We start from the raw sequence: 54,232 nt of genomic DNA on the forward strand, positions 1-54,232 counted from the left end.
GTCCAGACCATCTATGCCCGCGAGGTGATCCGGGAGGGGGATGTCTTCACCAACAAGGTGATCGGTGTCGCGCTTGAGGACCACGCTGACGCTTACGCGGCAGAGTGCAAGATGTAAGCGCGCGCGCCCCGACCTTCGGGCCGGGGCGATGCGGCCGAGAATGAAAGGCGCACCATGTCCGGCATCCTGATCGCAGAGCAGATCCTCAACGGGCTTCAGTCCGGGGTGATGCTGTTTCTCATGGCCGCGGGGCTCACGCTCATCTTCGGCGTGATGGGGCTCATCAACCTCGCCCATGGCTCGCTCTACATGGTGGGGGCCTTTGCCGCCGCCTGGGTGGCGGGGGCGACCGGCTCTTTCGGGCTGGCGCTCATCGCGGCACTGGCGGGCGCGGCGCTGGCGGGGGTGTTGATCGAAATGCTGGTGATCCGGCGGCTCTATGCGGCGGCCCATCTCGATCAGGTGCTGGCGACCTTCGCGCTGATCCTCATCTTCTCGGAAGGAACCCGGCTCGTCTTCGGCTCCTTCCCGCTGTTTCTCGACGTGCCCGGCGCGCTCTCGGGGCCGGTGACGCTGCCGGGGGGGATCCAGTATCCGCTTTACCGGCTGACGCTGATTGGCGTCGGGCTTCTGGTCGCGCTCTTCCTGTGGTGGCTGACGGCGCGCACGCGCATCGGCATCCAGATCCGCGCGGGCGCGAACGACCGCGAGATGATCGCCGCGCTTGGCGTGGACATTTCCAAACTCTATACGCTGGTCTTCGCGCTTGGAGCGGCGCTGGCAGGGCTGGCGGGGGCGCTTGTGGGCGCGATCCAGTCGGTTCAGGTGGGCATGGGAGAGCCGGTACTGATCCTAGCCTTCGTGGTCATCGTGATCGGCGGCATCGGCTCGATCAAGGGGGCCTTTGTCGGCGCGCTTCTGGTGGGGCTCACGGATACGCTGGGGGGCATCTTCCTGCCCCAGGTGTTCAAGCTTTTCATGGCCCCCGACGTGGCCACACAGACCGGCTCGGCGCTGGCCTCGATGGCCATCTACATCGTCATGAGCATGGTGCTGATCTGGCGGCCCTCGGGCCTTTTCGGAGCGCGCGCATGATTCCCGAACGTCTTGTCAACCTTGCCATTCTCGCGGGTCTGGCCGGCGTCGCGCTCTGGGCGCTGGCGGTGGACACGCCCTTTACCATCACGCTGGCCACCCGTGCCGCGATCCTTGCGCTGGCGGCCGTGGGCCTCAACATCGCGCTTGGCATCGGCGGGCTGGTCAGCCTCGGCCATGCGGTCTTCTTCGGCCTTGGCGGCTATGCCATGGGCATCCTTGCCTATCACGCGCAGACCTATACCACGCTCGATCTGGGGCCGCTCTCCGTTACGGGCAGCAAATCCATGCCGCTGATCTGGCTGGTGGCGGTGGTGGCCTCGGCGCTGGCCGCGCTGCTGATCGGGCTGCTGAGCCTGCGCACCTCGGGGGTCTATTTCATCATGATCACCCTCGCCTTCGGGCAGATGTTCTATTACTTCGCCATATCCTGGGGCACCTATGGCGGCGAGGATGGCCTCTCGATCTATGTGCGCAACGGCTTTCCGGGGCTGAACACGCTCGACCCGATCCAGTTTTTCGGCCTGTGCTTCGCGCTGCTCTGTCTCGCGCTGCTGGTCTACGCCCGGCTGCGCGCCGCGCCCTTCGGCCTTGCGCTCAATGCCGCGCGGCAGGTGCCCGCGCGGGTCGAGACTGTGGGTCTCTCGCCCTTGCGGCTCAAGCTGGTGGCTTTCGTCATCTCCGGCGCGATCACCGGGCTCGCGGGTGCGCTTTTCGCCGATCTCAACCGTTTCGTCAGCCCGACCATGTTCAGTTGGCAACTCTCGGGCGAATTGATCGTGCTCATCGTGATCGGCGGCGTGGGACGACTGATGGGGCCGGTCATCGGCGCCTGCCTCTTCGTGCTGCTGGAACACTGGCTGGGCGCGCTGACCGCGTTCTGGCATATCTGGCTGGGGGTGATCCTTCTGGGCATCGTGCTTTTTGCGCGCGGCGGCATTGTTGGTCTGCTCACAGGAAAGGCGGGGCCGCATGTCTGAACTGATCCTTGCCACGCATAATCTCAGCAAGAGCTTCGGCGCGCTAAAGGCCACCGACGATGTCTCGATCAACCTGCGCGCGGGCGAGATCCACGCGCTGATCGGCCCCAACGGTGCGGGCAAATCCACGCTGATCGCGCAGATCTCTGGCGGGCTGCGGCCCGATGCGGGGCGCGTCATGCTGATGGGCCGCGATGTGACGCAGTACGGCACGGCAACCCGCGCCCGCGCGGGACTTGGCCGAACCTTCCAGATCTCGGCGCTGGCGATGGAGGACAGCGTGCTTGAAAACGTCCTGCTGGGCGCGCTCGGGGCTGAGGGGCGGCCGTGGCGCTTCTGGTCGCGCGCCACGGCGGATGCAGAGATGCGCGCGCGCGCCATGACCGCCCTCGAACGGGTGGGCCTTGCCGATGACCACGACAAGCGCACCGCCGAGCTGAGCCACGGCCAGCGCCGCCAGTTGGAAGTGGCGGTCGCGCTGACGCTCAGCCCGCGCGCCTTTCTCATGGACGAGCCGATGGCGGGCCTTGGCGCGGGCGGCTCCAAGCGTCTCACCGGGTTCCTCGACGGGCTGCGCGAGGAGGCCCCGATCCTGCTGGTGGAACATGACATGGACGCGGTATTCGCGCTTGCCGACCGGATCAGCGTGCTGGCGTCGGGCCGGGTCATCGCCACCGGCACCGTTGCGGAAATCCGGGCCGACCGCGCGGTGCGCACAGCCTATCTGGGAGAGGATGCATGAGCCTGCTCAAGCTGGAAGGACTGACTGCGAGCTATGGCAGCTCTCAGGCGCTCTTCGGTGTCGATCTGGAGATTGCAGAGGGTGAGGTCGTGGCGCTCATGGGTCGCAACGGCATGGGCAAGACCACCACCGTCAAGGCGATCTGCCGCATGATCCAATCGGGCGGGCATCTCAGCCTTGAGGGCCGGGATCTGCACCCGTTGCCCAGCCACCGCGTCGCACGGCTGGGTGTCGGGCTGGTCCCCGAGGGGCGGCGCTGTTTTGCGGGGCTGACGGTGCACGAAAACCTGATCGCCGCTGCGCGCCCCGGCGACTGGACGCAGGCGCGCGTGACCGCGCTTTTCCCGCGCCTCGGCGAGCGGTTGTCACAGCGCGCCGCCTCGCTCTCGGGGGGCGAGCAGCAGATGCTGGCCATCGGGCGTGCGCTGATGACCAATCCGCGCCTTCTCATTCTCGATGAGGCGACCGAGGGGCTGGCCCCCATCGTGCGACAGGAAATCTGGGCTGCCATCGCCGCGCTGAAGCGTGACACGCAGATTTCCATCCTGCTCATCGACAAATCCGTGCGCGAGATTGCGGGTGTGTCGGACCGCGCCGTGATCGTCGAGCGCGGGCGCACCGTTTGGGCGGGGGCCATGGCCGACCTTACCCCTGACCTCAGCGAACGCTATGTGGGGGTGTGATGGGCTATCACGTCACGCAAAAGATGCTGTTCCGGCATTGCGACCCGGCGGGGATCGTGTTTTTCCCGCGCTATTTCGAGATGGTGAACGACTGTCTTGAAGCGTTCTTCGCCGACGCGCTTGACTGGCCGTGGGAGCGGCTGCACGGCAATGGCGCGGTGCCCACGGTGCAGATCAACACGCGGTTTTCCGCCCCCTCGCGGCAGGGCGAGGTGCTCACCCTGCATCTGCGGCTCCGCGCGGTTGGGCGCACCTCGCTGAGCTACACCCTCACCGCTGACTGCCACGGCGAAATCCGGTTCGAGACCCGCGCCACCCTCGTCAATGTCGGGCCGGATGGCCGCCCCGTGCCCTGGCCCGATGCGATCCGAGACAAACTGACCCAGAGAACGGAGCCAAACCCGTGACCCACAAGATCATTCAGCCAGAAGGCTGGCTACCCGCCAAGGGCTATGCCAACGGTGTCCTGACGCGCGATGGCGTGCTGCATATCGGCGGCCAGATCGGCTGGACCGGCGAACAGCGTTTCGAGAGCCAGGATTTCATAGGCCAGATGCGTCAGGCCTTGCGCAACATCCGCGCCATTGTCGAGGCGGCGGGCGGCAAGGCCGAGGACGTGACGCGCCTTACATGGTTCGTGACCGACAAGCGCGAATATCTGGCGCGTCAGGCCGAGGTGGGCGCGGCCTATCGTGAGGTGTTCGGACGGCATTTCCCGGCCATGTCCATGGTCGTGGTCGCGGGCCTGATCGAGGATGAGGCGCTGGTCGAGATCGAAGCCATCGCGCATCTGCGATGACCCGCGTCTTTATCTGCGACTATATCCGCAGCCCCATCGGGCGCTACGGCGGCGCGCTTGCGGCGATGCGCGCCGACGATCTGGCCACGCATCCCGTTCAGGCGCTGATGGCGCGCCATCCCCGGCTCGACTGGGGCGCGCTCGATCAGGTGGTGATGGGCGCGGCCAATCAGGCGGGCGAGGACAACCGCAACCTCGCGCGCATGGTGGTGCTGCTCTCGGGCCTGCCCTGCTCCGTGCCCGCCCACACGATCAACCGGCTCTGCGCCTCGGGCATGGATGCGGTCATCGCGGGCGCGCGCCAGATCCAGTGCGGCGAGGGCGATCTGGTCATCGCGGGCGGCTCCGAGAGCATGAGCCGCGCGCCCTTCGTCATCCCCAAGGCCGCCTCGGCCTATGACCGACAGGCCGAGATCCATGACACCACGATCGGCTGGCGCTTCGTCAACCCGGGGATTGCGGCCCGATTCGGCACCGACTCCATGCCCGAGACGGCCGAGAACGTGGCCGAGGCGCATGGCGTCAGCCGCGAAGATCAGGACCAGTTCACCCTCTCCAGCCAGACCCGCGCCGCCCGCGCCATCGAAAGCGGCCGCATGGCCGAGGAAATCGCCCCCGTAACCCTGTCGCAGCGCCGGGGCGCGCCACTGGTGGTCGAACGTGACGAACATCCGCGCGCCACAACGCTCCAGAAACTCGCGGCCCTGCCCACGCCGTTCCGCGCGGGCGGCAGCGTGACGGCGGGCAATGCCTCGGGCGTCAATGACGGCGCGGCGGCGCTGCTTCTGGCCTCGGAACGCGCGGTGGCGCGGCACGGCCTTACGCCGCTCGCGGAATATGTCGGCTCTGCCTCGGCGGGTGTGGCTCCGCGCGTCATGGGCATCGGCCCGGTTCCGGCGGTACAGCGGCTTTGCGAACGTCAGGGGCTGACAGTGCCGGAGATCGACCTGATCGAACTGAACGAGGCTTTCGCCGCGCAGGCCATCGCCACCTGCCGCGCCCTTGGCCTCGATCCCTTCGCCGATCACATCAACCCGCGCGGCGGGGCCATCGCGCTTGGCCATCCCTTGGGCATGTCGGGCGCGCGCCTTGTCGGCACGGCGGCGCGGGCCATCTCGAAAGGCGAGGCCGCCACGGCCATCGCAACGCTCTGCGTCGGCGTCGGGCAGGGAGTCGCGGTGCTCTTGAGGCGGGCGTAACGGCTCGCGGACGCCCTTTGGCCTCAAATGCCCCTCACAACTGGCCCTAACTCCACCTCGGCGGCGCGGCTCTGAGTACCTATCTCGGCCATGTCGATATCGCCAACACCTATTGGTACCTCGAGGCTACGCCGGTTCTTCTGAAGATGATTGCGTCGACCACCGAGGAGATCTGTAAGCGTGTTCTGATACCAAGGGCCCGAGCCTGTGACTCTTTGGGGGTTCCGTGCAGCACGTTCGAGACCACATCGATGCGCGGCACGAGGTTGAACTGTTGAAAAATCATCGCACATTGCGCCTTCCAGGCGCGTTTCTGGGCGCCCTTGAGCGCGGTCACGTCACGCCCCTCAAAGAGGATCTGCCCCGACGTGGCGTCGGTCAGCCGGTTGATCATGCGCAGAAGCGTCGATTTGCCCGCGCCCGACCGGCCAATAATCCCGATCATCGCGGCCCTTTCCACCGCGACGGCACCTTGTTCACCGCGATGTTCTGGCCAAACGCCCTGGTCAACGCCTCGATTTTCAGCACGCGCATGCCTCCAATGTTTACGCGCTGGATAGGCGCACAAGGCAAAGGCGTTGCGACAGGGAGATAAAGGTTTCGTAAAAACCGGATGCCGTGCCTGAGACAAGCCGCCCTCTTGTGAGCCTGCCCCGCACGACGTATTCGGGCCGCATGAGCCAAACGCAACGCCCCCGCCTGACTCGTGACGACTGGCTTGCTGCCGGGCTTGCTGCCTTGGCCGAGGCAGGCCCCGCGGCGCTAGGAGCAGAACCGCTCGCGCGGCGAATAGGCACGACCAAAGGCTCCTTCTACTGGCATTTCGCGGATGTTCCATCGTTCTCTGCGGCCCTGCTCTCTCGCTGGCAAGACGCTGCTTTTGCCGCGCTCGACCCCGCGGCGCAAGCTTCCGAGGCATCCCTGCCCGCCGCCGCCCGCCTGCGCGCCGCCGCCCAGGCCCTTGCCAGCCCCCCGGCCGAGGATGCCGCAATTCGCGCCTGGGCCGCTACCGACAGACAGGCGGTCACAGCCATCTGTGCCGTCGATGCCGCGCGGCAGTCACATCTTGGCGACCGCCTTTCCGAGTGCGGGATCGCCAATCCAGAAATGGCCCGCATGCTCTACGCCGCCGCCATAGGAATGCAGGCCTTTGGCGCGCGCGAGGACGCCACAGACACCATCGGCTCGCTCGTCGATCTCATCCTTGCGCTGAGGTAAGCTGGTGCGCACGCTCCTCCTTCTTTCGGCCATGGCGGCGCTTGGCTATTGCAAGGACGAAACGGTGGCCGGCCACGGAGGCGCGGATCTCGCCTGGCATCTCACGAGCATCGACGGCACGCCTTTCATCGCACGCGCGACCATGCGGTTTCCCGAAGAAGGGGCCATCGCGGGCGAAGCCCCCTGCAATCGCTTCACGGCGCGCCAGACCGTGCCCTACCCGTGGTTTCACGCAGAAGAGATCGCCACCACCACCCGGCTTGCCTGCCCTGATCTCGAGGCCGAGACAGAGTTTCTGCACGCACTGGCAGAGATGACCCTTGTCGAGGTAACCGGCCCTGTGCTGATCCTCTCAACCGAAGACGGGCGCGAAATGATCTTTCACACCGTAGACTGAACGCCGCACCCGATCGCACGGCCATGGCCTCAGGAGCGTGTCGCCACGCGCCGATTGAACCGCTCGACAAACCGCGCCCTCGCATCGGGCAAGGCCCGGTTCCCGAGATGCGGCGCCAGATGATGGCGCAGGAAATGCCCGGTCACATCAAAGCCTTGCGCGATTTCGGTCTCTGGCGCAGGCCCCTGCCCCAAAAGGCAGGGCGGCAGCGGCAAGAGCCGGTCCGCCCAATCCCCCGCCCCCACCTGCGACACGGCACGCCCGGTTTTGGGAGATACATAACTGAGATCATTGGCCTTTTCCCCCATCACCGCGCAGGTGCGCAGGTCGAGGCCAAAACCCATCTCCTCCAGCAGCGTCAGTTCCCACTGAAGATAGGCCAATGGCCAGATCTCGGGCTGATCGAGAAGGTCAAGCAATATCAGACTCTTGCGATAAAGAACCGGGTGCGCCTCGCGCTCGGGTAGCGCAAAGAGCAACAGCCCGCAGACCGCATTCAGCCCGGCAAGCGCCAGCCGCTCGCCCATGGCCCAGGCCCGCGACCTGATCGGCTCGACCCGGAAGGTGCCCAGGTGATCCTCAAGCCGCGCGCGCCATTCCAGATCGACCTGCGCGCCGGGTTGCAGAGCCGGGGTCATGCGCCGCGACGCGCCGCCCTTGACCAGCCCCGCGTGCCGCCCGCGTGTCTCTGTGAACACCTCAAGTATGACAGAGCCTTCACCGTGGGGCCGCAGACCCAGAAGAATGCCCTGATCGCGCCACTCCACCGCTCAGCCTCCCAAACCCGGCGCATCGAGCATGTGCCGTCCGGCGCGGTCCTCCACCTCGATCACCCAGATGTCGGGATCATAGCCCCGCTGCCGGCCGATCGCCGCATCCACCTCGGTCTCGCACCCCTCGGCCAGCACGAGCCAGCGCCGCTCTCCGCTCATCAGATCGACAGACCGGTGATAGACCACCGCCTTGCCGTCGAGCGTGTTGAGCTTCACGAGAACCGCGCCCGCGTCATCGTCGCCATGGGCCACCACGAACCCCGGTATCCCGGCCAGCCGCAGCCGCGCAAGATAGGCATCGACCCAGAACCGCGCGGTCAGCCGAGGCGCCATCCCCGCCCTTTCATCGTTCTGCAAATACTCCCGCCGGAGGCGTCCATCCTTGTCATCACGCCGATCCGTCGCGGAAATCGAGCCCCATCTCGTTATAGCGCTCGGCCTCGTCCATCCAGTTCTCGCGCACCTTGACCTGCAGGAACAGATGCACGGGCCGCCCGAGAAATTCGGCGATCTCGGCACGCGCGGCCTGAGACACGGCCTTGATCGTCTCGCCCTTGTGGCCCAGCACGATCCCCTTGTGCCCGTCGCGAATCACGTAAATGATCTGGTCGATCCGGGCCGAACCGTCCTTGCGGTCCTGCCAGCTTTCGGTCTCGACGGTGAGTTGGTAGGGCAATTCCTGATGCAGCCTGAGCGTGAGCTTTTCGCGGGTCATCTCGGCGGCGATCATGCGCATGGGCAGATCGGCGATCTGGTCCTCGGGATAAAGCCACGGCCCTTCGGGCAGGGCCGCGGCCAGCCAGTGGCGCAGGTCTTCGACCCCGTGCCCGCGCTCGGCGGAAATGAGAAAAGTGCGCTCGAAGGTCAACCGCTCGTTCATCGCCTTGGTGAGCGCCAGCAGCGTCGGCGCCTCTACCCGGTCGATCTTGTTGATGGCCAGCACGATGCGCCGCCCCTGCGGAAGGTCCGCCAGACCATCAAGGATGCGCCCCACGCCGTCGGTCAGCCCGCGATGCGCCTCGATCAGCAGCACCACGATATCGGCATCCGCCGCCCCCCCCCAGGCCGCCGCCACCATGGCGCGGTCGAGCCTGCGGCGCGGCTGAAAGAGGCCAGGCGTATCGACAAAGACCAGCTGGCTCTCGCCCTCCATCGCCACGCCACGGATGCGCGCGCGGGTCGTCTGCACCTTGTGCGTGACAATGCTGACCTTGGCGCCCACCATCCGGTTGAGCAGCGTGGACTTGCCCGCATTGGGCTCTCCGATAAGGGCGATGAAACCTGCACGTGTGGTCATGTCCGGCCCTCCAGCCTGTCAAGAAGCGCCCGCGCGGCAGTCTGTTCAGCCTGCCGTTTCGAGCCCGCGGTGGCCTCGGCGCTCTCGCCGGTGGCAAGCCGCGCCATGATGGTAAAGACCGGCGCATGATCAGGGCCGGAGCGGTCAACTTCCACGTAATCCGGCGGCTGAAGGCCGCGCGCCTGCGCCCATTCCTGCAACGCGGTCTTGGCGTCTCGGGCATCGGCCTCGACGCTGCGGATACGGGCGACCCAGTGGCGCAGCACCACCTCGCGCGCCGCCTCGAAGCCGCCATCGAGGTAAACGGCGGCAATCACCGCCTCCATCGCATCGCCCAGAAGCGCCAGCTTGCGCCGCCCTCCTGAGAGCATCTCAGAGCGCCCCAGCTTGAGCACCGCGCCCAGATCAAGCTCGCGCGCCACATCAGCGCATGTCTCCTTGCGGACAAGAGCATTGAACCGCGGGGCAAGCTGGCCCTCGGCGGCGGCTTGGTCCTGCGCCAGAAGCGCCTCGGCCATGACAAGGCCAAGCACCCGGTCCCCCAGGAATTCAAGCCGCTGGTTGTCGCTCCGGTTTGGCGAGGACATCGAGGAATGGGTGAGCGCCTCGACCAGAAGCGCGGGCCGCTCGAACTCATGCCCGAGCCGGGCCGCAAATGCGCGCATCTCGGCTGAAAGCTTCACTCCAGCCTCTCGAAGAATCTGTCCCCCCGCCAAGTCCAGAAGGCAAGCATCGAGGACCCGGCAGAGGAAAAGATCACCCGGTTTGCGCGTCCGATGAGGTTTTCAAAGGGCACAAAGCCCACGCCCCCCACCGCCTGCGGAAAGCGCGAGTCGGTGGAATTGTCGCGGTTGTCGCCCATGAAGAAATAATGCCCCTCGGGCACGGTAAAGACGCCGGTATTGTCCGACCGTTGGTTGCCGATATCAAGGGTCATGTAGGACCGCCCCTCGGGCAATGTCTCGCGCCAGCGCGACTTGAGACAATCCGCACCAAGCCCCACGACGCCATTCTCGCAGCGCGGACGAATACGCATCGGGCCTTGGGGCGCGAACTCCTCGACGAACTGACCGGCGGGCACCCGCTCGACCGGCTGGTCGTTGATATGAAGCACGCCATCCTTCATCTGGATGCGGTCACCGGGAAGACCCAGAACGCGTTTGATGAAATCGGTGCCATCGACCGGGTGGCGAAAGACGATGATATCGCCACGCACGGGCTTCGACCCCATGATCCGCGTATTATCGCCATCGAGCCAGCCGCAGATGTTCTGTGCGTCAATATTCAGACCGCCCAGCCGGATCGAGGGGCAAGAGGCATAGGAATAGCCATAGGCCATCTTGTTTACGAATAGAAAATCACCAATGAGCAGCGTGTCCTTCATCGACCCGGACGGAATCCAGAAGGGCTGAAAGAACACGGTGCGGAAAATCCCGGCGATCACCAGCGCCCAGAAGACGGTCTTGACCGTCTCCCAGATGGATGAGCCTTTCTGGGTATCGGATGCCATGCCTGTGCCTGCCTTTGCGCGGTTGCGCCCGCTACATGCGGCGCTCGCAGCGGGGTGTCAAGGCACGAGCGGTCTTGCCTCGATCACGACAAAGGCCTGTGCCCAGGGGTGATCGTCGGTGAGTGTCACATGGATGATCGCCTCGTGCCCCACGGGTGTCATCGCCGCAAGCCTTTCGGCGGCCCAGCCAGTCACCTGCATGACGGGCTGACCGGTGGCAAGGTTCGACACGGCCATGTCTTTCCATGCGATGCCCATGCGCAGCCCGGTGCCAAGCGCCTTGGAACACGCCTCCTTGGCCGCCCAGCGTTTTGCATAGGTGCCCGCCACATCGGCGCGGCGTTCGGCCTTGGCCTGTTCCACCTCGGTGAAGACGCGGTTGCGGAACCGGTCGCCATAGCGCTCCAGAACGCCAGCAATGCGCTCGATATTTGCGAGATCCGTGCCGATTCCGAGAATCACCTGCGGGCCTCGTCCATCAGCCGCCGCATTTCCGTGATGGCGGGTTTCAGCCCGCGAAAGATCGCCTCACCGATGAGGAAATGGCCGATGTTGAGTTCTCGCACCTCGGAAAAGGCGGCGACCGGCTGCACCGTGTCATAGGTCAGGCCATGGCCCGCATGCACCTCGAGCCCCAGAGAGTGCGCATAGGCGGACATCTCGCGCAAGGCCGCCAACTCGCGGTCGCGGGCGACCAGATCGCCCTCGCCATGGGCGTCGCAATAGGCCCCGGTGTGCAACTCGACCACCTCGGCCCCGACGCGGTGCGCGGCCTCGATCTGACGGCGGTCGGCGGCGATGAAGATCGACACCCGGCAACCCGCCTCGCGCAGCGGCGCGATGTAATGCGCAAGCCGGTTCTCCTCGCGCGCGACCTCAAGCCCGCCCTCGGTGGTGCGCTCCTCGCGTTTTTCCGGCACAAGGCACACGGCGTGGGGCTTGTGACGCAGGGCGATGCGCTGCATCTCCTCGGTGGCGGCCATCTCGAAGTTGAGCGGCACCGTGAGCACCTCGATCAACCCGTCGATATCGGCGTCCGAGATGTGCCGCCGGTCCTCGCGCAGATGCGCCGTGATGCCGTCCGCCCCCGCCTCCTCAGCCAGTTTCGCCGCGCGCAACGGGTCAGGGTAGGCCCCGCCGCGCGCATTGCGCACCGTCGCCACATGGTCAATGTTCACGCCAAGGCGCAATTTTCCCTCTGCCGACATGGATTTGTCCTTTCCCACGCGATTCCCGGTTTCAACCTAGTCCGGTTTCCCCTCGTCGTCAGCATCGCGCTCCTGTTTTTCCCGGGCCAGACGATTCTGCTTGATCATCTCCCATTTCGCGGCCAGCGCACCCCGGCGGCGTTTCTGGTAGGCGGCGATCACCGGCAGGCTGAGGTAATAGCAGGCCAGCCCCGCCACGACCCCGGGAATGATCCCGCCGACGAGATAGGGCAGGAACACCTCGTCATAGAAGATGCCCAACCCGTGCCAATCCGCCTTGCGGTCGGTGAAAATGGCCAGAACGTTGTTCTTGAGATCGTCACCCGCATCGAGAAACTTGCCCCCCAGCGAGCGACTGATCTCCTCCTCGCCCGGTGTGCGCCGCCCGAGGATCGCGTGCCCGGTCTGGAGCGAGACCACCCCGATGGGCACATAGGTCAGCGGATTGCCGAAGAACGTGCCCAGAAGCGCCGCCGGGATATTGCCCCGGAAGATATACGCAAGCGTACCCGCCACCACGAAATGCAGCCCATAGAATGGCGTGAACGTGGTGAATACCCCGGCAAAAATGCCGCGTGCGATGCGCTCGGGCGGATCGGGCAGGCGGTGCAGGCGATGCTTGACATAGGTAAAGGCCCGCCCCCAGCCACCACGCGGCCAGACGGACTGGGTGACGACCCGCCACCATGGCCGTTTGTCTCGACGCCGGAAAATCACGGCTCAGGCTTCCTCGCGCTTGTCGCCGGAACGGGATGGGTCACGATAGCGTTCCACCGCAGCCACATCCGATTCGGCATCAAGCGCCGAGAGAACGCTGTGCAGATGCTCGGCATCGCGCAGTTGGACATCAATCAGAAGGCGGTAGAAATCGGGTTTCCGATCCACGAAGGTCAGATCCGAGATATTGGCCTTCTGCTCACCGATCAAGGTGCAAATGCGCCCAAGAACGCCTGCATCGTTGCCGATGGTCAGGTTGAGCGTGACATCATAGACCGCCGGATGCTTGCCTGTATGCCAATGCAGGTCGAGCCAGCGTTCCGGCTGCTGGTCGTAGCGCGACAATGTTTCGCAGTCGATTGCGTGGATCACCACGCCCTGTCCGCGAAAGGCGATGCCGACGATCCGCTCGCCCGGCAGCGGCTGGCAACAGCGCGCGCGATCGAATCCCCGCTCGGTGCCAAGCCCGATCACCGCCCGCTCGCGCGTGACCTCTGTCCCCTGGGTCGGCGCGAGATCGGGATAGACCGCGCGCAAGACCTGCTGCGCGGTCAACTCGGCGCTGCCAAGCCGCGCGCGCACCTCGTCGGCATTGCGCAACCTCAGCGTGCGCGCCGCTGTCTCGAGTGCCTTGTCGGTCGCCTTCTTGCCCACATGCTCAAACGCCGAGCGCGCCAGTTCCCTGCCCAATTTGACATAGCGATCGCGATCGAGCTCACGCAGCGCGCGCCGAATGGCCGAGCGCGCCTTGCCGGTGGTGGCAATGTCGAGCCATGTGGCCTGCGGGGTCTGGCCGTCGGCGGTGATTACCTCGACCGACTGCCCGTTCTTGATTCGCGTCCAGAGCGGCACGCGCATCCCGTCCACCTTGGCGCCCACGCAGGCATGGCCGATCCGCGTGTGAATGGCATAGGCGAAATCAATCGGCGTCGCGCCGCGCGGCAGCTTGATCACGTCGCCTTTGGGGGTGAAGCAGAACACCTTGTCGGCATACATCTCGAGCTTCACCGCCTCGAGGAAATCCTCGTGATCCTCCTCGGCGTCGAACTGCTCGTTCATCGAGGAAATCCAGCGCGCGGGATCGACGGCAAAGGGGTTCTCGCTGCGCACCCCGTCACGATAGGACCAATGCGCCGCCACGCCCGTTTCGGCTACGTCATGCATGGCGCGGGTGCGGATCTGAACCTCGACCCGCTTGCCGTCGCGCCCCGAAACAGTGGTATGGATGGACCGATAGCCGTTGGATTTGGGCTGGCTGATATAATCCTTGAACCGACCCGGAACCGCGCGCCAGCGTTGGTGAATCACGCCAAGCACCGCGTAGCAATCGGCCTCTGACCGGGTGATGATGCGAAAGCCGTAGATGTCGGAGAGGCGTGAAAATCCCATCTCCTTCTCCTGCATCTTGCGCCAGATCGAATAGGGTTTCTTGGCGCGCCCGAACACATCCGCCTCGATGCCCGCACGGTCAAGCTCGGTGCGCATGTCGCCGGTGATCCGCTCGACCACATCGCCGGTCTCGCGTTGCAGGGTGATGAAGCGGCGGATGATCGAGGCGCGCGCCTCTGGATTCAGGACGCGAAAGGCAAGATCCTCCAGCTCCTCGCGCATCCACTGCATCCCCATGCGCCCGGCAAGGGGCGCATAGATGTCCATTGTCTCGCGCGCTTTCTGCGCCTGCTTTTCCGGGCGCATCGCCTTGATGGTGCGCATGTTGTGCAGCCGGTCGGCGAGCTTGACGAGAATCACCCGCAGATCGCGCGACATCGCCATGAAGAGCTTGCGGAAATTCTCTGCCTGCTTGGTCTCGGAACTGCCCAGTTGCAGATTGGTGAGCTTGGTCACCCCGTCAACAAGCTCGGCTATCTCATGGCCGAACCGCCCCTCCACCATGGCATAGGAGGCCTTGGTGTCCTCGACCGTGTCGTGCAGAAGTGCTGTGACGATGGTGGCATCATCGAGCCGCTGCTCGGTCAGGATCGCGGCGACGGCGACGGGATGAGTGAAATAGGGCTCGCCGGAATGGCGCGTCTGGCCCTCGTGCATGGCGCGGCCAAAATCATACGCCGCACGAATGAGCGATTCGTCCGTTTTCGGATTGTAATGGCGCACCAATGTGATCAGGTCGTCGACGGCGATCATTTGTCAGGTGCGCCCCGCCTTCAGTCAGGGCCGGGCTCAGCCCTGGCCCTGCGCTTCCATGAGGGCGCGCAGAAGCTTTTCCTCGGACATGTCATCGGCTTCCGGGCGGTCGGGCTCGGCCCCCATGAGCAACGCCATGGAGTCCTCCTCGGGCTCGTCCACCTCGATCTGGGTCTGGTTCGATTCGATCAGCCGCTCGCGCAGGTCGTCGGCCGATTGCGTCTCATCCGCAATCTCGCGCAGCGCCACGACCGGATTCTTGTCGTTGTCGCGGTCCACAGTCAGGGCCGCACCGGCGGCAATCTCGCGAGCGCGATGCGCGGCCAACATCACCAGCTCAAAGCGGTTCGGAACCTTGTCGACGCAGTCTTCTGTGGTTACGCGGGCCATGCGACCTCCGGGCAATTTACGGGCTTTGGATCGGAAGCCCCGTATTTAGGACCTTGGCCAGGGATTTACAAGCGCGGAATCGGCAGGGCAACCACCTCGGCGCGCGCCGCCTCCGGCAACGCCGCGAGCATTTGCCGCACCGTGCGCCCCAGCACCGGATGCCGCCAGTCGGGGGCGACATCGGCCAGCGGAACAAGGACAAAGGCGCGCTCCTGCATCCGGGGATGGGGCAGGATCAGGCGCTCGGGCGCACGCCCTTGCTGCGCCGCGGCATCAAGCGCGCGCCAGCGTGCGTGCTCGGCGGGGTCGGGCAACACCAGGTCGCCGATGGCGACAAGATCGAGGTCCAGCGTGCGCGGCCCCCATCGAGTGACGCGCCTGCGACCAAAGGCGTCCTCGGCATCATGAAGACACGCCATCACCTCCTCGGGGCGCCCCGCCATCCACAACGTGGCGGCGGCATTCACGAAATCAGGCCCCGATCCGGGCGGAAAGGCCGGAGTGCGATAAAGCGCGCTGACCGCCTCGACACGCGCGCCGCGCGCCTTCAGATGCTGCAAGGCAGCGTCAATCGTCTCCGCGGGCGCACCCGCGCGAGACGGCAGGTTTCCACCGATCGCAATCAAGCAAAGTTGAAGCAAAGTCACGCCTGACCTATCCTTTTGTGGCAAACCATCATCTTGCGCTGCATTTGATGACCCCTTAGTTCTCGCTTTCAGCCTTGCTGTATACACCACTCACACCACTCACACCACTCACGCTTCCTAAGCAAGGCAGACCAATTTGAAAGGACATTAGGGATGTTTTACAAGGATGACCGTCTGGCCTTGTTCATCGACGGATCCAATCTCTACGCTGCGGGCAAGGCCCTTGGCTTCGACATCGACTACAAACTCCTTCGCAACGAGTTCATGCGTCGGGGCAAGCTCTTGCGCGCCTTCTACTATACTGCGCTGCTGGAAAACGACGAATACTCACCCATTCGTCCGCTGGTCGACTGGCTGCACTACAACGGTTACACCATGGTGACCAAACCCGCCAAGGAATACACCGACAGCCAGGGTCGCCGGAAGGTCAAGGGCAACATGGATATCGAGCTTGCGGTCGATGCCATGGAGCTTGCGCCGCGCGTGGATCACATCGTGCTCTTCTCGGGCGATGGCGATTTCAAGCCGCTGGTCGAAAGCCTTCAGCGCCAGGGTGTGCGCGTCTCGGTGGTCTCGACCATCCGCAGCCATCCGCCGATGATCGCGGATGACCTGCGCCGTCAGGCTGACAACTTCATTGAGCTTGACGATCTGCGCGACGTGGTTGGCCGCCCCCCGCGTGAACCGCGCGACTATGCCGAGCGCGAAACCGCTTACGCCACCGCACAAGACTGACGGAAACGGCACGGGGTATGCCGGACGCGATTGTCATCGGACAGCTTGTCGGGCTCTTCGCCGCTGCCTTTGGCGCGGCGACCCTGCTGCCGTTCCAGTCCGAGATAGTCTTCATCGCCCTTCAGGTGGCGGGCACCGTGTCGCTGCCTGCGCTGCTGATCGTTGCGTCGGTGGGCAACACGCTTGGCTCGGTGGTCAACTATGTCATGGGCCGCGGGATCGAGCGTTTCCGCCACCGCCGCTGGTTTCCCGTGACCGAAGCGCAGCTTGAACGCGCGCAGGACTGGTATGCCCGCTGGGGCGTCTGGACACTCCTGATGAGCTGGGCCCCGCTTGGCGACGGGTTCACCGTGGTGGCGGGGATCATGCGCACGCCGGTATGGCTTTTCGTCGCGCTTGTCGCCGTCGCGAAAACCGGACGCTACCTTGTCCTTGCCTGGATCACGGTGCAGGCGGGCGCGTGATCAGCCACCCGCGTTGCGGTTGATCTCCTCGTGTATCTCGATCACCCGGCGCGGCCAGGTGGATTTGATATAGGCCAGCACGGCACGCATCTCGGCCTCTGTCAACCGACCCTTGTAGCCCGGCATCCGGCTGCGATAGCCCAGTCCCACGACCGCCTCCGTGCCGCGCCGCAGAATATCGAGAAGCTGCGCATCGGGATGGTGCCAGGTATGGCCCGAGGCGTCATGGGGCGGCGCCGGCAGATAGCCGTCTGCGTCGCGGCTTTTCCAGTCGGGCTGCCCCTCGAGATTCGCCCCGTGGCACACGGCGCATTCCGCCTCATAGACCATCGCGCCAAGCGCCACCACCTCTGCATCCTGCCAGGGCAGGCGCGCCTCGCCCGCCATTGCCGCAGCGCCCCCGAGCGCCAGCACCACCGCCGTCAGATATCGCATCCTCGCCTCCTTGTTGTCCCCGCTCATGGCGCCTTCCCCCGCCGGAAGGTCAATCCCGGCAAATGTCGCAGCACCGCACCCCAGCCTTTACGCCACGCCCCCGCTGCCTTACCTCTATCCCCGATCAGGAGACGCGCGATGACCAAGCCCCCCCTCACCCTCTACCTCGCCGCGCCGCGCGGCTTTTGCGCCGGTGTGGACCGCGCCATCAAGATCGTGGAAATGGCGCTGGCGAAATGGGGCGCGCCGGTCTATGTGCGCCACGAGATCGTGCACAACAAATTCGTCGTGGACGACCTGCGCGCCAAGGGGGCGGTATTTGTCGAGGAACTCGATGATTGCCCCACCGACCGCCCGGTGATCTTTTCCGCCCATGGCGTGCCCAAATCGGTCCCGGCAGAGGCGGCGGCGCGCCAGATGCTCTATGTCGATGCCACCTGCCCGCTTGTGTCCAAAGTGCATATCGAGGCAGAACGCCACCATGAGAACGGGTTGCAGATCGTGATGATCGGCCATGCAGGCCACCCCGAGACGGTAGGGACGATGGGACAGTTGCCACCGGGCGAGGTGCTCTTGGTGGAAACGCCTGCGGATGTGGCGCGGCTCGCCGTGCGCGACCCCGCGCGCCTCGCGTTCGTCACGCAAACCACCCTCTCGATCGATGACACCGCCGAGGTGGTCGCGACCCTTAAGGCGCGCTTCCCGGCCATTGTCGGCCCGCACAAGGAAGACATTTGCTACGCCACCACCAACCGCCAAGAGGCGGTCAAGGCGATGGCCGAAAAGGCCCAGGCGATGCTCGTGGTGGGCGCGCCCAATTCCTCCAACTCCAGACGTCTGGTCGAGGTCGGCGCGCGCGCGGGCTGCGCCTATGCCCAGCTTGTGCAACGCGCCACCGACATCGACTGGCGCGCACTCGACGGTATCCGCAGCATTGGCATCACGGCAGGGGCCTCTGCCCCCGAGGTGCTGGTCAACGAGGTGATCGACGCCTTCCGCGCCCGCTATGACGTCACCGTCGAGGTGATCGAAACCGCACAGGAAAACGTCGAGTTCAAGGTGCCGCGCGTGTTGCGAGTGCCCGCCTGATCTTCACCGTTCCGGAAATACTCATTCCCATGTTCCACACCATCCCCCGCGCGCCCCTGATCCTTGGCCTTGCCGGCCTTTTGCCCTTTCTCTGGGGGGCGCTGACCGTGCTGCTGCCCGATCTCGGTCTCTGGACGGCACAGACCATCGGACCGCGTTTCGCAGGACCTTATGTCATGCTGTTCTACGGCGCGGTGATCCTGTCGTTCATGTCCGGTGTGCTCTGGGGCTTTGCCACCAAGGCCAGCGGCCCCCGCGCCGCCACGGGCTATGCGCTGTCGGTCCTTCCCGCCCTCTGGGCGTTCTTCATGACCGGCGGCGGGCCGCAATCGGCGGGGATCAATCTTATCTTCGGTTTTGCGGGGCTGTTGCTACTGGATCTGCAATTCGCCCGGCAAGGGCTTGCCCCGCCATGGTGGATGCCGCTACGCATTATGCTCAGCGTCGTGGTGATCGCCTGTCTCGCCATCGGAGTTTTCGCCTGATGCCCACACTTATCGCCTATACCGACGGGGCGTGCTCCGGCAATCCCGGCCCCGGCGGCTGGGGGGTGCTGATGCAGGCCCGCGACGGCGACACCGTGGTGAAGACTCGCGACCTCAAGGGCGGCGAGGCGCAGACCACCAACAACCGGATGGAACTCATGGCCGCGATCATGGCGCTCGAGACGCTCTCGCGCCCCTCGGCCATCACCATCGTCACCGACAGCGCCTATGTGAAGAACGGCGTGACCGGGTGGATCCACGGCTGGAAGAAGAACGGCTGGAGAACCGCCGCGAAGAAGCCCGTGAAGAACGCCGATCTCTGGCAGCGGCTCGATGCGGCGCAACTCCGCCACGACGTGACGTGGCAATGGGTCAAGGGCCACGCGGGCCACCCCGAGAACGAGCGCGCGGATGAACTGGCCCGCGCAGGCATGACGCCTTTCAAGCCTGCAAGGGCCGGGCCATGACCCTGCTTGCGCTGCTCGATCACGCCTCGGTGGCGATTTTTGCGCTGACCGGCGCGCTTGTCGCCTCGCGTCGCCAACTCGACATCGTTGGCTTTGCCTTTCTCGCCTGCCTCACGGCCGTGGGCGGCGGCACCCTGCGCGATGTACTGCTTGATCGCAACCCGGTGTTCTGGCTGGCCAATCCAGCCTATATCCTGATCGGCTGCACCGCCGCCCTGCTGGTCTTCTTCACCGCGCATCTGGTCGAAAGCCGCTATCGCTGGCTTCTGTGGCTTGACAGTTTCGCGCTTGCCGTCGCCGTGCCCGCCGGTGTCAGCGCCGCCATGGCCACCGGCCAGGGCGCGGTGATCGTGGTGTTGATGGGGATGGTCACGGGCTGCATGGGCGGGCTGATGCGCGATGTGGTGGTGGGTGAGGTGCCGCTGGTGCTCAAACGCGGCGAGCTTTACGTCACCGCCGCCTTTACGGGTGCCACGGGCGCGGTGATCGCCGCGCAACTGACGACCGAACCGCTCGTCATCCTCGGCACCTGTGCGGTGCTGACATGGGCCTTGCGCGCAGGGTCGCTCACCTTCGGCTGGCAATTGCCGGTCTATCGGCCCCGCCCGCCCCGGACCCAGGCTAGCGCCGCTCGCCCACCAGCTTCCACAGGTAAACAAGCAGCATCGTCCCCAGAACAGCGCCGATGAGCCCGCCCAGAAGCCCGGTGATCATCAGCACCATGCGGATCACCACCGCGCCGATCAACGCCCCGGCGATGCCAATGAGGATCGTGGGCACCACCCCCATCTCCACCCGCATCAGCCGCGTGGCGAGAAACCCCGCCGCAATGCCTACGATGAGCAGCCCGATGATGCCCATGCCCTACCTCCGCCGCCAATCGGTCGGCACGATGATCAGCGCGCCAACCGACGACAGGATCGCATCCACCCCTGGTGCGCCGAAGCGGATGCCGAACATGATGCGGATGAAATAGAACAGGAACGCCCCGCCAACGCAGATGATGATCGAGGGAAGATAGCCATTGCGGGTGAACCCGCTCTTTTCGCTGGCATAGCCGACGATCCCCGCGATCACCACCGTGCCGAAGAGTTGCAGGAACATCGCCTCACCCCAACCGCGTGCCCGGCGCAAGCGTCATGCCGCGCAGGAACCCGGGCGCATCCTGCGCCGCGCGCCCGGCCCGTTGCAAGCGCAAAAGCCGCACCGCACCCGTGCCACAGGCCACGGCAGGGGCCGCATCCAGCACCTCACCCGGCGCGCCCGCGCCTGTGCCAAGGCACGAGGCCAGCACCTTGACGCGCTCGCCCGCCACCTCGAACCAGGCACCGGGAAAGGGCGAGAGACCCCGGATTTGCCGATCCACCTCTACCGCACGGCGTGTCCAGTCGATCCGCGCCTCGGCCTTGTCGATCTTGGCGGCATAGGTGACGCCCGCCTCGGGCTGCGGTTCGGGCACCAGATCCGGCAGCCGTGCCAGCGCCTCGACAATGAGCCGCGCGCCCACGCTCGCGAGCCGGTCATGCAACGCCCCAGTCGTCTCGGTCTCGCCGATCCGCACCGCCTCGCGCAACAGAACCGGCCCGGTATCAAGCCCCGCCTCCATCGCCATGATGCACACACCCGTTTCCGCATCCCCCGCCATGATCGCACGATGGATGGGCGCCGCGCCGCGCCAGCGTGGCAAAAGCGAGGCGTGAATGTTGAGACATCCCATCTGTGGCGCTTCGAGAACCGCTTGCGGCAGAATGAGTCCGTAGGCTACCACCACCGCCACATCGGCACCGAGCGCGGCAAACTCCGCCTGCTCTTCAGCCCCTTTCAAACTCTCCGGATGACGCACCATCAGCCCCAGCGCCTCGGCCCGCGCCTGCACCGGGCTGGGGCGGTCCTTCTTGCCGCGCCCCGCGGGCCGGGGCGGCTGGCAATAGACTGCCGCCACCTCATGCCCTGCCGCCACCAGCGCATCGAGCACCGGCACCGAGAAGTCGGGCGTCCCCATGAAGATCACGCGCATCGCTGCCCCTTCACTGTTCCTCAAATACTCGAATCCGACCGCGCCACGGGCACCGCCCTCAGCCCGCCTTGCGCGCGCGGCGCAGAAGCATGTCGCGCTTGACCCGGCTCAGCCGATCGAAATACATCCGCCCCGCCAGATGGTCGATCTGATGCTGCACCGATGTGGCCCAGAGGCCGACGAAATCGCGCTCCTCGACCTCACCCGCCGCATTCAGATACCGAACCGTCACCGCGCGGGGCCGCTCGATCACCGCCGAGACGCCGGGCAGGCAGGGGCTTACCTCCTCGTGGCCGCGCAACGCGATGCTGGCATGAAGGATCTCGGGATTGGCCATGCGCACCGCCTGACCGCGCGCCTCGCTCGCATCCACCACGGCAAGGCGCTGCATCTCGCCAAGCTGCACCGCCGCAAGGCCCACCCCCGGCATCGCCTCCATCACCGCGATCATCTCATCCCAGAGCGCGCGCACCGCATCGGTGATCTCCGCCACCGGCTCAGCCGCCATGCGCAGCCGCACATCGGGCCAACGCAGCACCGCCCTCACGCGCGCGCCTGCTCGCGCTTGAGCTTTACCATCCGCCTGGTTATAAGCTGCCGCCGCATCGCGCCAAGATAATCTATGAACAGCTTGCCGTTGAGGTGGTCAATCTCGTGCTGCACACAGGTCGCCCAAAGCCCGCCAAAGCCCTCGCGATGCTCGGCCCCGTCGATCCCGGTCCAGCGCACCTCCACCTCGGCGGGCCGTGTCACCTCGGCATATTGCTCGGGGATCGACAGGCATCCCTCTTCATAGACGTTCATCTCCTCCGAGGCCGTCACCACCTCGGGGTTGACCATGACGATGGGGCGCGGGGTCTCATGCTCTTCTTTCACGCAATCAAGCACGATGAGCCGCGTAAGCGCCCCCACCTGCGGCGCGGCAAGACCAATGCCGGGCGCGTCATACATGGTCTCGAGCATGTCCCTCGCAAGCGTGCGCAGTTCATCGGTGATCTCGGTCACCGGCGCGCAGACCTTCTTGAGGCGCGGATCGGGGTGGATGAGGATGGGCCGTTTCATGGCGCTGATTTAGGCGATCGCTGGGGCTGGTGCAACGGGGTTGCGCCTGACGCCGGTTCGGCTAGCCTGCACCCTAACACGGGCAGGAGGCACCCATGGATTTCGACGAGATCATCGAGCGGCGCGGCACCCATTCGGATAAATGGGACATGATGGAGGCCAAATACGGCATCTCGCCCGAGGACGGGATCGCCATGTGGGTGGCCGACATGGATTTCCGCCCGCCCGCCTGCGTCACGGCGGCGTTGCGCGCAATGACCGATCACGGGATCTACGGATATTACGGTGACGATACGGGCTATCGCGCCGCGATCCGGTGGTGGATGGCCGAACGCCACGGCTGGCAGGTGGAGCCGGGCGCGATCTTCACCACCCATGGCCTTGTCAACGGCACCGGGCTTTGCGTCGATGCCTTCACCGCGCCGGGCGACGCCGTGGTGATCTTCACCCCCGTCTATCACGCCTTCGCCCGCGTGATCCGCGCGGCGGGACGCGAGGTGCGCGAATGCCCGCTCGTGAACAACGCGGGCCGCTACGAGATGGATTTTGACGCTTATGACGCGGCGATGACCGGCTCCGAGCGCATGGTGATCCTGTGCTCGCCGCACAATCCCGGCGGGCGCGTCTGGCACCGCGAGGAATTGCAGGGCGTGGCCGAGTTTGCCCGCCGCCACGACCTGATCCTTGTCTCCGACGAGATCCACCATGACCTGTTGATGCCCGGCCAGCGCCATGTCCCGATGGCCCATATTGACGGGATCGCGGACCGGCTGGTGATGATGACGGCCACCACCAAGACCTTCAACATCGCGGGCGCGCATCTGGGCAATGTCATCATCCCCGACGAGGGCCTGCGGGCGCGTTTTGCCACGCGGATGGCGGCACTCGGGGTGTCGCCCAACTCCTTCGGTCTCGCCATGGCCGAGGCCGCCTATTCGCCCGAGGGCGCGGCATGGGTCGATGCGCTCTGCGCCTATCTCGACGGCAACCGCGCGCTGTTCGATGCGGGCGTGAATGCCATACCGGGACTCGCATCCATGCCGCTTGAAGCCACCTATCTGGCCTGGGTGGATTTCTCCGGCACCGGCATGGACGCCGCCGAGTTCACCCGCCGAGTCGAGCAAGAGGCACGCATCTGCGTGAACCACGGCCCCACTTTCGGCACCGGCGGCGAAAGCTTTTTGCGCTTCAACATCGCCACGCCGCGCGCGCGGGTGGCCGAGGCGGTGGCGCGGTTGCAAACGGCGTTCGCGGATTTGCAGTAACCGCGCGCGTCGTCCTCGGGCCTGACCCGAGGACCTTTGGATCACGGGATCCTCCGGTCAAGCCGGAGGATGACACGCGTTTATGGCCGGCGTCACATACCCCGCTAGCCTTGCGTCACACGCCCCTCCCCCGCCCGCTCGCGGAAGAGCGCGACCATCTCGCCCATGTCGCGGTCGGCGTCGATGGCCAGACGGCGCAGGCCGAAATGCACCTGCGCCATGTCCTGATAATAGCGGGTATAGGCATAATTTGCGGCCGCCCCTGCCGCCGCCCCCAGAACCGGCACGGTCTGCGCCGCAAGCTTTTGGCCCAACACCGTCGCAAGCCGGGGCGCCACCCGCGCAATCAGCGCCCGCAGCGCCGCGCCGGTCAACGTCACCCGCGTGCCAATGAGGCCCAGATTGGCCCCGTCATCACTGGCCAGCGGCCCCGCGCTGCCGAAAACCTCGATGGAATCGAACCGCACCCCTGGCTCGGACGGGTCGAACCCGTGATCGGCGGCCACGTCCTGAATGGCGCGCAAGAGCACCGTTACCGTCACCGGCAATTCCGCCAGCGCCGTGGGCAGGCCGCCCATGCCCCCCGCCGCCCCCATCGCCGTGGTCAGAAGCCGGACACGCCAGCCCGGCAGATCAGGCAGCGTGCTGCGCGTGCCATGCGCCTCCTCTGCCGCGTGGAAAAGCGCGCGCTCTGTCACCGCGCCAATGCGCGTGCGCACCTCGGTCGGCAGCCGGTCAAGCAGCCCTTCGGCCTGCGTGCCAATGAGGTTCAGAACCTCCATCGCCCCGCCGCTTGCGCGCGCATTGCGCGCCACAAGCGCGTCGAGCCGCGCGTCAAAAGCGGTCCTGTCCGGCGGTTTGCCCAGTAATTCCATCGCCTCGCCCTCGCTCGAACTTTCCAGAGATGACCGCGCGCGCACCCGATTTCAAGCCGCCCGCGTCACCGCCCCCGCGATCCCGTCCCACCCGCCGGGAACAAGCGCCAGCCCCAGCACCCGCGCCGGATTGGTCGGCGGTGGCATCTCGACCGCATCGAGTCGCGTGAACCCGAAGCGCCCGTAATAAGGCGCGTCGCCCACCAGCATCACCCGCGCCCAGCCAAGGCCCCGCGCCCGTTCCACGCTCTCGCGGATGAGCCACGCGCCCAATCCCTCGCCCTGATGGGTGGGATGCACCGCGACCGGCCCCAGAAGCAGCGCCTCTGCGCCGCCCACCCGCACCGGCCAGTAGCGGATCGCGCCCGCGAGCGTTCCATCCGCATCCCGCGCCACGAGGCAAAGCCCGGCCACAGGCGGCACCCCGTCGCGCAGCCTGTAGGACGAGAGCGCCTCGCGCCCCGGCGCGAAACAGAGGTCATAGAGTGCCTCAACCTCCCAGTAATCGGCAGGCCCCTCCTGCCCAAGTTCGAACATGACCCGCCCGCGTCTCCCGAGATTCGACTGGCCAAGCGCCTAACACGGCGTTAGCTCTGGCACAAACCGGATAAGCCCATGGAGATGCGCATGTTCTACCGCCCCGAGGACGGCCACGGCCTGCCGCACAACCCCTTCAACGCGGTGGTCACACCACGGCCCATCGGCTGGATTTCTTCGCGCGGGACCGACGGCCGCGACAATCTTGCGCCCTATTCGTTCTTCAACGCCGTGGCCTATGTGCCGCCGCAAGTGATGTTCGCCTCGACCTCGGCCAAGCCCGATCGCAGCGACACCAAGGACAGCGTCGCCAATATCCGCGAAACGGGTGTGTTCTGTGTCAATATCGTCAGCGAGGCGCTGACCGATGCCATGAACCGCACCTCGGGCGCATGGGATCGCGAGGTGGACGAGTTCACCGACGCCGGGATCGAGAAGGCGGAATGCGAAACCATCGCCTGTTCCCGCGTCGCCGCCGCGCCGGCGGCCCTCGAATGTCGGCTGACACAGGTCGTGCAACTGCCGGGAGAGGCCAATTTCGTGGTATTCGGCGAGGTCACCGGCGTGCATCTACGCGACGACTGCCTGGTGGACGGGATTTTCGACGTGACCCGTTTCTACCCGCTCTCGCGGCTTGGCTACAAGGATTACGCCGTCATCCGAGAGACCTTCAGCCTGAAACGGCCCGGCGAATAGCGCCCCTCAGCCGGTCGAGATCGCCGCGCCGAGCCTGGCCGCGCGCCGTCCCGGCCCCTCGCGCCCCAGCGTCCGGCACAGGATCAGCACCGGTACGAGGCCAAAGCCCACCAGGACAAGGGACGGAACTGCCGCCTCGGCCAGGCGCTCGTCGGCAGCAAGCCGATGCGCCTGCACCGCGAGTGTCTGGAAATTGAACGGATGCAGGATCAGCGTGGCCGGCAATTCCTTCATCACATCGACAAACACGATCAGCAGCGCCGTCAGCACCGAGGCCCGCGCCACCGGCAGATGCACCCGCGCCAGCAGCCGCGGTCCCGGCTGCCCCAGCGAGCGCCCGATCGCATCGAGATGCAGCGGCACTGTCGCCATGCCGCTGTCATAGGCGTTAAGTGCGGCCGCCATGAAGCGCACCACATAGGCCATCACCATAAGCCAGATGGATCCGGTGACGAGAAGGCCGGTGCGAATGCCGAAGGTTTCGCGCATGAAGGCGTCAAGCGCATTGTCGAAGGCCGCCATCGGCACCATCAGCCCTACCGCGATCACGCCGCCCGGCACGGCATAGCCCAGCCCCGCCCCAAGCACGAGCCAGCGAGAGGTGCGGCCCGGCCGCGTGCGGGCGCGAAAACCCACGAGGATGGCGCCCAGCACCGTCAGCACCGAGGCGACGGCGGCCAGCGTCAGCGAATTCGACATGAAACCAAGGTAGCGCGGAGACAGCAGGTCCTGCCCCGATCCCACCGCCATCACGCCCAGCATGATCACCGGCAGGACAAACCCCAGCAACACCGGCAGAAAGCAGACAGTGAACGCGCCCAGTGCCGCCAGCCCGGTGAGGCGCGGGCGCTCCATCGTCTCGAACCGCGCGCCGCGCCCGGCGGTGCGCATCCGGCCCCGGCTCGCCCGCTCAAGCCCCGCCAGAAGCAGCGCGAAACTCAGCAGGCACAGTGCCAGTTGCGCCGCCGCCGCCCGATCGCCGAGGCTGAACCACGCCTGATAGATGCCGGTGGCAAAGGTCTGAACGTTGAAAAACGCGACCGTACCGAAATCGGCGATCGTCTCCATGATCGCCAGAAGCGCGCCACCGGCAATCGCGGGCCGCGCCATCGGCAGGGCCACACGGCGAAACGCATAGGCAGGCGAACGTCCAAGCGTGCGGGCCACCAGAAAGGCATTGGCCGATTGCTGTCGGAACGAGGCGCGCGCCAGCAGATACACATAAGGGTAAAGCACGATGGTCAGCATCAGCGCCGCACCGCCAAGGCTGCGCACCTCGGGAAACCAGTAATCCCGCGGCCCCCAGCCCGTGAGCGCGCGCAGGGCGGTCTGCACGGGGCCGGGATGGTCGAGCATATGGGTATAGGCATAGGCCATGACATAGGCCGGAAAGGCCAGCGGCAGCGCAAGCGCCACTTCCAGCACCCGCACGCCCGGAAAACGATACACGGTCACCAGCCAGGCGGTGAGCGCGCCGATGATCGCCGTGGATAATCCCACGATCACCACCAGTTTCAGTGTGTTGAACGTGTAGCGCGGCAGCACCGTTGCCAGAACGGTGCGCCAGGTCTCCAAATCCCCCGCCAGCGCCGCCAGAACCGCCGCGACAATGGGCGCCAGGCACAGGGCGACGACGACCCATGACAGGCGGTGGAGTAGGCGTTCGCTCATGGAAACGGCGCTCCGGTCTTGTTGGCGGGTCTTTGTCCGGATGGAAGGCGACCCTGGCCATAACGGTCGGCCCGGTCTGCCAACTGCTCTCGGCGCTGTCAAGGCGAACGGAACCCTCGCAGGGCTTTGATGATGTGACCGCCCCTCGACGATAGCAATGTGCCAAGGGAGGTCTGCATTGACCCATGAACGAGGACGGCCACACCATCAGAGCCACACGGAGAGGTCAGGGTTGGGCCAGGACGCCACGGCGGCCGGAACTGCGAAGGCCATCCGAAAGATGCCCTGCTGACGCATTCATATTGCCTGGATATTTGGTGGAGCCTAGGGGGATCGAACCCCTGACCTCTTGCATGCCATGCAAGCGCTCTCCCAGCTGAGCTAAGGCCCCGTTATGCTGGCCCGTTCCGGACCGTGCGCCGCTGATTAGACAAAGCGGCGAGCGGGATCAAGAGGAAAATCCCGCCCCCGTCACATTACAACTCGTCGTCGGCGGCCACATCAGCGATGTCGTCGAGCGAGACGTCATCGTCCTCGTCATCATCGAGCAGATCATCGTCGAGTTCGACATCCACCGCATCGTCTTCATCGATCAGATCGGTATCGTCGTTCACGGTGGCTACCCTGAGCTTCTTGGTCACGGCATCCTCGGCGTCGGGCGTCATGGAACGCATCTTGCCGGTGGCAAGCTCGACCACCTCGCCGGTATAGGGGCTGATGATCGGGGTTTTGTTCAGGTCGTAGAAACGCTTGCCAGTCGTCGGGCAGACGCGCTTGACGCCCCATTCTTCCTTGGGCATTGATGTTCCTCTTTCGACTCTCTTGCACGCAATCCGGCTCCCCTGCCATAACCTTGATGGACTGTCAAAGGCTTTGCGGAAAGACGTCGCTGCGCTGCGTTTCGGAGGTCATATGGGCCAACATCTTCTTCCCGGCAACCCCCCGGTGACCGTGACCCTGCGCAAGAGCGCGCGGGCGCGGCGGATATCGCTGCGCGTCTCCGGGCTGGACGGCCAGGTGACGCTGACCGTGCCTCGAGGCGTGACCGAGGCCGAGGCACTCGGATTCGCGCACACCAAGGCCGAGTGGCTGCGCGGACATCTGGCGGCGCGGCCCGATGCGGTGATGGTGATGCCGGGCGCGGTGCTGCCGATCGAAGGTCTGGCGCGGCGAATCGTGCAGGGGGCCGGGCGGCAGGTCGTGCTTGGCGAGGGGATCGCCCATGTGCCCGGCCCCGAAGCGGTGCTCGCGCGACGGCTCGAGGCGTGGCTGCGCACGCAGGCGCGCGACCGGCTGGCGGCGGCCTCTGATCACTACGCGGCGCGGCTTGGGCTGTCCTTTACGCGGATCACCCTGCGCGACACGCGTTCGCGATGGGGATCGTGCTCGTCGAAGGGCGCGCTCAGCTATTCCTGGCGGCTTATCCTCGCGCCGCCCGAGGTACTGGATTATGTGGCTGCGCATGAGGTGGCACACCTGGCCGAGATGAACCATTCGCCCGCCTTCTGGTCGCTGGTGGCGCGGCTTTGTCCCGGCTATGACGCACCGCGCGGCTGGCTGCGGCGCGAAGGGGCGGGATTGCATCGCTATCGTTTCGATTGACCGGCCGCGGATTTGTGATCACATGAGGACATGTTGAGCTCGCCCCGTACCGATCCCGTCCCAATGGCCCATGACCGCGTCTATCGCGGCCTCCGCTCTCGAATCATGCATGGCGAAATTGCCCCCGGTCAGGCGCTGACGCTGCGCGGTTTAGCCGCAGAATACGGGGTGTCGATGACCCCCGCGCGCGAGGCGCTGCGGCGGCTGTCGGCGGAGGGGGCGCTGACATTGTCAAGCTCGGGCCGCGTCTCGACACCGGAACTGAGCAACGAGCGGATAGAGGAACTGGCGGCGCTGCGCTCGCTGCTGGAGGTGGAACTTGCAAGCCGCGCCCTGCCGCGCGCGCATATGGCGCTTATCGACCGGCTTCAGAGCATCAATGCGCGAATCGCCGAGGATATCGTCCATCAGGATGCGGTGGCCTATATCCGGCGCAACCTCGAATTTCACCGTACACTCTATCTGCGCGCGCAGGCCCCGGCGATGCTGGCCATGGCAGAAACCGTGTGGCTGCAACTGGGCCCCTCCATGCGGGCGCTCTATGGGCGTTTGCGCAGGAAGGATCCGCCGCATTTTCACCGCCTGATCATCGCGGCGCTCAAGGCGGGCGACGAGCCGGGGCTGCGCCTTGCCGTGCGCTCTGACGTAACTCAGGGTTTGCGAATGCTGGCGGGATGAGAGGCCGAACCGGACGTTCAGAACAGGAGCTTCTGAACCTTGGCTTGGCTAGAGCATGTCGCATTGACCTGGGAATACCCGTCCCTGGCTAGCCCTGGATCCTCTGTGCCTGATCGACAAGACCTCGGGGCAAGCCCGGGGTGGGCATGACGCTGCACAGGGGCAACCCGCGCTTGCCTGTTTGATCCCGGTCACGAAAGGCGCGATCCGCGCGATCGTGCCGTTACGCTGCCAGCCCTTTGGCGCCCAATCCGAGGAATTTCTGGCGCCGGTCGCGGATCAGGGCCGCGCGGTCCTTGGCGGACAGTTCGCTCAACATTGCCGAGATGGCCTTGCCCACGGCGGCGATGGTGGCAGCGCGGTCGCGATGTGCGCCGCCCAAAGGCTCGTCGATGATGCGGTCGGCCACGCCAAGCTTGATGAGGTCCTGCGCGGTCAGGCGCAGCGCCTCGGCGGCCTCACGCATCTTCTCGGCATCCTTCCACAAGATCGAGGCGCAACCCTCGGGCGAGATCACCGAATAGACCGAATGTTCCAGCATCGCCACCCGATTGGCGCTGGCGAAGGCCACCGCACCGCCCGATCCGCCCTCGCCGATGATGACCGAGACCAGCGGCACGCCAAGGCTCAGGCAGGTCTCGGTGGCGCGCGCGATGGCCTCGGACTGTCCGCGCTCCTCGGCTCCCTTGCCGGGATAGGCGCCGGGCGTGTCCACCAGCGTCACCACCGGCAGACCGAAACGGTCGGCCATCTGCATCAGCCGCACCGCCTTGCGATAGCCCTCGGGTCGGGCCATGCCGAAATTATGGGTCAGGCGCGACTTTGTGTCATGGCCCTTCTCATGGCCGATCACCATCACCGGCCGGTCGTTGAAGCGCGCGAGCCCGCCCATGACCGCCTCATCCTCACCAAAGGCACGGTCGCCCGCGAGCGGTGTGTATTCTGTAAAGAGTGCCCCGATGTAGTCGCGGCAATGGGGACGGTCGGGATGGCGGGCGACCTGGCATTTGCGCCAGGGCGTCAGCGATTTGTAGAGGTCGCGCAGAAGCGTGGCCGCCTTGACATCAAGTGCGCGCGCCTCTTCCTCCACATCGGTCTCGCGATTGGTGCGGGCAATCGCACGCAACTCCTCGGCCTTGCCTTCGATCTCGGCAAGCGGTTTCTCGAAATCGAGGTAATGGGTCATTGCGCGGCCTTCCGTCTGAACGCCCCGCTATATGGCGCGACGCCGCACGATTTGCAATCACATCGGGGCAATGCCCCGCCGCCTCGGACCGGCAAGGGCCGCCAGCGCGAGGATCACGCCCGAAACCGTCGCGATCATACCCGCCGCGCTGACCGCGCTCTCATAGCCAAGCCAGAGCGGCCCATAGCCCGCCAGAACATAGCCAAGGATGGCCGAAAGCGTTGCGAACCCGACGCTCCACGCAACCTGCCCGCCCATGCGGTCGGTCATCAGCCGCGCGGCGGCGGGGGGGCAGATGAACATGGCTATGACGATGATCGAGCCGACAGCATCGAACGCCGCCACCGCCGCCATGGCCGCCACCGCCACCAGCGCGAGCGAGAGCGCGCGCACCGGCAGGCCGAGGGTGCGCGCAAAACCCTCGTCGAAGGTCGCGATCACCAATGCCCGCCAGAAGACAGCGGTAAAAAGCACCACGGCAAGGGCGACCACGGCCATGCGCGTCAGTTCCGGCGGCAGGCCGCTGAGCGCCTGACCGTCGAGAAGCGCCCCCCAGCCATCGCCATCAAGCCAGATCAGGCTTTCGAGATTGCCGTAAAGCGCGTGCTGCACATCGAGATGCACGCCCGAGGCGGCGCTTTGTTCCAGAAGCAGCACACCCCCTGCGAACATGGCGGTAAAGACCACGCCCATTGCCGCGCCCGGCTCGATCCGCCCCAACCGCCGGATCACCTCGATGAGGGCCACCGAGACGAGCGCCGCACCGCCCGCGCCCAGCATCATCGGCACCGCCGCCACCCGACCGGAGAGCAGAAAGGCCACTACGATGCCCGGCAGCACAACATGGCTGATCGCGTCGCCGATAAGCGCCTGACGCCGGAGCAGCAGGAAATTTCCCGGAAGTGCGCAAGCAAGGGCCGCAAGCACGCCGATCACGAGAGGCGTGAGCGAAAGCATGACGAATTCCGCCCCCATCACAGCGCCCCTTCCGGCCCGAGATGGTGATCAAGCGCGGCAATCTGATCGGGGGTCAGCACCTCTGACAAGGGGCTCAGCCCGTCATGGCGGGCGGCGGCGGCCTCGAACTCGGGCAGGCTGCGCAGCATGTGCCAGCGCCGTTCGTCGAGCCGCGCGCGCGCGGCCCAGGCGCGCCCCTTGTCCGTCGCCACCCCATCGGGGCGCACAAGACCCCGACCGCGCATCAGGCGCAGTGTCAACGGCTCATAGACCGGCTGCCCGGAGGCCAGCGCCAGCAGCCCTTGCCGAAGGTGCACCCGCCGTTGAAACCGCCAATGCCGCAGCCCCGCCGCCACCACGCCGCGCGCGGGCGCGAACAGCAGCGAAAAGGTGAAAAGCGCAAAACTTGCCAGCACGATGAGCGGTCCTGTGGGAAGGTCCGGCGCGGTGGCCGAAAGCGCAGCCCCGAAATAGCCCGAAAGTCCGCCAATCCCCCCTGCCAGCAGCACCACCGTGCCCACGCGCTCTGACCAGAGCCGCGCCGCGACCGGGGGGATGATCAGCAGCGCCACGATGAGAACCACGCCCACCACCTTGAGCCCTACCACGGTGATCGCCAGCGCCAGCCCCATCATCGCCAGATCGACCGCGCGCAGGTTGATCCCCTGTCCCGCCGCGTGTTCGGGGTCAAACGCCACCAGAACCATCGGACGGCGCAGCAGCACCACCAAGGCCAGAACCGCCGCCCCGCCCGCCGCGATGCTCAGCGCCTCGGCGCGCAGCATTCCGGCGGTCGCGCCCAGAAGGAAGGTTTCCAGCCCCGCCTGCCGCCCGGTTTCCAGAACCTGCACCACAGTCAGAAGCACGACACCCGCCCCGAAAAACACCGAAAGCACCGCGCCGATGGCGGCATCCTCATGCAGTCGCGTGCGCGCCGTGAGCCAGGACACGCAGGCAAGGCCCAGCCCCGCCGAGAGCGCCGCGCCCAGCATCAGACCCGGCAGGAACCGCCCCTCACCGCCAAACGCAACCATCACCAGAAACCCGGCCACAACGCCGGGAAGGGTGGCGTGGCCGATGGCGTCGCTCACGAGCGCGCGGCGCGCAAGGTAGAGAAACACACCCGTCGCGCCCGCCGCGATCCCGAGCATCGCCGCGCCCAATGTGACCAGCGTGGCGTTATAGCCCAGCCCGAGGCCCAGCGCCTGCCAGAGCATCGTCTAGACCGCCTGTTGGGCTGGCCCCAGCCGCCCGCCATAGGCCGCGCGCAGGTTGGCCTCGGTCATCACCTCGGCCACCGGCCCCTCGGCGATGGCGGTGATGTTGAGGAGAAAGGCGCGGTCGAAATAGGCAGGCACGGTGGCCAGATCGTGATGAACGGCAACCACCGTTCTGCCGTCGTCGCGCAAGCCCTTGAGCACACCGATGATGGCGCGCTCGGTGGCGGCATCGACCCCGGCGAACGGCTCGTCCAGAAGGTAGAGATCAGCGCCCTGCACCAGCGCGCGGGCAAGAAACACGCGCTGTTGCTGCCCGCCCGAAAGCTGCCCGATCTGGCGGCTGGCAAAACCCTCCATGCCGACGCGGGCAAGGCTTTCCATCGCGCGGGCGCGGTGGCGGGCGCGGATATGGCCCAGAAGGCCCAAATCGCGATAAAGCCCCATCATCACCACGTCGATCACGCGGGCCGGGAATTCCCAGTCCACGCTGGCACGCTGCGGCACATAGGCGATGCGGGCGCGCACCCGGTCAAGCGGCGCGCCAAAGGCCGTGACCTGCCCCGAGAGCGGGTGCAGGATGCCAAGCGCAGCCTTGAGAAGCGTCGATTTCCCCGCGCCATTGGGGCCGACGATGGCGGTCATCTGCCCCGCCCGAAAGCTGACATCGACGGAAAACACCGCCGGTTTCTCGCCATAGGAAACGGTGAGGCCGCGAATGGCCAGCGGGCTCTGGTCAATCGGCTTGTCGCGCACCAGTTCAAGCGCCATGGTCATCCCTCTGCCGCCAGCCAACCGTTCAGGCCACGCTGCGGCGCCTGCCCGCCAAGGGCGCGGGCAATGGTGGTTATATTATGGTCGATCATGCCCGTATAGGTGCCTTCGTAAGTGCCGGGCTGGCCCATGGCGTCGGAAAAAAGCTCGCCGCCGATGCGGACCTCGTGGCCGCGCGCCGCAGCCCCTTCGATCAGGGCGCGGATATTGCGGTCGGGCACGGTGCTTTCGACAAAGACGGCACGGATTCCGCGCGCGACGAGCAGTTCTACCAGATCGCGGATGCGTGCCAGACCGGCCTCGGATTCGGTGGAAATGCCCTGAATTCCCTCGACCTGGAACCCGTAAGCGCGCCCGAAGTAACCGAAGGCATCATGGGCCGTGACCAGCACACGCGCCTCGGGCGGGATCGTGGCGAGCGTCTCGGTGGCATAGATGCCGAGTCGGTCGAGATCTGCGCGGAACGCACGAGCGTTGCGGGCGATATCCCGCGCCGCGTCGGGCCGCGCCTCGGCAAGTGCGACGGCAATGCCGTCGGCCACATGCCGCCAGAGATCGGGCACCATCCACACATGCGGATCGAAGCGCCCCTCGTAATCAGGATGGGCGATGCGCAGACTTTCTGGCACGGCCTCACCCACGGCGACAACGGGTTGACGCGCGGCGAGGCGGGCAAGGAACTCCTCCATCTGCGCTTCAAGGTAAAGACCATGCCAGAGCACCAGATCGGCGCGGGTAAGGGCCACTATATCGCTGCGGGTCTGGCGAAAGGAATGCGGGTCAATCCCCGGCCCCATCAGGGCGCGCACCGTGACCGCATCGCCGCCGATCACGCGGACGGTATCGGCGATCATGCCGGTGGTGGTGACGACGTTCATAGGGGCGGTGCCCGCGCGCGCCGCCTGCGCGCCCGCGAAGGCAGCAGCAAGAGCAAGCAGATGGCGGCGGGTCAGGTCCATGTCGGATGCCTTTGTGTAACAGGTCACGAGATGAATATGCGAGTCGTTCTCAATTTCGTCAAGTGGATTGCAACTTATTCTCATGTGCAAGATGGCGTGCTTACCAGCACGGGAATGTGACAGGCGTCCGCGCAAAGACATGAAAGCTTTTCTCGACGGAACCGCCAAGGCTGGTCTAGGCTCGCCGTGAAACACACCCTCAGAGGGACCAAAGCGGGGAGAATCCATGATTGGGGTGATCGCACGACGGCTGGCGCTCGGTCTTGTGACCGTCTGGCTTGTCTCCGTGATCATCTTTCTGGGCGTTGAGGCGCTTCCCGGCGATGCCTGCACCGCAATTCTCGAACGCGACGCCCATGGCGAGGCGCTCGACGCCTGCCGCAAGGCGCTTGGCCTCGAAACGCCCGCGCTCGACCGCTATCTGGGCTGGGCGGCGGGCGTGATGCAGGGCAATTTCGGCATGTCCGCAAGCGGGCACGAGAGCATCGCGCAGATGGTTGGCTATCGGGTGCGCAACTCACTCCTGCTGGCGGCGGGCGCGCTTAGCGTCGGTATCCCGTTGGCGATCTCGCTGGGCGTTGTGGCGGGGCTGACGCGCGATCGCTGGCCGGACCTTCTGTTTTCCACCGGTGCGATCCTGGCCATGACGATCCCGGAGTTCGTCGCCGCCACGCTCCTTATCCTCATCTTCGCAATCTGGCTGGGCTGGGTACCTGCGATCGTGCTGACCCCCGCCGATGCGCCGCCGCTCGAATTCTTCCCCGAATTCATCCTCGCCTCGACGGTGCTAACCATGCTGATGATTGCCCATGTCATGCGGATGATCCGTGCATCGGTGATCGAGACGATGGCAAGCGACTATGTGCAGATGGCCACGCTCAAGGGCGTGCCCTATTGGCGGATCGTGTTCCGCCATGCGCTTCCCAATGCGCTTCTACCCGCGATCAACGTGATCGCGCTTACCGTGGCCTGGCTGCTTGGCGGGGTCGTGGTGGTGGAGGTGGTGTTCAACTATCCCGGTCTCGGGCGATTGCTGATCGACGCGATTTCCAGCCGCGATCTGCCGGTGGTGCAGGCGATCACGATGATCGTGGCGGCGACCTATGTGGCCGTGAATCTCGTGGCGGATCTGTTGAGTCTGATGCTCAACCCGCGTCTGCGCAGCCATCAGGCGCGGCGGCGATGAGCGCGCTGGCCGCCACCCGCAGGATGCGCGCGGGAACGCTGTTGCGCGAGGTCATGGCGCGGCCCTCGGGCGCGATCGGCGTGACACTGGTGACGCTTCATGCGCTGATGGCGATCTTCAGTCCGTTGATTGTTCCTTATGATTACAAGGCGATGGCGGCCACGCTCACGCTGGCGGAACCGTCGGCGGCGCATTGGCTGGGCACGGATCATCTGGGGCGCGACGTGCTCAGCCGCGTGATGCTGGGCGGGCGCGAGGCGCTGGTGATCACCGGCATCGCAACGCCGGTGGCGATGCTCTGGGGCGGGCTGACCGGCGTCTGGCTGGGCCTGCGCGGCGGCTGGCCCGACGAGGTGGCTATGCGGGTGGTGGATGCGTTCCTTGCCCTGCCCGGCATCCTGCCGCTTCTGGTGCTGATCACCGTGTTCGGCACCGGCGGCGAGGTGCTCTTGCCGACGCTCGCGTTTTTCTTCGGTATTCCGGTGATACGGGTGGCGCGCGCCGCCGCGCATGAAGTGGTGGCGCGCGATTTCGTCTCGGCGGCGCGGGCGCGCGGGCACCGGCCCTTTGATATCGTGCGGCGCGAGATCCTGCCCAATGTGACCGACACGCTTCTGGTCGAGGGCGCGATGCGCTGGTCCTGGATGCTGCTCGGATTTTCGGCGCTTTCGTTCCTCGGCTTTGGCGTGGCACCGCCGCGCCCGGACTGGGGGCTGATGATTTCCGATGCGCGGGTTTACATGTCGCTGGCGCCCTGGGGAGTGATCGCGCCAGTGCTGGCGCTCTCGACGCTGATCATCGGCATCAACCTCACCGCCGATGCACTGGCCAAGACGCTTGGCCTTGACCGCAGCCGCAAGGCGGTGATCTGAAATGACAGCCCCCCCGCTTCTTGATATCCGCAAGCTTTGCATTGGCTTCCGCAGCCGCGCGGGCGCAATTCTGCCGGTGCTGCACGAGGTCAACCTCAGCGTGTGCCGGGGCGAGAGCCTTGGCATCGTGGGCGAGAGCGGATCGGGCAAGAGCACGCTGGCACTCGCGGCCATGGGCTATCTGCGTCACGGGCTGCAACGGCTATCGGGCGAGGTAATCTATGACGGCAAGGACATGTTCGACCGCCCCGCCACCGAACTGGCGCGCATTCGCGGCGGGCAATTGGGGCTCATCCCGCAGAATTCCGGGCAGTCGCTGACACCAACGCAACGGATCGGCACGCAGATCGCCGAGGCACTGCACCTGCATTGCGACCACGACCCGGCCACCCATCACGCGCGCGCCTGTCACCTCTTGCAGCAGGTCCGCCTGCCCGATCCCGAGACCATCCTGCGACGCTATCCGCATGAACTGTCGGGCGGGCAGCAACAGCGGGTGGCGATTGCCATGGCTATGGCGGGCGAGCCGGATGCGCTGTTGCTCGATGAGCCGACGACGGGCCTCGATGTCACCACGCAGGCGCATATCCTCGACCTACTGCGCGATCTGGCGCGGGAGCGGGACATGGCCATGGTCTATGTCAGTCACGATCTGGGCGTGATCGCGCGGGTCTGCGACCGGGTGCAGGTGCTCTATGCGGGCGAGACAGTGCTGACGGGTCCTGCACGCGCGGTGCTGCGCGCGCCCGCCCATCCCTATGCCGCCGCCCTTCTGGCAGCGATCCCCCGGTTGGGAGCGAAGGGGTTGCCGCGTGCGCTCGATGGGCGCCCGCCCACGCCGGACATGGCGCGCACGGGTTGCGCCTTTGCTCCGCGCTGCGCACTGGCCACCGAGGCGTGCCACACCGAGCGGCCCGATATGGCCAGGACCGGCGACGGGCAGGCCGCGCGCTGTCTTTTTCCCGGCAAGGTAGCTGAGCGCGACGCGGGTCGCGAGCCCCCCCCTTGCGCAACGGACAGCCCCTGCGCCCTGGCGATAGAGGGCCTGTCCGTGCGATATGACCGGCCCGGATTGCTGGCGCGACTGACTGGCGCGGCCCTGCCGCCAGCCACAGTCGCAGGGATCACGTTCGACCTGCGACGCGGCGAAACGCTTGGCCTTGTGGGGGAATCGGGCAGCGGGAAATCCACCATCCTGCGCGCCATTGCAGGACTGTTGCCGCCCGACTCCGGAGAGATCGCGCTTGGCGACGGAACGCGGCTCTCGGGCGCGGTGGAGCGGCGCCGCCCGGAGGAGTTGCGCCATATCCAGATGATTTTCCAGAACCCCGACGAGAGCCTCAACCCGCGTCAATCGGTGGGCGATATCCTCGCGCAGCCGCTGCGGCTCTATTTCGGGCTGAGGGGGCAGACGCTTCAGGATCGCGCGGTGGAACTTCTCGAAACGGTCCGGCTCGGGGCGCATTACCTGGACCGTCGCCCCGGTCAGCTCTCAGGCGGCGAGAAACAGCGCGTGGCGGTCGCGCGCGCCTTTGCCGCAGAGCCGGAAGTGGTTCTTTGCGACGAGATCACCTCGGCGCTCGATGTCTCGGTACAGGCCGCCGTGCTGGAGCTGCTCAACGATCTCAAGGCGCGCCATGGCACTGCCTTCATCTTCGTGAGCCATGATCTGACGGTGGTACGCGCGCTCTCGGATCGGGTGGCGGTGCTCTATCAGGGGCGCATCTGCGAGACGGGACCGGCGGCGGCGGTCTATGGCGCGCCCAACCACCCCTATACAGAGGTGCTGCTGGGCGCGGTGCTTGCCCCCGATCCCGATCATGTGCCCCGCCTTCTGGCAGAGGATGGGGTGGAACTGGCCCCGCCGGCGCGAGGCTGTCCGTTCCAGCGGCGTTGTCCGGTGAAGCGCGGATCGACCTGCGAAACCGACACGCCCCCCGCGCGCGACGCAGGCGGCGGTCACGTTATCCGCTGTCATATCCCGATTGAAGAATTGCGGGGCTGAGTGCCTGCGTCCGGCTTTACCCGAACGAAACGCGCCCGCCAGGTGGCGGGCGCGGCTCATTTCGCATGACACGAGGTATTATTCCTCGCGGCTCTCCGGCGTCTCGACAAAGTTGTCGAACACGTCGTCGGCGCTCATGTTCTGAGTCATGATCGGGGCGGCGAGCGCGGCGGCAGCCTCGGCCTCTTCGCGGCGCGCTTCGATCACGATATTGTCACGCGCCTGTGCGATGCGGCGCATTTCCTGCGTCGCCCGGCCCGTTCCCGCCGGAATGAGACGGCCCACGATCACGTTCTCTTTCAGACCCACGAGCTTGTCGCGCTTGCCCTGAACCGAAGCCTCGGTGAGTACGCGCGTCGTCTCCTGGAAGGAGGCCGCCGAGATGAACGACCGGGTCTGAAGCGACGCCTTGGTGATACCGAGAAGAATCGGTTCGCCGGTAGCGGGACGCCCGCCCTTGGCCTCGGCCTTGGCATTCGCCTCGTCAAGCTCGACCTTGTCCACATGCTCGCCCTTGAGAAGGGTGGTGTCCCCCGACTCGTCGATTTCCCATTTCTGGAGCATCTGACGGACGATCACCTCGATATGCTTATCGTTGATCTTCACGCCTTGAAGGCGATAGACCTCCTGCACCTCGTCGATCATGTAGTTTGCCAGCGCCTCGACCCCCATGATGGCGAGGATGTCATGCGGCGCGGGGTTGCCGTCCATGATGTAATCGCCCTTCTGAACATAGTCGCCTTCCTGAACCGGAATGTGCTTGCCCTTGGGGACCATGTATTCGACCGGCGCGCGGCTGTCGTCCACCGGCTCGATGGTGATACGGCGCTTGTTCTTGTAGTCCTTGCCAAAGCGCACATAGCCATCCACCTCGGCAATGATGGCGTGTTCCTTGGGGCGGCGTGCCTCGAAGAGTTCGGCCACTCGCGGCAGACCGCCGGTGATGTCCTTCGTCTTGCCGCCCTCGCGCGGGATACGCGCCACCACGTCGCCGGCCTCGACATGCTGAGTGTGCTCGACCGACAGGATCGCGTCCACCGACATCGGATAGGTCACCGGATTGCCTGCGTCGTTGCGAATCGGCTCGCCATCCTCGCCCACGATGAAGATCTCGGGCTTGAGCTCGTTGCCACGCGGCGCGGCGCGCCAGTCGGTCACGATCTTCTGGGTCATGCCGGTGGCATCGTCCGTCACGTCGCGGACCGACAGGCCCGTGATCAGATCGACGAATTTGGCCGTGCCCGATTTCTCGGCGAGGATCGGCAGCGTGTAGGGGTCCCACTCGAAGAGCTTCTGCCCACGCACCACCTTGTCGCCCTCGGCGACGAAGAGACGCGTGCCGTAGCCGACCTTGTGGACGGCAAGCTCAAGTCCGGCGTCGGAGCGGATCAGCACCTTCATGTTGCGGCCCATCACCAGCGTTTCACCGCGCGAGTTCACGAGGACCTGCGGGTTCTCGAAGGCAATGGTGCCTTCCTGGCTCGATTCAAGGAAGGACTGCTGCCCACCCTGCGCGACGCCGCCAATGTGGAAGGTCCGCATGGTAAGCTGTGTGCCCGGCTCGCCGATCGACTGCGCGGCGATGATCCCCACCGCCTCGCCGATATTGACCAGCGTGCCGCGCGCCAGATCGCGCCCGTAACAGGTGGCACAGACGCCATCCTCGGCCTCGCAGGTGAGAGGCGAACGCAAACGCACGGTCTGCACCGAGGACTCCTCGAGCACATCGGCCATACGTTCGTCGATGAGCTGGCCCTTGGCCACCAACACCACGCCGGTATCGGGATCGACGATATCATCCGCCGCAACCCGGCCAAGACTGCGCTCGGCCAGCGAGGCCACGACCTCGCCATCATTCACAGCCGCTTCGACCGTCACCGCGCGTTCGGTGCCGCAATCATGCTCGCGCACGATACAGTCCTGTGCCACGTCCACCAGACGCCGGGTCAGATAGCCCGAGTTCGCCGTCTTGAGCGCCGTGTCGGAGAGACCCTTACGCGCGCCGTGGGTCGAGTTGAAGTATTCAAGAACGGTCAGACCTTCCTTGAAGTTCGAGATGATCGGCGTCTCGATGATGTCACCGTTGGGCTTGGCCATCAGGCCACGCATTCCTCCAAGCTGCTTCATCTGCGTGACCGAGCCGCGCGCACCTGAGTGAGCCATCATGTAGACGCTGTTGGGCTCCATCACGCCGCCATTCTCATCGCGCTTTTCGGCCGAGATGGTGGCCATCATCGCCTCGGTCACCTTGTCGTTGCACTTCGACCAGGCATCGACGACCTTGTTGTATTTCTCACCCTGGGTGATGAGACCGTCCATGTATTGCTGCTCGAACCCTTTGACGAGGGTGCGTGTCTCTTCGACGATCGGCCATTTGGATTCGGGGATCACCATGTCGTCCTTGCCGAAGGAAATGCCCGCGCGGAACGCCTCGCGGAAGCCCATGGTCATGATCTGATCGCAGAAAATGACCGATTCCTTCTGGCCGCAATAGCGGTAGACGGTGTCGATGACCTGCTGCACCTCCTTCTTGCGCAAAAGACGGTTCACAAGGCTGAACGGGGCCTTGGCATTGGGCGGCAGGAGCGCGCCAAGCTTGGCGCGGCCCGGCGTCGTCTCGACGCGGGCGAAGGCCTCGTTGCCCTCTTCGTCGATATGCGCCACGCGCACAGTCACCTTGGCGTGCAGGTGCACCTCGCCCGCGTCAAGCGCGTGCTGCACCTCGTCGAGCGAGGAAAACACCATGCCCTCGCCCTTCATGCCCTCGCGTTCCAGCGTGACATAATACAGGCCGAGCACCATGTCCTGCGACGGCACGATGATCGGCGCGCCATTGGCGGGGCTGAGCACGTTGTTGGTGGACATCATCAGGACGCGCGCTTCAAGCTGCGCCTCAAGCGAGAGCGGCACGTGGACGGCCATCTGGTCGCCGTCGAAATCAGCGTTGAAGGCGGCACAAACCAGCGGGTGAAGCTGGATCGCCTTGCCTTCGATCAGGATCGGCTCGAATGCCTGAATCCCCAGACGGTGCAGGGTCGGCGCGCGGTTGAGCAGCACGGGATGCTCGCGGATCACCTCGTCAAGAATGTCCCAGACCTCGGGCCGCTCTTTCTCGACCAGTTTCTTGGCCTGCTTGACGGTTGAGGAGAGGCCTTTGGCCTCGAGCCGCGAATAGATGAAGGGCTTGAACAGCTCCAGCGCCATCTTCTTGGGCAAGCCGCACTGATGCAGCTTCAACTCGGGGCCGGTCACGATGACCGAGCGGCCCGAGAAATCGACCCGCTTGCCCAGAAGGTTCTGGCGGAAGCGGCCCTGCTTGCCCTTGAGCATGTCCGAGAGCGACTTGAGCGGGCGCTTGTTGGCGCCGGTGATGACGCGACCGCGGCGACCGTTGTCAAAGAGCGCATCCACCGCCTCTTGCAGCATCCGCTTTTCGTTGCGCACGATGATGTCGGGGGCGCGCAGTTCGATCAGCCGCTTGAGGCGGTTGTTGCGGTTGATCACCCGGCGGTAAAGATCGTTGAGATCGGACGTGGCGAAACGGCCGCCATCGAGCGGCACCAGCGGGCGCAGTTCGGGCGGAATCACCGGCAGCACCGTCAGCACCATCCATTCCGGACGGTTGCCGGATTCAAGGAAGCTTTCGACCACCTTGAGGCGCTTGATGATCTTCTTGGGCTTCAATTCACCCGTCGCTTCCTTCAACTCCTCGCGCAGGCGTTCGGCCTCGGCCTCGAGGTCGATATTGGCGAGCATCTCGCGGATGGCCTCGGCACCGATATTGGCGGTGAAGGCGTCCATGCCATAGGCATCCTGGGCATCCATGAACTCTTCCTCGGTCAGCATCTGACCATAGGTGAGATCCGTGAGGCCCGGCTCGATCACGACGTAATTCTCGAAATAGAGCACCCGCTCCAGATCGCGCAGCGTCATGTCAAGCATCAGGCCGATACGCGAGGGCAGCGATTTCAGGAACCAGATATGGGCGCAAGGCGCAGCCAGCTCGATATGGCCCATGCGCTCGCGCCGGACCTTTTGCAGCGTCACCTCGACGCCGCATTTCTCGCAGACGACGCCGCGATATTTCATGCGCTTGTACTTGCCGCACAGGCATTCGTAATCCTTGATCGGGCCAAAGATGCGCGCGCAGAACAATCCGTCACGCTCAGGCTTGAACGTGCGGTAGTTGATCGTCTCGGGTTTCTTGATCTCGCCATAGGACCACGAGAGGATACGCTCGGGGCTGGCAAGGCTGACCTTGATTTCGTCGAACGCCTTGGCAGGGGCGACGGGGTTGAACGGGTTGTTGGTAAGTTCCTGGTTCATTGTCTGATCCTTGAAGGCTGGCAAAGGGGAAAGAGGGACCCCGGATTTTTTCGGAGAAAAATCCGGGGGGCAGAATTTTCTGCGAAAATTCTGCCGTTACTCATCCTCCTCCGCATCCAGGAGTTCCATGTTGAGGCCGAGGCCACGCACTTCCTTGACAAGGACGTTGAACGATTCCGGAATACCGGCCTCGAAATTGTCCTCGCCTTTGACGATGCTCTCATAGACCTTGGTGCGGCCCGCCACGTCATCGGATTTGACGGTGAGCATCTCTTGCAGGGTATAGGCCGCGCCGTAAGCCTCAAGCGCCCAGACCTCCATCTCGCCGAAGCGCTGGCCACCGAACTGCGCCTTGCCGCCCAGAGGCTGCTGCGTGACAAGGCTGTAGGGTCCGGTCGAACGCGCGTGGATCTTGTCGTCCACCAGGTGGTGCAGCTTGAGCAGATACTTGATGCCCACGGTCACCGGGCGCGCGAATTGCTCGCCCGTGCGCCCGTCGAATAGCACCGACTGCCCGCTGGTATCAAAGCCCGCGCGCCGCAGCGAATCGTTCACATCCGCCTCCTTGGCCCCGTCAAAGACCGGCGTGGCGATCGGCACACCATTGGTGACAGCGCCCGCCGCAGCAACAAGCATCGCCTCATCCATGCCGGCGATGCCCTCTTCATAGACCTCGTCGCCATAGGCGTGGCGCATGGCCTCGCGCACCGGGGTCAGATCGCCGGTGCGGCGATAGGCGCTCAGGGCATCGTCGATCTGCACGCCGAGGCCGCGCGCGGCCCAGCCCATGTGGGTCTCGAGGATCTGGCCCACGTTCATCCGGCTTGGCACACCGAGCGGGTTGAGGCAGATGTCCACCGGCGTGCCATCGGCGAGGAAAGGCATGTCCTCGATCGGAATGACCTTGGAGACCACGCCCTTGTTGCCGTGCCGCCCGGCCATCTTGTCGCCCGGTTGCAGCTTGCGCTTGATGGCGATGAAGACCTTGACCATCTTCATGACGCCCGGCGGCAGGTCGTCGCCGCGGCGCACCTTCTCGACCTTGTCCTCGAAGCGGGCATCGAGCGTGCGCTTCTGAGCCTCATACTGGTCGTGGAGCGCCTCGACGATCTTGGCGTCAGCCTCGTCCTTGAGAGCCAGTTGCCACCACTGGCCGCGCGTGAGCGTCCCGAGCAACTCCTCGGTGATGTCCGAGTTGGCCTTGACGCCCTTGGGCCCCTTGACCGCAACCTTGCCGAGGATGAGCGATTTCAGGCGCGCATAGATGTTGCGGTCGAGGATCGCCAATTCGTCGTCGCGGTCACGCGCGAGCCGTTCGACCTCGTCACGCTCGATCTGGAGCGCGCGCTCGTCCTTTTCAACCCCGTGGCGGTTGAAGACGCGCACCTCGACGACGGTGCCAAAATCGCCGGGTTTGACCCGAAGCGAAGTGTCGCGCACGTCGCTGGCCTTTTCACCAAAGATCGCGCGGAGAAGTTTTTCCTCCGGCGTCATCGGGCTTTCGCCCTTGGGGGTGATCTTGCCCACGAGGATATCGCCTGGCTGCACATCGGCCCCGATATAGACAATGCCCGCCTCATCGAGATTGCGCAGCGCCTCCTCGCCCACGTTGGGGATGTCCCGGGTGATTTCCTCGGGTCCGAGTTTCGTGTCGCGGGCGGCCACCTCGAATTCCTCGATATGGACGCTCGTGAACACGTCATCGCGGACGATACGTTCCGAGATCAGGATCGAGTCCTCGTAGTTGTAGCCGTTCCACGGCATGAAGGCGACGATCACGTTCTTGCCAAGCGCCAGTTCGCCCATGTCGGTGCACGGACCATCGGCGATGACCTCGCCCTTCTGAACCGTGTCGCCCACGTTCACGAGGGGCCGCTGGTTGATGCAGCTGTTCTGGTTCGATCGCTGGAACTTGCGCAGGCGGTAGATGTCCACGCCCGGATCGCCGATCGCCAGATCCTCCGTGGCGCGCACAACGATACGCTGCGCATCGACCTGATCGATCACACCGCCGCGGCGCGCCATGATCGCAGCACCCGAATCGCGGGCCACCACGCCCTCGATGCCGGTGCCCACGAGCGGGGCCTCCGAGCGCAGCGTCGGCACGGCCTGCCGCTGCATGTTGGAGCCCATAAGCGCGCGGTTGGCGTCGTCATTCTCAAGGAACGGGATAAGCGAAGCCGCGACCGAAACGAGCTGTTTCGGGCTGACGTCGATCAGGTTCACATTCTCAACGGGCGCAAGCATGTATTCGCCCGATTGCCGTGTGTTGACCATCTCGTTGACGAAACGGCCCTGCTCGTCGAGCGAGGCATTGGCCTGCGCGACGGTGTGGCGCATTTCCTCGGTGGCGGACATATAGACCACCTCGTCTGTCACCTGCCCGTCATTGACCTTGCGATAGGGGGTTTCGATGAAACCGTATTTGTTCACCCGCGCGAAGGTGGCGAGCGAGTTGATCAGACCGATGTTCGGACCTTCCGGCGTCTCGATGGGGCACATGCGGCCATAGTGGGTGGGATGCACGTCGCGCACCTCGAAGCCCGCGCGCTCGCGCGTGAGGCCGCCCGGCCCGAGCGCCGAGAGACGGCGCTTGTGGGTGACTTCGGAGAGCGGGTTGGTCTGGTCCATGAATTGCGACAGCTGCGAGGAGCCGAAGAATTCGCGTACCGCCGCTGCCGCGGGCTTGGCGTTGATGAGATCCTGGGGCATCACGGTGTCGATCTCGACGGAACTCATGCGCTCCTTGATCGCGCGTTCCATCCGCAGAAGGCCCACGCGATACTGATTCTCCATCAACTCGCCGACAGAGCGCACCCGGCGATTACCGAGGTGGTCGATATCGTCCACTTCGCCTTTGCCGTCGCGCAGTTCCACCAGTGCCTTGACACAGGCCACGATATCATCGCGGTCGAGCGTGCGCTGCGTGTCGGGCTTGTCGAGGTTGAGGCGCATGTTCATCTTGACCCGACCCACGGCGCTCAGGTCATAGCGTTCGGAGTCAAAGAAAAGCGTGTCGAACAGTGCCGCCGATGCCTCTTCGGTGGGGGGCTCGCCGGGACGCATGACGCGGTAAATGTCCATGAGCGCAGTTTCTCGGCCCATGTTCTTGTCCATCGCCATGGTGTTGCGAATATGGGGGCCAACAGCCACACCGTCGATGTCAAGCACGGGGATCTCGGTGATCGCGGCATCGAGCAGATCCTGAAGCGTGCCCCCGGTGATGGTGCCGTCCTTGTCGTATTCCAGTGTCAGCTCATCGCCTGCCTCGACATGGATTGCGCCTGTCTCCTCGTCGATGATGTCGCGGGCGGCGAACTTGCCGACGATATGATCGAAAGGCACCAGAAGATCGGTAACCTTCCCCTCTTCGATGATCTGCTTGACCGCGCGCGGCGTGACCTTCTTGCCCGCCTCGAAGAGCACTTCGCCGGTCTTGGCGTCTACGATGTCATAGGTCGGACGGGTGCCGCGGATGCGGTCGGGGAAGAATTTGGTGACCCAGCCCTGCTTTTTCTTCAGCTTGTAGGTGACGGTGTCGTAATAGGCATTCATGATGCCTTCCTGATCGAGACCGAGCGCATAGAGCAGCGTCGTCACCGGCAGCTTGCGGCGACGGTCGATGCGCGCGAACACGAGGTCCTTGGCGTCAAACTCGAAGTCGAGCCAGGAGCCGCGATAGGGGATGATCCGGCAGGTAAAGAGCAGCTTGCCCGAGCTGTGCGTCTTGCCCTTGTCGTGATCGAAGAAAACGCCCGGAGAGCGGTGCATCTGGCTGACGACCACGCGTTCCGTGCCGTTGACGATAAAGGTGCCGTTAGGCGTCATGAGCGGCATGTCGCCCATGAACACGTCCTGCTCCTTGATGTCCTTCACGGATTTAGCGCCGGTATCCTCGTCCACATCGAAGACGATCAGCCGAAGCTTGACCTTGAGCGGCGCGGCATAAGTCATGTCGCGCTGCATACATTCCTCGACGTCGTATTTCGGCTTCTCCAGCTCATAGCTGACGAATTCGAGCACGCTCGTCTCGTTGAAATCCTTGATCGGGAAAACCGACTGGAAAACGCCCTTGATCCCCTCGCCATCGCCCGGCTGCGGGCCCTCGCCCGAGTTCAGGAAGAGGTCATAGGAGGATTTCTGCACCTCGATGAGGTTCGGCATTTCCAGCACTTCGCGGATCTTGCCGTAATACCTGCGCAAACGCTTCTGGCCAAGGTAGCTCTTTGCCATGTTCGATCTCACCTTTCGTTTCTCACCGGCTGCGGTCGCTGTCGGGCACCAGCGCCGAGGGCCTCAGAGATAGCGGGGCGATCCATTCGCGGCCATCGTCCCAATGACGGCCTCCCGATCGCAAGAACCTCGCCTGAAAGAAGCCCCGGCATGGGCGGGGACTCTCTGAGACAGGTTCGGCTGGACCCGGATGGCCCGGATCCAGCCTTTTTCTTGTGTCACGTGTGCCGCACAGCCCCCCGATCGCTGCGCGACCGGGGCGATCGCGCCACAGACACGATCACTTGAGTTCGATCTCGGCGCCGGCTGCTTCCAGCTTGGCCTTGATTTCTTCGGCTTCAGCCTTGGAGACCTGCTCCTTGACAGCCTTGCCACCGGCCTCGACGAGGTCCTTGGCTTCCTTGAGGCCGAGGCCCGTGATGGCGCGGACTTCCTTGATGACATTGATCTTCGACGCACCGGCCGATTTCAGGATCACGTCGAATTCGGTCTGCTCTTCGGCGGCTTCGCCACCGGCATCGCCGACCGGGCCAGCCATCATCACGGCGCCGCCTGCGGCGGGCTCGATGCCATACTCGTCCTTGAGGATGGTTTTCAGTTCCTGTGCTTCGAGAAGCGTCAGATTGACAATCTCTTCCGCGAGTTTCTTCAGATCAGCCATTGTTCAGCTCTTTCCGTATCTGGTTGTGTTCCAACGTCGGGGCGAAACCCCACACGCATGTGACAGGTATGCCTTATGCAGCCTCGGCCTTTTCCTCGATCGTCGAGAGAATGCTCGCGATATTCGAGGCAGGTGCGCCAATGGCCCCGGCGATGTTCGAAGCAGGCGCGCCGATGCAGCCAACGATGGAGGCGATAAGCTCCTCACGCGACGGCATTTTCGACACGGCCTCGACACCGGCCCGGTCCAGAGCCGTCTCACCCATTGCCCCGCCAAGGATCTCGAACTTCTTGTTCGCCTTGGCAAAGTCCTCGGCCACCTTAGCTGCTGCCACGGGGTCCTCGGAGAAGGTGAGCACGGTCATGCCCGAGAGGTAGTCAGCGATGCTTGCGCATGGCTTGCCCTCAAGGGCGATCTTGGCGAGCCTGTTCTTGGCAACGCGGACCGATGCCTCTGCCGCACGGGCGCGGGCACGAAGATCCTGCATTTCGACAACTGTCAGACCCGTGTAGTGGGCAACCACCACGACGCCAGAGCTTTCGAAGATCTGGCCGAGTTCGTCGACCACTTTCTCTTTCTGGGCTCTATCCACAGTTTCACTCCAATTTTGGGGGTTCCCCCCCGGCTCAGGTCTGCCACCCCCGAAAGGGCGGCGTTCGGGTCCAAAACACGGGGTCCCGAGGCCAAGATCACCCGAGAGCCAAGGCCCCGGCTGAAATCTCATCTCGTTCCCCATCTCAGGAAGGAATTATACGCCCCATCGGGCGAACCCTCCGTCTCGGACAGGACGGGGCCACACGGCCCCGCCATCCGCCCCGGCCCTCATCGGACCGGGGCGAGATTTCATTCGGTCACTGCACTGTTGATGTCGACCGACACGCCCGCGCCCATGGTGGACGAGAGCGAGATTTTCTTGACATAGGTGCCTTTGGCACCGGCCGGTTTGGCCTTTTGCACGGCCGAGACGAAGGCACGCACGTTTTCGGCCAGCTTGTCGGCGTCGAACGAGGCCTTGCCGATCCCGGCATGGATGACCCCGGCCTTTTCGGCCTTGAACTGGACCTGGCCGCCCTTGGCGTCCTTGACGGCCTGCGCCACATCCATGGTCACGGTACCAACCTTGGGGTTGGGCATCAGGTTTCGGGGGCCGAGCACCTTGCCCAGACGGCCCACGACGGGCATCATGTCGGGCGTGGCGATGCAGCGGTCAAACTCGATCTTGCCGCCTTGCACGATCTCCATCAGGTCTTCGGCGCCGACGATATCGGCACCGGCGGCCTGCGCCTCTTCGGCCTTGGGGCCACGAGCGAAGACGGCAACGCGCACGGTCTTGCCGGTGCCGTTGGGCAAACCTACGACGCCGCGCACCATTTGATCGGCATGGCGCGGATCGACACCCAGATTCATCGCGATTTCAACTGTTTCATCGAACTTCGCGCTGGCGTTGTCCTTGATGAGCGTCACGGCCTCCTCGACCGTCACGTTCTCCTTGCCGACGAAAGCCTCACGCAGGGCACGGGTCCGTTTTCCAAGCTTTGCCATCTTACTTCACCTCGATGCCCATGGAGCGCGCGGAGCCGAGAATGATCTGCATCGCCGCCTCGACGGAATTTGCGTTGAGATCCTTCATCTTGGCTTCGGCAATCTCGCGCACCTGCGCGATGGTGACGGTGCCGGCCGTGGCGCGGCCCGGCGTCTTGCCGCCGGATTGCAGCTTGGCGGCTTTTTTCAGGTAATGCGACGCCGGCGGCGTCTTGATTTCCATATCAAAGGACTTGTCCTGGTAGTAGGAAATCACCGTGGGACACGGGGCGCCCGGCTCCATGTCTGCGGTCTTGGCGTTGAACGCCTTGCAGAATTCCATGATGTTGATGCCGCGCTGACCCAGGGCAGGGCCGACTGGCGGGCTGGGATTGGCTTGCCCGGCTTTCACCTGGAGCTTGAGCTTCCCGATCAGTTTCTTGGCCATCTGGCCTCTCCTTCGCTTACAACGCCGTCAGGGCGCGCCCCTCCGGCTCTCTCGTTGTGTGGTCCGGTCCGGCGGCCGCGGCCACCTCGCCTCCCACGGCTCACGCGGTCACATCTGTTTCGTGACCTGGGTGAATTCCAGTTCGACCGGGGTCTCCCGACCGAAAATCGACACCGACACCTTCAGGCGCTGGTTGTCCTCGTCCACATACTCGACCATCCCGTCGAAATCCTCGAACGGGCCGTCGTTGACCTTGACACGTTCGCCCACCTCGAAATGGATGAGCGTGCGCGGGCTTTCCTCGCCCTCCTGCACGCGGCCAAGGATCGCCTGCACCTCGGCGTCACGCATGGGCATTGGGCGACCCTGCGGCCCAAGGAACCCGGTCACACGATTGATCGAATTGATCAGGTGATAGCCCTTGTCCGTCATCTCCATATGCACGAGCACATAGCCCGGCATGAAGCGCCGCTCGGCCGTCACCTTCTTGCCACGACGAATCTCGATCACCTCTTCGGTGGGGACCAGAACCTCGTCGATTTCGTCCTCTAGACCGTTGTCGATCACCGACTGCCTGATCTGCTCGGCGATCTTCTTCTCGAAATTCGAGAGAACGCTGACCGAGTACCACCGCTTTGCCATTGCCGACCTTGTCCTTGCTTGCCGGCGACATCGCCGGTTTTTCGAATTCTTCCAGGCGGTTATGCCTACAGCCCCGCAAATGAAAATCGGCGCGCAACACGAATCGCCGCGCGCCATTCCCCGAGGTGTCGTGTCAACTACCTTTGATCGCCCTCATTTTCAAGGCCCGGCGGCGAATTAATCCCCGCTCAACCGAAAATCCCGAGGATCGCCTGAAGCCCGCCCCGGATCGCCAGATCGACCAGCGCGAAAAAGATTGCTGTGAGCGTCGCGAGGATAAACACCATCACAGTGGTCAAGAGCACTTCGCGCCGGGTAGGCCAGACGACCTTGGCCACTTCCGAGCGGACCTGCTGAATGAACTGAAGCGGGTTCGTGCGAGCCATTTGCGCTGTCTTTCCTGAATTCATCATGCCGCGACATACGCGGGCCGGGCGATGAATTCAAGGGCCGAGACGGTCGCGCCGAGACTCGCCCAGACGTTCGAAGGGATCGGGAAAGCCATCGAAAGGGTCATCCTCCTGTCCTGGCGTAACATGTTCATGGACGCGGCGGACACGAATGGCTACCTGGTCACGAATCGCGGCAAGGCGTTGCTGACCGAAAAGCGCGACGCCGACGAGGCACAGCACAAAGACCGCCAGCATCGCGATGAGGACGGCACGCGGCCAGATCAGCACCGCAAGAAACAGACCGGCCCACCCCAGGTATTCGGGCGTCGGTCGCCAGACACGCAGTCGCGCAAGCAACGGCAGCCCGAGGTGGCCCGCCCGTCCAACCGGCCCGGCGCGGCGCGGACTGGCACCTTGCATGACCGTTTGATCCGCAAGCGCAGGCAGAGCGGCAAGGTTGCGCGTCGCACGTTCGTCACGCATGATCTCGCTGATCGTGACGACGGCATTTCGCACGGCAATCTCGGTTGTCGCTGCATCGGTAGGCGGCCGGGCGGCAAACTCGTCGGCATCCAGACAGAAATGATCAGATTGGGGTCTTCCCCGAAAACGTTTGTGTGTCATAACAAAAGCACTCTCTCTCCACGCCCCCACGCGGATCGACGCGGCCCTGTGGCCTTGCCGATAGGTGGTTTATCTGAGGCGCAAATGTGTCGCAAACATGGCGATGCCGCGCCGAAATTAAGGCATTACAGATTTTCAACACATTTGAGCGGTATTTTCAGCACAATTGACACGGCGACCCCGACCATGCGTTCGGGTCCGGGCAGAGGTCTCGGCCTCCTGTCATTCCTGATTTTGATGGCAGGGGCAGCAGGGCTCGAACCCGCGACCTACGGTTTTGGAGACCGTCGCTCTACCAGCTGAGCTATACCCCTGTGGTGCGGCGGTGTTATTTGCTTTCGCCGCCCCCGTCAAGCGGGGGCGGCAAGCGTCACCGCCGGGAAATTCAGATGTGCCGTTCCACCATCATCTTCTTGATTTCGGCAATGGCCTTGGCGGGGTTGAGGCCCTTGGGACAGGTCTTGGTGCAGTTCATGATCGTGTGGCAACGATAGAGCTTGAACGGGTCTTCCAGATCATCGAGCCGCTCGCCGGTAGCCTCGTCGCGCGAGTCGATGATCCAGCGATAGGCATGCAGGAGCGCGGCCGGGCCCAGATACTTGTCGCCGTTCCACCAATAGGACGGACAGGAGGTCGAACAGGACGCGCACATGACGCATTCATAGAGACCGTCGAGTTTCTCGCGATCTTCGATCGACTGTTTCCACTCCTTCGCCGGACGGTTGGTCTTGGTTTCCAGCCACGGCATGATCGAAGCATGCTGCGCGTAGAAATGCGTGAGGTCGGGGATCAGGTCCTTGACCACCGGCATGTGCGGCAGCGGATAGATCTTCACGTCGCCCTTGATCTCGTCCATGCCATAGATGCAGGCAAGCGTGTTGATCCCGTCAATGTTCATTGCGCAGGATCCACAGATCCCCTCGCGGCAGGAGCGGCGGAAGGTCAGCGTGGGGTCGATCATGTTCTTGATGTAGATGAGGGCATCCAGAACCATCGGTCCGCAATCGTCGAGATCCACAAAATAGGTGTCGACACGGGGATTGTGCCCGTCATCTGGGTTCCAGCGGTAGATCTGAAACTTGCGCATCGTGCCACCGGTCTCTGGCCGCGGCCAGGTCTTGCCCGTGACCATGCGCGAATTTTTGGGCAGGGTGAATTGAACCATAGTGATAGCTCCCTTGTCTCAGCTTGGGCCGGGCCTTGTCCGTGTCATCGGCTCAGCGTCTCTTGATGCAATAGGCGGCCCCCCCGAGCAGAATCGGAGCCCCCGGAGGACATTTCCGGTATTCGGCCCGCTCGGCCGGAGATTGTGCCTGCGTTGCGAACCGGGGGGTCTGCGCACGACCGAGACGTTCATCGGCACAGGCATTCACACGATCAGCCTGTTCGGGAGACAGGTTCGGCCCCGGCACAATCCATGTCACGGTCTGGCCACCCGGCGGGAGTTCTGGCCAGACCGCCCCGAACCGAGCGGCCCCGTGTAAACCCATGTCATAGCGGCAATCGAGAATCGCCCCTCGCTGTTCCAGAACCGGAATATACCGGCCTGGATCTGCCAGAGACATTGTTGCGGTTCCGATCGTAATTCCAGCGGCAATCACACCGAGCTTGTGAAATGAGGTAAAATCAAACATCAGCTTTCTCCCTTGAAATCCGCGCCACAGCTGTCTCGCGCCTTGCGAGGTCATACCCCGATTCCCGCTCTGGGTGAACCATGCCAAGGAGCATTCTCCTTTCAGCCCCCCAGCAGGATCAGGCTGTTCTGGGCAATACAGCGTGTCGCCTCGGGGCGGCGGGCGATCTCGATCACCTTTTGCGTGATCTCGGGGGAGATGCCCGAGACGCTTGCGCCCGCGATCTGCACAATCTCGCGCGCCGAGGCCGCATCTATGATGCAATCGGTGACGGGGGCGGAATTCACCCCCGGAAATCTCTGGTTGACGACGCTGTTGACGACGGATTTGGCCCGCTCGCGCGCGATGGTGTCGGCGACCTGATTGCTCGCCTCGCATGCTCCGAGAGCCACCAGCGCCGTCGCCGCGAGCAGCCCCCGCATCAGAAGGTGCGCGCCTTGGGCGCGATCTTCTTGAGGCTGATGCCGCCCTCTTCCTCGGAGGTGAGGGGCGCCTCGATCACCGGGCGATAGCTCAGCATGACCTTCTGCCCGTCGATCCGGGCAATCGTGTGCACGCGCCAGGTCTTGTCATCTCGGTTCGGGTAATCCTCGTGCGCATGCGCGCCCCGGCTTTCCTTGCGCGCCTCGGCACCGACGATTGTGGCAAGTGCACAGGGCATGAGGTTCGTCAGTTCCAGCGTCTCCATCAGATCGCTGTTCCACACGAGACTGCGGTCGG

At 64.8% G+C, this 54,232-nt stretch carries 61 protein-coding genes, 2 tRNA genes and 2 pseudogenes (1 of these 65 cut by a window edge); 23 read left to right on the plus strand and 42 right to left on the minus strand.

All coding sequences use genetic code 11. The features are described 5' to 3' along the window. From KAK09_RS18815 to pcaF, 8 genes and pseudogenes are all read left to right on the plus strand, one after another. Positions 1-117, plus strand: a pseudogene (locus KAK09_RS18815) (ABC transporter substrate-binding protein); the annotation flags it as partial. Positions 118-174: 57 nt separating this feature from the next. Then, the gene (locus tag KAK09_RS13695; protein ID WP_210879502.1) at positions 175-1,095 is read left to right on the plus strand and encodes a branched-chain amino acid ABC transporter permease; all 921 of its coding nucleotides are present in this window, start codon (positions 175-177) and stop codon (positions 1,093-1,095) included. Continuing rightward, positions 1,092-2,075 carry a branched-chain amino acid ABC transporter permease gene (locus tag KAK09_RS13700; protein WP_210879503.1) on the plus strand — a complete coding sequence of 328 codons (984 nt, stop codon included), beginning with the start codon at positions 1,092-1,094 and terminating at the stop codon, positions 2,073-2,075. Before KAK09_RS13695 ends, KAK09_RS13700 begins: the two co-directional genes overlap by 4 nt. Continuing rightward, a complete protein-coding gene (locus tag KAK09_RS13705) occupies positions 2,068-2,817 on the plus strand; it encodes an ABC transporter ATP-binding protein (RefSeq protein WP_210879504.1) in 750 nt (249 codons plus the stop codon). Before KAK09_RS13700 ends, KAK09_RS13705 begins: the two co-directional genes overlap by 8 nt. Beyond that, on the plus strand, positions 2,814-3,500 hold the full coding sequence (locus KAK09_RS13710; protein ID WP_210879505.1) for an ABC transporter ATP-binding protein: 687 nt from the start codon (positions 2,814-2,816) through the stop codon (positions 3,498-3,500). The genes KAK09_RS13705 and KAK09_RS13710 overlap by 4 nt, the downstream gene beginning before the upstream one ends. Beyond that, positions 3,500-3,907, plus strand: coding sequence for an acyl-CoA thioesterase (locus tag KAK09_RS13715; RefSeq protein WP_210879506.1), 408 nt, complete (start codon positions 3,500-3,502; stop codon positions 3,905-3,907). The genes KAK09_RS13710 and KAK09_RS13715 overlap by 1 nt, the downstream gene beginning before the upstream one ends. Next, positions 3,904-4,299 carry a Rid family hydrolase gene (locus tag KAK09_RS13720; protein ID WP_210879507.1) on the plus strand — a complete coding sequence of 132 codons (396 nt, stop codon included), beginning with the start codon at positions 3,904-3,906 and terminating at the stop codon, positions 4,297-4,299. The genes KAK09_RS13715 and KAK09_RS13720 overlap by 4 nt, the downstream gene beginning before the upstream one ends. Next, positions 4,296-5,498: a 3-oxoadipyl-CoA thiolase gene (gene pcaF / locus KAK09_RS13725; RefSeq protein WP_210879508.1), complete on the plus strand. Its 1,203-nt coding sequence runs from the start codon at positions 4,296-4,298 to the stop codon at positions 5,496-5,498. The genes KAK09_RS13720 and pcaF overlap by 4 nt, the downstream gene beginning before the upstream one ends. A 166-nt stretch (positions 5,499-5,664) precedes the next feature. Here pcaF and KAK09_RS13730 read toward each other — a convergent pair. Further along, positions 5,665-6,026: pseudogene (locus KAK09_RS13730) on the minus strand (ATP-binding cassette domain-containing protein); the annotation flags it as partial. Positions 6,027-6,173: 147 nt separating this feature from the next. Between KAK09_RS13730 and KAK09_RS13735 the strand changes: the two are divergent. After that, complete coding sequence (locus tag KAK09_RS13735) at positions 6,174-6,716, plus strand: TetR family transcriptional regulator (RefSeq protein WP_210879509.1); 543 nt, start codon at positions 6,174-6,176, stop codon at positions 6,714-6,716. 4 nt (positions 6,717-6,720) lie between these two features. Continuing rightward, positions 6,721-7,113, plus strand: coding sequence for an META domain-containing protein (locus tag KAK09_RS13740; protein WP_336244464.1), 393 nt, complete (start codon positions 6,721-6,723; stop codon positions 7,111-7,113). Between the two features lie 29 nt (positions 7,114-7,142). Here the strand turns inward: KAK09_RS13740 and recO are convergent, their stop codons facing one another. The 11 genes from recO to folK form a co-directional block, all read right to left on the minus strand. Next, on the minus strand, positions 7,143-7,880 hold the full coding sequence (recO, locus tag KAK09_RS13745; RefSeq protein WP_210879510.1) for a DNA repair protein RecO: 738 nt from the start codon (positions 7,878-7,880) through the stop codon (positions 7,143-7,145). A 3-nt stretch (positions 7,881-7,883) separates the two neighbouring features. Continuing rightward, a complete protein-coding gene (locus KAK09_RS13750) occupies positions 7,884-8,219 on the minus strand; it encodes a DUF1491 family protein (RefSeq protein ID WP_210879511.1) in 336 nt (111 codons plus the stop codon). Between the two features lie 55 nt (positions 8,220-8,274). After that, positions 8,275-9,183, minus strand: coding sequence for a GTPase Era (era, locus tag KAK09_RS13755; protein WP_210879512.1), 909 nt, complete (start codon positions 9,181-9,183; stop codon positions 8,275-8,277). Next, positions 9,180-9,866 (minus strand): ribonuclease III, encoded by a 687-nt coding sequence (gene rnc, locus KAK09_RS13760; RefSeq protein ID WP_210879513.1) that lies wholly within the window; start codon positions 9,864-9,866, stop codon positions 9,180-9,182. Before rnc ends, era begins: the two co-directional genes overlap by 4 nt. Beyond that, entirely contained in the window at positions 9,863-10,693 is an 831-nt protein-coding gene (gene lepB, locus KAK09_RS13765; protein WP_210879514.1) for a signal peptidase I, read from the minus strand. Before lepB ends, rnc begins: the two co-directional genes overlap by 4 nt. Positions 10,694-10,750: 57 nt before the next feature. Continuing rightward, complete coding sequence (gene acpS / locus KAK09_RS13770; protein WP_210879515.1) at positions 10,751-11,155, minus strand: holo-ACP synthase; 405 nt, start codon at positions 11,153-11,155, stop codon at positions 10,751-10,753. Continuing rightward, on the minus strand, positions 11,152-11,901 hold the full coding sequence (locus tag KAK09_RS13775) for a pyridoxine 5'-phosphate synthase (protein WP_210879516.1): 750 nt from the start codon (positions 11,899-11,901) through the stop codon (positions 11,152-11,154). Before KAK09_RS13775 ends, acpS begins: the two co-directional genes overlap by 4 nt. A 36-nt stretch (positions 11,902-11,937) precedes the next feature. After that, positions 11,938-12,618 (minus strand): DUF2062 domain-containing protein, encoded by a 681-nt coding sequence (locus tag KAK09_RS13780; RefSeq protein WP_210879517.1) that lies wholly within the window; start codon positions 12,616-12,618, stop codon positions 11,938-11,940. A gap of 3 nt (positions 12,619-12,621) precedes the next feature. Beyond that, positions 12,622-14,760, minus strand: coding sequence for a RelA/SpoT family protein (locus KAK09_RS13785; RefSeq protein WP_210879518.1), 2,139 nt, complete (start codon positions 14,758-14,760; stop codon positions 12,622-12,624). A 36-nt stretch (positions 14,761-14,796) separates the two neighbouring features. Further along, positions 14,797-15,150 carry a DNA-directed RNA polymerase subunit omega gene (rpoZ, locus tag KAK09_RS13790; RefSeq protein WP_210879519.1) on the minus strand — a complete coding sequence of 118 codons (354 nt, stop codon included), beginning with the start codon at positions 15,148-15,150 and terminating at the stop codon, positions 14,797-14,799. A gap of 65 nt (positions 15,151-15,215) precedes the next feature. Then, positions 15,216-15,797, minus strand: coding sequence for a 2-amino-4-hydroxy-6-hydroxymethyldihydropteridine diphosphokinase (folK, locus tag KAK09_RS13795; protein WP_210879520.1), 582 nt, complete (start codon positions 15,795-15,797; stop codon positions 15,216-15,218). A 153-nt stretch (positions 15,798-15,950) separates the two neighbouring features. Here folK and KAK09_RS13800 point away from each other — a divergent pair, with 153 nt between their 5' ends. After that, complete coding sequence (locus KAK09_RS13800; protein WP_210879521.1) at positions 15,951-16,532, plus strand: LabA-like NYN domain-containing protein; 582 nt, start codon at positions 15,951-15,953, stop codon at positions 16,530-16,532. A gap of 17 nt (positions 16,533-16,549) precedes the next feature. Then, the gene (locus KAK09_RS13805; protein ID WP_210879522.1) at positions 16,550-16,996 is read left to right on the plus strand and encodes a YqaA family protein; all 447 of its coding nucleotides are present in this window, start codon (positions 16,550-16,552) and stop codon (positions 16,994-16,996) included. Here the strand turns inward: KAK09_RS13805 and KAK09_RS13810 are convergent, their stop codons facing one another. Beyond that, entirely contained in the window at positions 16,997-17,383 is a 387-nt protein-coding gene (locus KAK09_RS13810) for a c-type cytochrome (protein WP_247651286.1), read from the minus strand. It abuts the gene before it with no gap. Between the two features lie 186 nt (positions 17,384-17,569). On the opposite strand from KAK09_RS13810, the gene ispH reads away from it, so the two are divergent. Genes ispH through KAK09_RS13830 form a run of 4 tightly spaced genes read left to right on the plus strand, consistent with a single transcriptional unit; the run spans position 17,570 to position 20,161 of the window. Continuing rightward, complete coding sequence (gene ispH, locus KAK09_RS13815) at positions 17,570-18,520, plus strand: 4-hydroxy-3-methylbut-2-enyl diphosphate reductase (RefSeq protein WP_210879524.1); 951 nt, start codon at positions 17,570-17,572, stop codon at positions 18,518-18,520. 29 nt (positions 18,521-18,549) lie between these two features. Continuing rightward, positions 18,550-19,005 (plus strand): DUF3429 domain-containing protein, encoded by a 456-nt coding sequence (locus KAK09_RS13820; RefSeq protein ID WP_210879525.1) that lies wholly within the window; start codon positions 18,550-18,552, stop codon positions 19,003-19,005. Continuing rightward, positions 19,005-19,472, plus strand: a complete 468-nt coding sequence (gene rnhA, locus KAK09_RS13825) for a ribonuclease HI (RefSeq protein WP_210879526.1) — start codon at positions 19,005-19,007, stop codon at positions 19,470-19,472. The genes KAK09_RS13820 and rnhA overlap by 1 nt, the downstream gene beginning before the upstream one ends. Beyond that, positions 19,469-20,161 (plus strand): trimeric intracellular cation channel family protein, encoded by a 693-nt coding sequence (locus KAK09_RS13830; RefSeq protein WP_210879527.1) that lies wholly within the window; start codon positions 19,469-19,471, stop codon positions 20,159-20,161. The genes rnhA and KAK09_RS13830 overlap by 4 nt, the downstream gene beginning before the upstream one ends. Here KAK09_RS13830 and KAK09_RS13835 read toward each other — a convergent pair. From KAK09_RS13835 to def (KAK09_RS13855), 5 genes are read right to left on the minus strand one after another with little or no spacing between them, the layout of a single operon-like run. Then, positions 20,094-20,333, minus strand: coding sequence for a GlsB/YeaQ/YmgE family stress response membrane protein (locus tag KAK09_RS13835; protein WP_210879528.1), 240 nt, complete (start codon positions 20,331-20,333; stop codon positions 20,094-20,096). The two genes, KAK09_RS13830 and KAK09_RS13835, sit on opposite strands and share 68 nt — an antisense overlap. 3 nt (positions 20,334-20,336) lie before the next feature. After that, positions 20,337-20,576 (minus strand): hypothetical protein, encoded by a 240-nt coding sequence (locus KAK09_RS13840; RefSeq protein WP_210879529.1) that lies wholly within the window; start codon positions 20,574-20,576, stop codon positions 20,337-20,339. A 4-nt stretch (positions 20,577-20,580) separates the two neighbouring features. Then, on the minus strand, positions 20,581-21,489 hold the full coding sequence (fmt, locus tag KAK09_RS13845; protein WP_210879530.1) for a methionyl-tRNA formyltransferase: 909 nt from the start codon (positions 21,487-21,489) through the stop codon (positions 20,581-20,583). 58 nt (positions 21,490-21,547) lie between these two features. Continuing rightward, complete coding sequence (gene def / locus KAK09_RS13850; protein WP_336244465.1) at positions 21,548-22,036, minus strand: peptide deformylase; 489 nt, start codon at positions 22,034-22,036, stop codon at positions 21,548-21,550. Further along, on the minus strand, positions 22,033-22,551 hold the full coding sequence (def, locus tag KAK09_RS13855) for a peptide deformylase (RefSeq protein WP_210879531.1): 519 nt from the start codon (positions 22,549-22,551) through the stop codon (positions 22,033-22,035). Before def (KAK09_RS13855) ends, def (KAK09_RS13850) begins: the two co-directional genes overlap by 4 nt. Positions 22,552-22,646: 95 nt before the next feature. Between def (KAK09_RS13855) and KAK09_RS13860 the strand changes: the two genes are divergently transcribed. Next, on the plus strand, positions 22,647-23,816 hold the full coding sequence (locus KAK09_RS13860) for a MalY/PatB family protein (protein ID WP_210879532.1): 1,170 nt from the start codon (positions 22,647-22,649) through the stop codon (positions 23,814-23,816). Positions 23,817-23,920: 104 nt separating this feature from the next. On the opposite strand, the gene KAK09_RS13865 is transcribed toward KAK09_RS13860, so the two are convergent. Together KAK09_RS13865 and KAK09_RS13870 are read right to left on the minus strand one after the other, a co-directional pair. Beyond that, the gene (locus tag KAK09_RS13865) at positions 23,921-24,691 is read right to left on the minus strand and encodes an EcsC family protein (protein WP_210879571.1); all 771 of its coding nucleotides are present in this window, start codon (positions 24,689-24,691) and stop codon (positions 23,921-23,923) included. Between the two features lie 51 nt (positions 24,692-24,742). Next, positions 24,743-25,228 carry a GNAT family N-acetyltransferase gene (locus tag KAK09_RS13870; RefSeq protein ID WP_210879533.1) on the minus strand — a complete coding sequence of 162 codons (486 nt, stop codon included), beginning with the start codon at positions 25,226-25,228 and terminating at the stop codon, positions 24,743-24,745. A gap of 90 nt (positions 25,229-25,318) precedes the next feature. On the opposite strand from KAK09_RS13870, the gene KAK09_RS13875 reads away from it, so the two are divergent. Further along, positions 25,319-25,924, plus strand: a complete 606-nt coding sequence (locus KAK09_RS13875; RefSeq protein WP_210879572.1) for a flavin reductase family protein — start codon at positions 25,319-25,321, stop codon at positions 25,922-25,924. A 6-nt stretch (positions 25,925-25,930) separates the two neighbouring features. Here KAK09_RS13875 and KAK09_RS13880 read toward each other — a convergent pair whose 3' ends face one another. The 3 genes from KAK09_RS13880 to KAK09_RS13890 all read right to left on the minus strand — a co-directional run bounded on the left by KAK09_RS13880 (position 25,931) and on the right by KAK09_RS13890 (position 28,395). Beyond that, positions 25,931-27,595 (minus strand): ABC transporter permease, encoded by a 1,665-nt coding sequence (locus KAK09_RS13880; protein WP_210879534.1) that lies wholly within the window; start codon positions 27,593-27,595, stop codon positions 25,931-25,933. Positions 27,596-27,910: 315 nt separating this feature from the next. Beyond that, positions 27,911-27,986, minus strand: a tRNA-Ala gene (locus KAK09_RS13885). A gap of 85 nt (positions 27,987-28,071) precedes the next feature. Beyond that, positions 28,072-28,395, minus strand: a complete 324-nt coding sequence (locus KAK09_RS13890; RefSeq protein WP_210879535.1) for a TIGR02300 family protein — start codon at positions 28,393-28,395, stop codon at positions 28,072-28,074. Between the two features lie 112 nt (positions 28,396-28,507). Here KAK09_RS13890 and KAK09_RS13895 point away from each other — a divergent pair, with 112 nt between their 5' ends. Both KAK09_RS13895 and KAK09_RS13900 read left to right on the plus strand, forming a co-directional pair. Beyond that, a complete protein-coding gene (locus tag KAK09_RS13895) occupies positions 28,508-29,197 on the plus strand; it encodes a M48 family metallopeptidase (RefSeq protein WP_210879536.1) in 690 nt (229 codons plus the stop codon). Positions 29,198-29,227: 30 nt separating this feature from the next. After that, positions 29,228-29,875: a GntR family transcriptional regulator gene (locus tag KAK09_RS13900; RefSeq protein ID WP_210879537.1), complete on the plus strand. Its 648-nt coding sequence runs from the start codon at positions 29,228-29,230 to the stop codon at positions 29,873-29,875. Between the two features lie 223 nt (positions 29,876-30,098). Here the strand turns inward: KAK09_RS13900 and KAK09_RS13905 are convergent, their stop codons facing one another. From KAK09_RS13905 to KAK09_RS13925, 5 genes are read right to left on the minus strand one after another with little or no spacing between them, the layout of a single operon-like run. Further along, the gene (locus tag KAK09_RS13905) at positions 30,099-31,061 is read right to left on the minus strand and encodes an acetyl-CoA carboxylase carboxyltransferase subunit alpha (protein WP_210879538.1); all 963 of its coding nucleotides are present in this window, start codon (positions 31,059-31,061) and stop codon (positions 30,099-30,101) included. 57 nt (positions 31,062-31,118) lie between these two features. Next, the gene (locus tag KAK09_RS13910) at positions 31,119-32,036 is read right to left on the minus strand and encodes a metal ABC transporter permease (protein WP_210879539.1); all 918 of its coding nucleotides are present in this window, start codon (positions 32,034-32,036) and stop codon (positions 31,119-31,121) included. Next, positions 32,036-33,235, minus strand: coding sequence for a metal ABC transporter permease (locus KAK09_RS13915; RefSeq protein WP_210879540.1), 1,200 nt, complete (start codon positions 33,233-33,235; stop codon positions 32,036-32,038). Before KAK09_RS13915 ends, KAK09_RS13910 begins: the two co-directional genes overlap by 1 nt. Positions 33,236-33,238: 3 nt before the next feature. Then, positions 33,239-34,012 (minus strand): metal ABC transporter ATP-binding protein, encoded by a 774-nt coding sequence (locus KAK09_RS13920; protein ID WP_210879541.1) that lies wholly within the window; start codon positions 34,010-34,012, stop codon positions 33,239-33,241. Next, complete coding sequence (locus KAK09_RS13925) at positions 34,009-34,968, minus strand: metal ABC transporter solute-binding protein, Zn/Mn family (protein ID WP_210879542.1); 960 nt, start codon at positions 34,966-34,968, stop codon at positions 34,009-34,011. The genes KAK09_RS13920 and KAK09_RS13925 overlap by 4 nt, the downstream gene beginning before the upstream one ends. A 226-nt stretch (positions 34,969-35,194) precedes the next feature. Here KAK09_RS13925 and KAK09_RS13930 point away from each other — a divergent pair, with 226 nt between their 5' ends. Genes KAK09_RS13930 through KAK09_RS13940 form a run of 3 tightly spaced genes read left to right on the plus strand, consistent with a single transcriptional unit; the run spans position 35,195 to position 39,031 of the window. Next, positions 35,195-36,154 carry an ABC transporter permease gene (locus tag KAK09_RS13930; RefSeq protein ID WP_210879543.1) on the plus strand — a complete coding sequence of 320 codons (960 nt, stop codon included), beginning with the start codon at positions 35,195-35,197 and terminating at the stop codon, positions 36,152-36,154. Continuing rightward, positions 36,151-37,026 (plus strand): ABC transporter permease, encoded by an 876-nt coding sequence (locus tag KAK09_RS13935; RefSeq protein WP_247651274.1) that lies wholly within the window; start codon positions 36,151-36,153, stop codon positions 37,024-37,026. The genes KAK09_RS13930 and KAK09_RS13935 overlap by 4 nt, the downstream gene beginning before the upstream one ends. A gap of 1 nt (position 37,027) precedes the next feature. Then, positions 37,028-39,031 carry a dipeptide ABC transporter ATP-binding protein gene (locus tag KAK09_RS13940; protein ID WP_210879544.1) on the plus strand — a complete coding sequence of 668 codons (2,004 nt, stop codon included), beginning with the start codon at positions 37,028-37,030 and terminating at the stop codon, positions 39,029-39,031. 78 nt (positions 39,032-39,109) lie between these two features. Here KAK09_RS13940 and rpoC read toward each other — a convergent pair whose 3' ends face one another. The 14 genes from rpoC to sdhA form a co-directional block, all read right to left on the minus strand. Then, positions 39,110-43,357 (minus strand): DNA-directed RNA polymerase subunit beta', encoded by a 4,248-nt coding sequence (gene rpoC / locus KAK09_RS13945; protein ID WP_210879545.1) that lies wholly within the window; start codon positions 43,355-43,357, stop codon positions 39,110-39,112. 96 nt (positions 43,358-43,453) lie between these two features. Next, positions 43,454-47,590, minus strand: coding sequence for a DNA-directed RNA polymerase subunit beta (rpoB, locus tag KAK09_RS13950; RefSeq protein ID WP_210879546.1), 4,137 nt, complete (start codon positions 47,588-47,590; stop codon positions 43,454-43,456). A 280-nt stretch (positions 47,591-47,870) separates the two neighbouring features. Further along, positions 47,871-48,251, minus strand: a complete 381-nt coding sequence (gene rplL, locus KAK09_RS13955) for a 50S ribosomal protein L7/L12 (protein WP_210879547.1) — start codon at positions 48,249-48,251, stop codon at positions 47,871-47,873. 73 nt (positions 48,252-48,324) lie between these two features. After that, the gene (gene rplJ, locus KAK09_RS13960) at positions 48,325-48,843 is read right to left on the minus strand and encodes a 50S ribosomal protein L10 (RefSeq protein WP_210879548.1); all 519 of its coding nucleotides are present in this window, start codon (positions 48,841-48,843) and stop codon (positions 48,325-48,327) included. Positions 48,844-49,094: 251 nt separating this feature from the next. Then, a complete protein-coding gene (rplA, locus tag KAK09_RS13965) occupies positions 49,095-49,793 on the minus strand; it encodes a 50S ribosomal protein L1 (protein ID WP_210879549.1) in 699 nt (232 codons plus the stop codon). A 1-nt stretch (position 49,794) separates the two neighbouring features. Further along, positions 49,795-50,220 carry a 50S ribosomal protein L11 gene (rplK, locus tag KAK09_RS13970; RefSeq protein ID WP_210879550.1) on the minus strand — a complete coding sequence of 142 codons (426 nt, stop codon included), beginning with the start codon at positions 50,218-50,220 and terminating at the stop codon, positions 49,795-49,797. Between the two features lie 108 nt (positions 50,221-50,328). Continuing rightward, positions 50,329-50,862 carry a transcription termination/antitermination protein NusG gene (gene nusG / locus KAK09_RS13975; RefSeq protein ID WP_210879551.1) on the minus strand — a complete coding sequence of 178 codons (534 nt, stop codon included), beginning with the start codon at positions 50,860-50,862 and terminating at the stop codon, positions 50,329-50,331. Positions 50,863-51,050: 188 nt separating this feature from the next. Then, positions 51,051-51,248, minus strand: a complete 198-nt coding sequence (gene secE / locus KAK09_RS13980) for a preprotein translocase subunit SecE (protein WP_210879552.1) — start codon at positions 51,246-51,248, stop codon at positions 51,051-51,053. Positions 51,249-51,305: 57 nt separating this feature from the next. Beyond that, complete coding sequence (locus KAK09_RS13985) at positions 51,306-51,770, minus strand: hypothetical protein (protein ID WP_210879553.1); 465 nt, start codon at positions 51,768-51,770, stop codon at positions 51,306-51,308. Between the two features lie 346 nt (positions 51,771-52,116). Continuing rightward, a tRNA-Trp gene (locus KAK09_RS13990) sits at positions 52,117-52,192 on the minus strand. A gap of 71 nt (positions 52,193-52,263) precedes the next feature. Then, positions 52,264-53,043 (minus strand): succinate dehydrogenase iron-sulfur subunit, encoded by a 780-nt coding sequence (locus KAK09_RS13995; protein WP_210879554.1) that lies wholly within the window; start codon positions 53,041-53,043, stop codon positions 52,264-52,266. Positions 53,044-53,095: 52 nt separating this feature from the next. Then, the gene (locus tag KAK09_RS14000) at positions 53,096-53,512 is read right to left on the minus strand and encodes a hypothetical protein (RefSeq protein ID WP_210879555.1); all 417 of its coding nucleotides are present in this window, start codon (positions 53,510-53,512) and stop codon (positions 53,096-53,098) included. A gap of 101 nt (positions 53,513-53,613) precedes the next feature. Then, positions 53,614-53,934, minus strand: coding sequence for a succinate dehydrogenase (locus KAK09_RS14005; protein ID WP_210879556.1), 321 nt, complete (start codon positions 53,932-53,934; stop codon positions 53,614-53,616). After that, positions 53,934-54,232 carry the end of a succinate dehydrogenase flavoprotein subunit gene (gene sdhA / locus KAK09_RS14010; RefSeq protein WP_210879557.1) on the minus strand. It continues 1,504 nt past the right edge of the window, so the window shows 299 of its 1,803 coding nt (coding positions 1,505-1,803); the start codon falls outside the window, past its right edge; the stop codon is at positions 53,934-53,936. The genes KAK09_RS14005 and sdhA overlap by 1 nt, the downstream gene beginning before the upstream one ends.

The sequence above is a fragment of the Roseovarius autotrophicus genome (assembly GCF_018069895.1).
Lineage (GTDB): Bacteria > Pseudomonadota > Alphaproteobacteria > Rhodobacterales > Rhodobacteraceae > Roseovarius > Roseovarius autotrophicus.

Excerpts from the sequence above, each read along its gene's own strand:
- KAK09_RS13695 (WP_210879502.1), top strand. The coding sequence starts at position 175 with ATGTCCGGCATCCTGATCGCAGAGCAGATCCTCAACGGGCTTCAGTCC.
- KAK09_RS13700 (WP_210879503.1), top strand. The coding sequence starts at position 1,092 with ATGATTCCCGAACGTCTTGTCAACCTTGCCATTCTCGCGGGTCTGGCC.
- KAK09_RS13705 (WP_210879504.1), top strand. The coding sequence starts at position 2,068 with ATGTCTGAACTGATCCTTGCCACGCATAATCTCAGCAAGAGCTTCGGC.
- KAK09_RS13710 (WP_210879505.1), top strand. The coding sequence starts at position 2,814 with ATGAGCCTGCTCAAGCTGGAAGGACTGACTGCGAGCTATGGCAGCTCT.
- KAK09_RS13715 (WP_210879506.1), top strand. The coding sequence starts at position 3,500 with ATGGGCTATCACGTCACGCAAAAGATGCTGTTCCGGCATTGCGACCCG.
- pcaF (WP_210879508.1), top strand. The coding sequence starts at position 4,296 with ATGACCCGCGTCTTTATCTGCGACTATATCCGCAGCCCCATCGGGCGC.
- KAK09_RS13735 (WP_210879509.1), top strand. The coding sequence starts at position 6,174 with ATGAGCCAAACGCAACGCCCCCGCCTGACTCGTGACGACTGGCTTGCT.
- KAK09_RS13750 (WP_210879511.1), bottom strand. The coding sequence starts at position 8,219 with ATGGCGCCTCGGCTGACCGCGCGGTTCTGGGTCGATGCCTATCTTGCG.
- era (WP_210879512.1), bottom strand. The coding sequence starts at position 9,183 with ATGACCACACGTGCAGGTTTCATCGCCCTTATCGGAGAGCCCAATGCG.
- lepB (WP_210879514.1), bottom strand. The coding sequence starts at position 10,693 with ATGGCATCCGATACCCAGAAAGGCTCATCCATCTGGGAGACGGTCAAG.
- KAK09_RS13775 (WP_210879516.1), bottom strand. The coding sequence starts at position 11,901 with ATGTCGGCAGAGGGAAAATTGCGCCTTGGCGTGAACATTGACCATGTG.
- KAK09_RS13785 (WP_210879518.1), bottom strand. The coding sequence starts at position 14,760 with ATGATCGCCGTCGACGACCTGATCACATTGGTGCGCCATTACAATCCG.
- rpoZ (WP_210879519.1), bottom strand. The coding sequence starts at position 15,150 with ATGGCCCGCGTAACCACAGAAGACTGCGTCGACAAGGTTCCGAACCGC.
- KAK09_RS13800 (WP_210879521.1), top strand. The coding sequence starts at position 15,951 with ATGTTTTACAAGGATGACCGTCTGGCCTTGTTCATCGACGGATCCAAT.
- KAK09_RS13805 (WP_210879522.1), top strand. The coding sequence starts at position 16,550 with ATGCCGGACGCGATTGTCATCGGACAGCTTGTCGGGCTCTTCGCCGCT.
- KAK09_RS13810 (WP_247651286.1), bottom strand. The coding sequence starts at position 17,383 with ATGGCGGGCGAGGCGCGCCTGCCCTGGCAGGATGCAGAGGTGGTGGCG.
- ispH (WP_210879524.1), top strand. The coding sequence starts at position 17,570 with ATGACCAAGCCCCCCCTCACCCTCTACCTCGCCGCGCCGCGCGGCTTT.
- KAK09_RS13820 (WP_210879525.1), top strand. The coding sequence starts at position 18,550 with ATGTTCCACACCATCCCCCGCGCGCCCCTGATCCTTGGCCTTGCCGGC.
- rnhA (WP_210879526.1), top strand. The coding sequence starts at position 19,005 with ATGCCCACACTTATCGCCTATACCGACGGGGCGTGCTCCGGCAATCCC.
- KAK09_RS13830 (WP_210879527.1), top strand. The coding sequence starts at position 19,469 with ATGACCCTGCTTGCGCTGCTCGATCACGCCTCGGTGGCGATTTTTGCG.
- KAK09_RS13835 (WP_210879528.1), bottom strand. The coding sequence starts at position 20,333 with ATGGGCATCATCGGGCTGCTCATCGTAGGCATTGCGGCGGGGTTTCTC.
- KAK09_RS13840 (WP_210879529.1), bottom strand. The coding sequence starts at position 20,576 with ATGTTCCTGCAACTCTTCGGCACGGTGGTGATCGCGGGGATCGTCGGC.
- fmt (WP_210879530.1), bottom strand. The coding sequence starts at position 21,489 with ATGCGCGTGATCTTCATGGGGACGCCCGACTTCTCGGTGCCGGTGCTC.
- def (WP_210879531.1), bottom strand. The coding sequence starts at position 22,551 with ATGAAACGGCCCATCCTCATCCACCCCGATCCGCGCCTCAAGAAGGTC.
- KAK09_RS13860 (WP_210879532.1), top strand. The coding sequence starts at position 22,647 with ATGGATTTCGACGAGATCATCGAGCGGCGCGGCACCCATTCGGATAAA.
- KAK09_RS13865 (WP_210879571.1), bottom strand. The coding sequence starts at position 24,691 with ATGGAATTACTGGGCAAACCGCCGGACAGGACCGCTTTTGACGCGCGG.
- KAK09_RS13870 (WP_210879533.1), bottom strand. The coding sequence starts at position 25,228 with ATGTTCGAACTTGGGCAGGAGGGGCCTGCCGATTACTGGGAGGTTGAG.
- KAK09_RS13875 (WP_210879572.1), top strand. The coding sequence starts at position 25,319 with ATGTTCTACCGCCCCGAGGACGGCCACGGCCTGCCGCACAACCCCTTC.
- KAK09_RS13880 (WP_210879534.1), bottom strand. The coding sequence starts at position 27,595 with ATGAGCGAACGCCTACTCCACCGCCTGTCATGGGTCGTCGTCGCCCTG.
- KAK09_RS13890 (WP_210879535.1), bottom strand. The coding sequence starts at position 28,395 with ATGCCCAAGGAAGAATGGGGCGTCAAGCGCGTCTGCCCGACGACTGGC.
- KAK09_RS13895 (WP_210879536.1), top strand. The coding sequence starts at position 28,508 with ATGGGCCAACATCTTCTTCCCGGCAACCCCCCGGTGACCGTGACCCTG.
- KAK09_RS13900 (WP_210879537.1), top strand. The coding sequence starts at position 29,228 with ATGTTGAGCTCGCCCCGTACCGATCCCGTCCCAATGGCCCATGACCGC.
- KAK09_RS13905 (WP_210879538.1), bottom strand. The coding sequence starts at position 31,061 with ATGACCCATTACCTCGATTTCGAGAAACCGCTTGCCGAGATCGAAGGC.
- KAK09_RS13910 (WP_210879539.1), bottom strand. The coding sequence starts at position 32,036 with ATGGGGGCGGAATTCGTCATGCTTTCGCTCACGCCTCTCGTGATCGGC.
- KAK09_RS13915 (WP_210879540.1), bottom strand. The coding sequence starts at position 33,235 with ATGCTCTGGCAGGCGCTGGGCCTCGGGCTGGGCTATAACGCCACGCTG.
- KAK09_RS13920 (WP_210879541.1), bottom strand. The coding sequence starts at position 34,012 with ATGACCATGGCGCTTGAACTGGTGCGCGACAAGCCGATTGACCAGAGC.
- KAK09_RS13925 (WP_210879542.1), bottom strand. The coding sequence starts at position 34,968 with ATGGACCTGACCCGCCGCCATCTGCTTGCTCTTGCTGCTGCCTTCGCG.
- KAK09_RS13930 (WP_210879543.1), top strand. The coding sequence starts at position 35,195 with ATGATTGGGGTGATCGCACGACGGCTGGCGCTCGGTCTTGTGACCGTC.
- KAK09_RS13935 (WP_247651274.1), top strand. The coding sequence starts at position 36,151 with ATGAGCGCGCTGGCCGCCACCCGCAGGATGCGCGCGGGAACGCTGTTG.
- KAK09_RS13940 (WP_210879544.1), top strand. The coding sequence starts at position 37,028 with ATGACAGCCCCCCCGCTTCTTGATATCCGCAAGCTTTGCATTGGCTTC.
- rpoC (WP_210879545.1), bottom strand. The coding sequence starts at position 43,357 with ATGAACCAGGAACTTACCAACAACCCGTTCAACCCCGTCGCCCCTGCC.
- rpoB (WP_210879546.1), bottom strand. The coding sequence starts at position 47,590 with ATGGCAAAGAGCTACCTTGGCCAGAAGCGTTTGCGCAGGTATTACGGC.
- rplL (WP_210879547.1), bottom strand. The coding sequence starts at position 48,251 with ATGGCTGATCTGAAGAAACTCGCGGAAGAGATTGTCAATCTGACGCTT.
- rplA (WP_210879549.1), bottom strand. The coding sequence starts at position 49,793 with ATGGCAAAGCTTGGAAAACGGACCCGTGCCCTGCGTGAGGCTTTCGTC.
- rplK (WP_210879550.1), bottom strand. The coding sequence starts at position 50,220 with ATGGCCAAGAAACTGATCGGGAAGCTCAAGCTCCAGGTGAAAGCCGGG.
- nusG (WP_210879551.1), bottom strand. The coding sequence starts at position 50,862 with ATGGCAAAGCGGTGGTACTCGGTCAGCGTTCTCTCGAATTTCGAGAAG.
- secE (WP_210879552.1), bottom strand. The coding sequence starts at position 51,248 with ATGGCTCGCACGAACCCGCTTCAGTTCATTCAGCAGGTCCGCTCGGAA.
- KAK09_RS13995 (WP_210879554.1), bottom strand. The coding sequence starts at position 53,043 with ATGGTTCAATTCACCCTGCCCAAAAATTCGCGCATGGTCACGGGCAAG.
- KAK09_RS14000 (WP_210879555.1), bottom strand. The coding sequence starts at position 53,512 with ATGTTTGATTTTACCTCATTTCACAAGCTCGGTGTGATTGCCGCTGGA.
- KAK09_RS14005 (WP_210879556.1), bottom strand. The coding sequence starts at position 53,934 with ATGCGGGGGCTGCTCGCGGCGACGGCGCTGGTGGCTCTCGGAGCATGC.